Below are 52300 nucleotides of genomic sequence, written 5' to 3'. Positions count from 1 at the left end.
CATGCGCAAGCTGGCGGACATTGCCAAGTCGAAGGAAATCATCCCGACGCGCATCTCCTTCGTCGACATCGCCGGCCTGGTGCGCGGCGCGTCGAAGGGCGAAGGCCTCGGCAACCAGTTCCTCGCCAACATCCGCGAAGTGGATGCTGTCGTGCACGTTCTGCGCTGCTTCGAAGATGACGACATCACCCACGTCGAAGGTCGCATCAATCCGGTTGCCGACGCCGAGACGATCGAGACCGAGCTGATGCTCGCCGACCTCGAGAGCCTCGAGCGCCGCACCGAGCAGACGCGCAAGCGCTCTGTCGGCAAGGACAAGGATTCCATGGCGCAGCTTCCGATCATGGAAGCCTCGCTGAAGCTCCTGCAGGACGGCAAGCCGGTGCGCACGCTGCTTGCAACGCTCGATGCCGAAGAACTGCGCATCCTCCAGGGCCTGAACCTGTTGACGGCTCACCCGGTTCTCTACGTCTGCAACGTCGCGGAAAGCGATGCGGTCGACGGTAACGAGCACACCCGCGCGGTCGCCGAAATGGCAAAGGCGCAAGGCGCTGAAAGCGTCGTGATCTCGGCTGCGATCGAATCCGAAGTGGCGCAGCTGCCGGAAGAGGAAGCCCAGGAATTCCTGAGCGCACTCGGCCTGACGGAAGCCGGTCTCGACCGCCTGATCCGCGCCGGCTACAAGCTGCTCGACCTGATCACCTACTTCACCGTCGGCCCCAAGGAAACACGCGCCTGGACGATCCAGCGCGGCACCAAGGCCCCGCAGGCCGCCGGCGTGATCCACACCGACTTCGAGCGCGGCTTCATCCGCGCCAACACCATCGCCTATGAAGACTACATCGCGCTTGGCGGCGAAGTCGGCGCCAAGGAAGCCGGCAAGGCCCGTGACGAAGGCAAGGAATACGTCGTCCAGGACGGCGACGTCATCCACTTCCGCTTCAACACGTAATGGCCTTCAGTTTGATCCCGCAGTTGAGATGCGGGATCAAAGCGCATCAGAACTTAAGATCACGGCGCGGCATGCAACCGCGCCGTCATCGTTTCCGGCAACAGGTCGATGACCATGCGGCGCAGCCGCTGCCAGAAGATGCCGATGAACAAGACGGTCACACCGACAATCGCGAAGGCGATGAAGACGTAGCTGTCGAGCGAAGCTCCGGTCTTGCCCAGCACTGTCCAGATCGCGCCTCCGAGCGACAGAAGCCCTGATGTGACAAAAGCACGGCGGTCGATGACGAGCCCGACCAGCATGAAGGCGACAACAATCAGGATGGCGGCAACCGCCTGGCCGGATCCGGCCTGACCATCCCACCAGACGCCGCCCTCAGACAGGAAGACCAGGCCCATCAGCGAATAGAGCAGAGCCGGGGCAGCGGCGAGATGCAGCCAGAAGGCTGTGTCCGAACGCGCGGTCAGGCGCTGTGGATCGGAGACGTCGTAGCGCATGGCAACCGCAAAGACGCTGAACGCACCTACAAGCGAGGTGATCGGGATGAGCATGAAGCGGTCGCCGTTGGCGAGGTCGAACCCCAGGCTTTGTTCGAAGGCGATAAGGACCGCAAAGATGCCTATCAGCGCGACCGACAGAACCAGACCGGCGAGCGCCAACGGAACGCGATAGCGCAGGTAGAACAGCCCCAGCGGGATCGGGAAGGCCGAGAAATAGGCAAGCGAAAAGGTCAACGGCTTCCAGGCGTCCATTTGCTCGCCGACGAAATAAAGGGATGTCGTCGCGATCCAATGGACGAGAGCGACCGTCAGCACCACGGAAGGCAGGGCCAGTCGCTGACGCCGAACCAGAATTTCCGCGAGCACGAGCATGACCGGGAGTGTCGCCAGCGGACCGCCGAGCCCCCACAGGCCGATGAGCACGACGACGACGCCGATCGTGATCAGGATATCGTGAAACCCCCTGAGGAAACGCGGCTGTTCGCTGTCCTCCGCCGCTTGCGCTTCCAGCGCATCGTCGCGCAGGTCCGCACGCGCGTCCGAAACTGCGGGTCCGAAGCTGAAGCCCCGGTCGGCAAGATAGTCTTCCAGATCTCTCACCTGATGCGCTGAGATGATCCCTTTTTCGGCAGCGCCCGTAAGCGCTCTGTTCAGTTCCGTCACGAGCAGTCCCCGATGAAACGATGGCAGTTAAAGCAATTCCAGGAAAAGTGCGGTGCGGTTTTCCGTTCGGAATTGCGTGATACCAGAGGGTAAGATCATTTCGCTGTTTCGAAGAAACAATGAAATGAGCGAGAGCGACAGAAAAGCTGGTTGCACGGACAAGCGGCAAGAGCAACCGGAAACGTTCATGCGGGCAGCCGTCAGCGCTCCGCTCAAATCGATTCCGCTGCGAGAGATTATGCAGTAGGAAAGCGTCAGCAAATCAGACGGGACACTTCCAGCATGCTGTATTTCGAGGATTTTTCCGAGGGGCGCCGCTTTGACTACAAACCGGTCGAGATGAAGCCCAAGGAGATGATCGCCTTTGCCAGCGAGTTCGACCAGCAGCCGATGCATCTTGATGAGGAAGCCGGCAAACGCAGCATCCTCGGCGGTCTTGCAGCGTCCGGCTGGCACACCAGCGCCATCGGCATGCGCATGATGCTCGACGCCTTCATGGGCAACTCGTCGTCGCAAGGGTCCCCTGGCATCGATTTCATGGACTGGCGGAAGCCGGTGATAGCAGGCGATGTGCTTTCCGGCTTCAGCCTCGTCGTCGAAGCGCGCCGCTCGAAGTCGAAACCCGATCTCGGCATCGTTAAATTTCGCAACGAAATCAACAATCAGGCGGGCGAACCCGTGGCGGTTTCCGAATGTTCGGTTCTCTTTCGTTGCCGCGAGAAGGGCAAAGCCTGATGATGACGATGGAAGAATTCTACGCGGCGAAGGCCAGGACCCTGATCGGCAGCCTGACCTTTTCGGCCGAGGACATCATCCGCTTCGCCACCGACTTCGATCCCCAGCCTTTTCACCTCGACGCTGAAAAGGCACGGCATTCGCTGTTCGGCGGTCTCTGCGCATCCGGCTGGCACACCTGCGCCGGATGGATGCAATGCTTCGTCAAATTCTGGAGGAACGAGCAGCGCCGTCTGGCCGCCGAAGGCCTGCGGGCGCCCAACCTCGGCCCCTCGCCCGGCTTTCGCGATCTCAAATGGCTGAAACCTGTTTATGCAGGCGACACCATCACTTACTTCGTGACCTTCCTCGAAAGCCGCTCGCTTGCATCCAAGCCGGGCTGGCGGATCAACACGATCCTCTGCGAGGGCGAGAACCAGCACGGCGAACCGGTCATCCGCTTCGAAAGCAGGGTCATCGAGTTCGTGTAGGCCCTGACCGGCAACAGACGGCCGGCGCGCCATTCCAGTCCGTGACAGTTCTTAATTTCCGCGTGGTTTGAGCGTAAAATCCGACCGCAGAGCGCGGGAGTGTCCACCGCCCCTACTGAGACACCCCGCGTTGAAACCGGGAGTGCCGACTATGGAAAAGACCCATGTCTGCGAACTGGCTGACGCATACCTGCGCCTCGGCGGTCACCGCCGCGTCGTCATAGACGATAACGAGACGTCGGTCCGGAGCTGGGAAGACGAGCCGCCGGAGGCCGAACGCTTCTGGCAAAAGGAAGTGGAAACATTGCCGCCGGACACGCGGCGCGAAGTGCAGCTGATGCTGCGGACGATCAACCGTCTCTAGAGCAATTCCAGGAAAAGTGCAGAACGGTTTTCCGTCCGGAATTGCGGAACATCAGAGAGTTAGATCATTTCACTGTTTCGACGAAACAATGAAATGATCTAAAGCGCGGTACGTTCAACTGAACGTGTTTCAACTGAACGCGTAAAGAACGCTCTAGAACCGGAAACGCCGAAAAGCCAAAAAGGGTGCGCGTTTCACCCGCACCCTGCTGTATGGGGTTGTCGAGACCTGATCAGTGCCCGTCGAACTCGATCAGCGTGCGAACGTTGACGCCGAGCGCCTCGAGCTTCTTGCGCCCGCCGAGTTCCGGAAGGTCGATGACGAAACAGGCAGCGACGATGTCGGCGCCCATCTGCTTCAAAAGCTTCGTTGCCGCTTCCGCCGTGCCGCCGGTTGCGATCAGATCGTCGACGAGGATGACCTTCTCGCCCGGCTTGATCGCGTCCTTGTGCATCTCCATCTCGTCGACGCCGTATTCCAGGCTGTAGGCGATGCGCACGGTGTCGTGCGGCAGCTTGCCCTTCTTGCGGATCGGCACGAAGCCGGAGGACAGCTGATGCGCGATCGCGCCGCCGAGAATGAAGCCGCGCGCCTCGATGCCGGCAATCTTGTCCACCTTCGTCCCGGCATAGGGATGCACGAGTTCGTCGATCGCACGGCGAAACGCACGCGGATTGCCGAGCAGCGTGGTGATATCGCGAAACATCACGCCCGGCTTCGGATAATCAGGAATGTTCCGAATGGCGGAGATCAGTTCCGATTGAACGGTGGTGGTCATGGGCAAATAAGCCTTTGCGTCTCTTGTTACCGCAAACCCATAACACCATCGGCGCGCTTGTCGATAATGCTTTCTTGTCGCCCGCAACGCTGGAACAATTTGGCCGCAGTCCAGTTGATGCTACTCTAAGCGCGCGGTCGCCCGCATTGGCGCGCCGCGCTCTCGCATCAAACTACACAGGGAAGGAAGCAGCCATGCGCCTGTTTGAATGCGGTTCCCTCGTGCCGGGTTGCGAATGGCACACCCGCGCAGAAAACGATGCCGAAATCGTGCGCCGCGTCGTCGAGCATATGCGCGACACCCACGGCGAAACGGTCATTCGCGAAAACATGATCGACAACATCAAGGCCCGGATCACCGACGCTTCCAAGGCGGCCTAAGCCGTCTGGCCAAGCGCCCCGATCAGGCCGACCGTACCATGGTTTCAAGCCGGGCAAGAAGGTTTGCCCGGTCGAGGCTGAAGTTGCGCTCGACCCAGAGCGTTTCGAGTTCACTCAGGATCTCTCCCACCCTCGGCCCGGCCGCCAAGCCGGCCTTCAACACGTCGGAACCGCTGAGCGGGAAGCTCGGCCGCTGCCACCCTTCAGCCCGCGCCAGCAGGCGGCGCAGCGCCGCCGTCTCGGAGAGCCGCGACGGGTCCTCCTCCGACTTGCGGCGCGCTGTCGCCAACGCCAGGCGCAGCTTGACGGCAATGCCTTCGGCGCCGTTGCGATAGAGCAGTCGATCGAACGCCGTATCGGCCGTGGTTGCGGCGATCGCGGGCGCTTTCACCCAGCGGCTGAAGAAACCGGCTTCCGCTTTTGAAATGCGCAGCCGCTCGGCCATTGCCTCCAGCCGTTCCTCATCAGGCGGTACGATCGCCGAAAGGCGCAACAGCGGATCCGGCATCCAGCCGAAGGCACGTTCCGCGGCAACGAGGTCGGGGATCGCGTCGATGCCCCATTTCTCCGTTTCCGGCAGGATCTCGGTGAGGACGCCTGCCTGACGCATCCAGAGAAGCGCCCGGCCCGGATCGGTAGCCGAAAGCAACTTCTTGGTTTCGGCCCAAACGCGTTCCGCAGAAAGCGTCGACAGCTTGGAGCGCGCCCTGGCGCAGGCGCGCAGGCCGTCGGCGTCGGGACGGCCGTTGCCGTAATGCGCGAAGAAGCGGAAGAAGCGCAGGACACGCAGATAATCCTCGGCCACCCGCTCGGAAGCGTCACCGATGAAGCGCAGCGTGCGCGTCTCGATGTCGGAGAGACCGCCGACATCGTCGAAGACCTCGCCACGGGCATCCGCATAAAGGGCGTTGATGGTGAAATCCCGCCGCTCGGCATCCGCCTTCCAGTCCGTGCCGAAGGCCACTTCCGCGTGGCGGCCGTCCGTCGCGACATCTCGGCGCAGCGTCGTCACCTCGTAGGGCGTTCCGTCAATGACGAGCGTCACCGTGCCATGGTCGATGCCCGTCGGCACCACCTTGATGCCGGCCGCCTTCGCCCGCTCGGCAACCTCGTCGGGACGCCAGGTCGTCGCCATGTCGATATCGCCCGCCGGCAGGCCCATCAGGCTGTTGCGCACAGCGCCACCAACGACGCGCACTTCGCCGCCATCGACGTTCAAAACCTCGAAGACACGACGGAGAGAAGGCGTAGAGAACCAGCCTTCGCCAGCAACCGAAGTCATGCATAGAGCCTTTCATAGAGCATGCGCAGAATGCCGGCGGTGATACCCCAGATGTTGCGACCGCCATAGGGCATCCGGTAGAAATGTCGCTCTTCGCCCTGCCAATGCCCGCTGCCACGATCATGGTTGGTGGGATTCATCAGGAACGACAGCGGCACCTCGAACACGCTTTCGACCTCTTCCGGATTGGGGACAAGCTCGAAGCCGGGCTTGACCACCGCAAGCACGGGCGTGATGCGGAAACCGGACATGGCCATGTAATGCGGCAGGCGGCCGATGGTTTCGACGAAGCGCGGGTCGAGGCCGATCTCTTCCTGGGCCTCGCGCAACGCCGCGATCTCGATCGACCGGTCCTCGGGATCGACGGCGCCGCCGGGAAAGGCGACCTGGCCCGAATGCTTGCGCAGGCTGGTGGTGCGCTGCGTCAGAATCACGGTCGCATCGTCCCCGTCGTCGACGACGGGCACGAGAACCGCGGCATCCTTGAGTTTGAGCGTCTCCAGATAGGGCACGATGCCGGGATTGAGCAGGAAATCACCATGCTCGCGCCAGGCGGTGTCAACCGGTCCGCCCATCTGGGTCAGCGCGCGACGGCGAAATTCGTCGGCGGAAAAGGGATGCATGTTCATCGGGAAAGCGCTTCCAGCTCGGCCGCCGGCATGATCGGAAAAATCGCCCCACCGGAAACTACGCAGAAGGTCTCGACGCCATCGACATCAAGCATCTCGCCAAGTTCGACAATGTCATACATGACCGGCCGCGACACCAGGGCCTCAAGCCGACCGCGCACGTGCAGATAGGGTTTCAGCTCCCGGTTTTCGCCGTGGATAACGAAACGCAGCGGGTGCTCCGGACCGGCCTCGACCACGTCGCCGACATTGGTGCGGAAAGTCAGGATCTGGCCCTCATCGCTGTGTGTCACACTCATCTCGACGGCGACGAAGGGCGCGTCGACAATGCGGATGCCGACCTTTTCCACAGGTGTCACCAGATAGGTGCGCCCGTCCTCGTCCTTGCGCAAGACCGTGGAAAACAGCCGCACCAGCGGCTGCCGGCCGATGGGCGTGCCGAGGTAGAACCAGGTGCCATCGGCGCGGATTTCCATGTCGATATCGCCGCAGAACGGCGGATTCCAGCGCTCCACCGGCGGCAGGCCGCGCGCTTTCTCGCCGGTTTGCCCGGCCGCGCGCGCAATCAGTGCCGCCAGTCCGGCCGCATCTCCGGTTTGCTGAATTTCGGCTTCTGCCATCGTTCCGTCCCGTTTGGTCCCGACTTTCAGATCGAGACCTTTGATATCTCACGAGATAGTGCGTCGGCGCTGACTTGTCAGCCGTCCGACAGGGTCTAAATTGGAAATAGGCGACTGAAATCCCGGCTGCTGCATAATTCCGTAAACCGGAATCGATTTAAGGACAAAATTGTGCGGGCAGTTCAAAATGTTACAGCGGCTATGGCGCATCCTATAACAAGGCGCCGCGCTGCAAGGCGATTCGGTTTAACAACGGGCGACCGGGGAGTATGACCATGAGTGTGATGAAGGGCGCGGCAGACGCGACCGACGAAAAGGCGATCGTCGCTGCGGCCGAAAGCGCGCTCAGCGAAATTGCCCGGGTCCGCGCGGAAGTCGGCAAGGTCATCTTCGGCCAGGAAAATGTCGTCGAGCAGACCCTGCTTGCGGTTCTGTCCGGCGGCCATGCCCTGCTTGTCGGCGTTCCGGGTCTTGCCAAGACGAAGCTCGTCGCGACGCTCGGCACCGTGCTCGGCCTCAACTCCAGCCGCGTGCAGTTCACGCCCGACCTGATGCCTTCCGACATTCTCGGCTCCGAAGTGATGGACCAGGACCAGGCCGGCCACCGTTCGTTCCGCTTCATCCCCGGCCCGATCTTCACGCAATTGCTGATGGCCGACGAAATCAACCGCGCCTCGCCGCGCACCCAGTCGGCGCTGCTGCAGGCGATGCAGGAGTACCACATCACGGTTGCGGGTGCGCGCAAGGACCTGCCGGCCCCCTTCCATGTGCTTGCCACCCAGAACCCGCTGGAGCAGGAAGGCACCTACCCCCTGCCCGAGGCCCAGCTCGACCGCTTCCTGATGCAGGTCGATGTCGGCTACCCCGATCTTACGGCCGAACGGCAGATCCTGCTTGAGACCACCGGCGTCGGCGAAGCGACCGCCCACCCGGTCATCGATGCCGCAAGGCTTCAGCAGATCCAGGGTCTCATCCGCCAGATGCCGGTCGGCGAGAAGGTGGTCGACGCCATCCTGGCGCTGGTGCGCTCCGCCCGCCCGGGTAACGGCAATGCCGCCACCGACAAGAACGTTGCCTGGGGGCCCGGCCCGCGCGCCGGCCAGGCGCTGATGCTCTGTGCCCGTGCCCGCGCGCTCTACGACGGACGGCTCGCACCGTCGATCGACGACATTCTGGCGCTGGCCGAACCCGTGCTCCAGCATCGCATGGCGCTGACTTTTGCCGCGCGCGCCGAGGGCATGACCGTGCGTGACGTCGTCGCCGACCTGGTGAAACAGGCCAGAGGCTAGCGCATGGCCACCGTCGGGCACATTGTCTCGCGTACACCGGCCAGTGAGGTACTTTCGCGCGCGCAACAGCGCGCGATGCTCGTTCCCGATTGCCTGGTCGAAGCGCGTCGGATCGCCAACACGGTGATCTCCGGCTGGCACGGCCGTCGCAAGCGCGGCATCGGCGAGAACTTCTGGCAGTTCCGGCCCTATTCGGATGGCGAGAGCATGTCCCGCATCGACTGGCGCCGCTCGGCCCGCGACGACCACACCTATGTGCGCGACCGCGAATGGGAAGCCGCCCATACGATCTGGCTGTGGGCCGACCTTTCACCGTCGATGATGTACAAATCGAAGCTCGGCACGGTCTCCAAGGAAAGCCGGGCACTCGTTCTCATGCTGGCGCTTGCCGAAATCCTGGCGCGCTCGGGCGAGCGCATCGGCTGCCCGGGCGTCATGGAGCCGGTCTCTGCCCGCAACGCCGCCGAACGGCTGGCGACCGCGATCACGCTTAGCCCGCTTGCCGAGGGCCTTCCCAAAACAGGGATGATCCGCAGCGCCAGCGACCTGGTGCTGATCGGCGATTTCCTCGATCCGGCAGAAAAGATCATGGAACGGCTCGGGCCGCTCGCGCGGCGCGGCCTGCGCGGCCATGTGGTCGAGATCGCCGATCCGGCCGAAGAAGTGTTTCCCTACACCGGCCGAACCGAGTTCACCGACCCCGAGACCGGCGAGAAGCTGACGGCCGGGCGGGCCGAAGTCCTGCGCGAGGACTACCAGCGCGCCTATATCGGCCGCCGTGACAGCCTCGGCGTGACGCTGCGCCATCTCGGCTGGACCTTCACCCCGCACAAGACCGACAGGCCCGCCTCCGAGGCGCTTGTCGCCGTGCACACCTATCTCTCCGGCATGCCGGGACGGGCGACCCACGGAGGCCAGCTATGAGCGGCCTGCCCTTCCTCTTCGGCAATCCGGCAATCCTCGCTGCCCTCGTCGCCCTGCCCGTCATCTGGTGGCTGCTGCGCATGACGCCGCCGCGGCCCGCGGCCGAAGTGTTCCCGCCGCTGCGCATCCTCGCCTCGGTGATGAAGCGCGAGGAAACACCGGCACAAAGCCCCTGGTGGCTGACGCTCCTGCGCATGCTGATGGCCGCTGCGCTGATCCTGGCGATTTCCGATCCCGTCATGAACCCGCGGCAGAACACGCTTTCCGCCACAGGTCCCCTGGCTCTCGTGATCGACAACAGCTGGGCGACGGTCGCCGACTGGGACAAGCGGGTCGAGACCGCCAGTGCGATGATCGACGATGCGGAGGCGAAGGACCTGCCGGTCTCGATCGTCTTCACCACCGACCGTCAGCACGACGCAACGTCCACGTCCGCAGCCGCTGCACGCGAACGGCTGGGGGCGGCGCAACCGCAACCGCTGCCGGCTGAGCGCGGGCCTGCACTGGCCGCCATGAAAACAGCCCTTTCGGGCACGCCGCCCGGCACGCTCGCCTTCCTCAGCGACGGCATCGAAACCGGCGATGGCGAGACCATGCGGCAGGTTGCCGAACTCGGCGCCGCCAATGTCCGCCGGATCGAAGGCAACGGCGAAAGCGCGATCGCGCTGACGTCGGCGACCAATGAAAACGAGGGCATGCGGGTGACGGCCTCGCGGCTCCCGCTTGGCGAGCCACGCGCCTACTACGTGCTCGCCCGCGACGCGCGCGGCACGGCGATCGCCGAGGGCGAGTTGCGCTTCGACACCGGCGCGACCAGTGCCAACGCCCTGCTGAAGGCGCCTTTCGAGCTGCGCAACGACTTTTCCCGGCTGACGATCGAGGGACTGGCGACGGCCGGCAGCATTCATCTTCTCGACGACGGCAACCGCCGCCGACGTGTGGCGCTTTTGAGCGGCGAGGTTCACCAGGCCCAGCCTCTCCTGTCGCCGCTCTACTACATCAAGCGGGCGCTGGAGCCGCATGCGGACCTGATCGAGCCGCGCGAGGAAGCGATCGGCAAGGCAATTGCCGAACTGCTCGCCCAAAACCCGTCGATCCTTGTCATGGCCGACGTCGGCCGGCTGCCGGATGAAAGCTACCCGCTGGTCACCCGCTGGCTGGAGAATGGCGGCATGCTGGTGCGCTTCGCCGGTCCCCGGCTCGCAGGCGCCCCCGCCGACGACCCACTCGTTCCCGTCGTTCTGCGTCAGGGCGAACGAACGCTCGACGGCGCGCTTTCCTGGTCCGAGCCGCAGCCGCTCGCCGATTATCCTGCCACCAGCCCCTTTGCCGGCCTGGAACGGCCGCGTGACGTGCTGGTGAAACGCCAGGTGCTGGCGCAGCCGACACCTGATCTGGTGGAGCGGACCTGGGCCAACCTTGCCGACGGTACCCCACTTGTAACGACGGCCGAGCGCGGCCGCGGACGCATCGTGCTCTTCCACGTGAGCGCCGATCCGAACTGGTCGAACCTGCCGATTTCGGGCTCGTTCGTCGATATGTTGCGCCGGTCGATCCAGCTGTCGCGCGCCGGCGGCGTCGCCGGCGATCAGGCCAGCAAGGCGCAGACACTGCCGCCCTACCGGCTGGTGAGCGCACGTGGCGAGCTGACGAGCGAAACCGGCAGCGCCCGGCCGCTCGAAGTCGCGCCGGGCGTCCCACCGACCGTGTCCGCCGACACACCGCCCGGCCTCTATGGCTCGGAGGAAGGTTTCGTCGCCAACAACCTTCTGCCTGATGGCGGCACGCTCGCTCCGATCACCGGCAGCCTTGTCGGCGACCGGGCGGAAGGACTGGAAGGCGCGCGGCCGCTCTCCATCCGGCCCTATCTCTTTGCGCTCGCACTGGTGCTCTTCGTGATCGATGCGCTGATCGTGCTCTACATGGCCGGCGGGCTGACAGGATTGCGTGGTCGCGGGAGCCGTGGTGCCGCTGCCGCCGCAGTGCTTGCAACTCTGGGCCTTGCAACGCTTGGCTTCGTCACGCTCGCTCCGGCAATCGCCCATGCGCAGGACAGCAAGCCCAGCGACGAGCAATCGCTGCAACGGCTGGATACCACCCACCTCGCTTATGTCATCACCGGCGAGGCCGAGGTCGACCGCTTGTCCGAGCAGGGGCTGATCGGCCTCAGCAACTATCTGACCTATCGAACGGCGCTTGAACCGGGCGCGCCAGTCGGGGTCGACCTCGAACAGGACGAACTCGCCTTCTACCCGATCATCTATTGGCCCGTCTCGGCAACGGCGCCGATGCCGAGCAGCCGGGTCATGAGCCGGATCGATGCCTATATGCGCAACGGCGGAACGGTGCTGTTCGACACCCGCGACCAGTTTTCCTCGCTCAATCCATCGGCCGCGGGCGACAGCCCCAACGTCCAGCGTTTGCAGGCCATGTTGAGCGGCCTCGACATCCCGCCTTTGGAGCCGGTGCCGTCCGATCACGTGCTGACGAAAGCCTTCTATCTGCTTTCCAATTTTCCGGGACGCTACGCCGAGAGCCAGCTGTGGGTGGAGGCAGCCCCCAACGGCGAGGAAGCACAGGGCAACCGCCCCGTACGCGGCGGTGACGGCGTGACGCCGATCATGATCACCGGCAACGATTTTGCCGGCGCCTGGGCCGTGGATGTCAACGGCGCGCCGCTGTTGCCAACTGTGCCGCCGGACGAAATGCAGCGCGAATATGCCTACCGCGCCGGCGTCAACATCATGATGTACATGCTGACTGGCAACTATAAGTCCGATCAGGTTCACGTGCCGGATCTCCTCCAAAGGCTTGGGCAGTGAGGACTGAGCGATGACCTATGGTTTTGCACCGCTGCTCCCATTGATGTTCTTTGTGCCGCTGGTGGTGATCGCGGCACTGTTCATCGGCTTTGGCCTCTGGCGGAAGATAAGGGGCGCCTGGTTGCGCCTGGCTGCGCTCGCAGCACTTGCCCTTGCGATTGCCAACCCTTCCATTTTCGTCGAGTTGCGTGACCCGTTGTCAACGATCGTCGCAATCGTCGTCGACCGCAGCCAGAGCCAGCAGAATGGCGAGCGAACCGAACAGACCGATCGGGCGGTCGAGGGCCTAAAGGCGCGGCTGGCGGCAATCCCGCTGATCGAGCCGCGCATCGTCGAGGCCAAGACCGACCCGGCGAGCGTCTCTCCGTCAACGAACCTCTTCATCTCGCTCGCGACCGCGCTCTCGGACGTCCCGCCGGCCCGCATCGGCGGCGCCATCTTCGTCACCGACGGCCAGATCCACGACGTGCCCGAGATCGGCCGCGCGCTCGGTTTCGACGCCCCGGTCCACGGGCTGATCACCGGCAAGCCCGATGAATTCGACCGGCGCGTCGAGCTCGTCAATCCACCGCGCTTCGGCATCGTCGGCGAAGAGCAGAAGCTCTCGTTCAGGGTCGTTGACGATGGTGCAGCCCCCGGCGGAACGGCCGAGGTAACGATCCGCCTCAACGGCAACGAGATTGCGCGTGAGCGGGCCGAACCCGGCACCGACGTACCCTTCAGCTTCAATGTGCCGCGCGGCGGCAACAATGTGCTTGAATTTGCCGTGGACGCCGTTCCAGGCGAAGTGACCACGGCCAACAACCGCGCCGTTCACGTGCTCGACGGCATCCGCGAAAATCTCCGGGTGCTGCTGGTCTCCGGCGAACCGCATGCCGGCGAGCGGGCCTGGCGCAACCTTTTGAAGTCCGACGCGGCCGTCGACCTCGTGCACTTCACCATTCTGCGTCCGCAGGAAAAGCAGGACGGCACGCCGATCAACGAACTGTCGCTGATCGCCTTCCCGACGCGCGAGCTGTTCGTCGACAAGATCAACGAGTTCGATCTCATCATCCTCGACCGCTACCAGCATCGCGGCCTCCTGCCGATCCTCTACTACGACAACATCGCGCAATATGTGGAAAACGGCGGCGCGCTTCTGATCGCCGCCGGCCCCGAGCACGCCGGCGACGATTCGATTGCGGCAACGCCGCTCTCGGCCGTGCTTCCGGCCGCCCCAACCGGCGTGATGAACGAAAAGGCCTTCTTTCCGCGCCTGTCGGAAGAGGGAAAGAAACATCCGGTGACCCGCGGCCTCGAAGGCTCCGGCAGCGAGCCGCCGCAATGGGGCCGCTGGTTCCGCACGGTCGATGTCGACCGGCCGCAGGGACATACCGTGATGGAGGCCGCCGACGGCAAGCCGCTCCTCGTGCTCAATCGCGTCGGCAAGGGCCGTGTCGCCATGCTCTTGTCCGATCAGGGCTGGCTGTGGGCCCGCGGCTTCGAAGGCGGTGGCCCGCATGTCTCGCTCTATCGGCGCACCGCCCACTGGCTGATGCAGGAGCCCTCGCTGGAAGAGGAAGCGCTGACAGCGCGCGCCCGCGGCCGGACGCTGGAAATCACCCGCCAGACGATCGACGGCGATCCGGGACCGGTCTCGGTCGTCTCGCCTTCCGGGGAAAAGCAGGAGGTCAGGCTGACCGAGCGCCAGCCGGGTCTCTACACCGCCGAACTCGCCACCAGCGAAACCGGGTTGTTCGAGATGGCGAACGGCGAACTGACCGCCCTTGCCCATGTCGGCGATCCCAATGCCCCGGAATTCAAGGCGGCGATCTCGACCGAAGATACGTTGCGCCCCTGGGCCGAGAAGACCAAGGGTCTCGTGCGGCGGCTCGCAAGCGCCGACGGTCCGCTCGATCTGCCGACGGTGCTGCCCGTCCGGGGTTCGCTGCGCTCGGCCGACGACCAGCGGCTGTCGATCCGCATGACCGACGAAACCGTGCTGAAGGGCATCAATTCCGTGCCGCTCTTTACCGGGCTGCTCGGTCTGGCCGCCCTGCTCTTCCTCATCTCCGCCACCTGGTATCGCGAAGGCCGATGAACAATCACACCATTACCGTCAGCGATCTTCGAGACGCGCCGCACTTTTTCGATGACGTCGCCGACCGCATCTGGCGTGCCTGGTGGGAACCGCAGGGGTTTCCGCTGGACCACATCTCTGGCCTGCTTGAGGAAAGCCTGGCGCACGATGCCGAAGCGCTTTGCCTCGTGGCTCACGACGGCGATCGCTTCGTCGGCACCGCCTCGGTGATTGCCTCCGACCTCGAGGAGCGGCCGGATCTGACGCCCTGGGTGGCGGCGGTCTGGGTCGATCCACCGTTTCGGGGGTCAGGTATCGGCGGCGACATCGTGCTGAAGGCCGCCCGCGCGGCTTTGCGCACCGGGGCAAAGGCCGTGCACCTTTGCGCCCTTCCCGGCAAACGCGCCTTCTACGAGCGCCTCGGTTGGCGGCTGGACGAAACGGATGTCGGCGAGGACCGCCTTGACGTCTTCAGCATGCGTCGAACCTGAGGGCTCGCAATGTTCGAGATAACGGATGCGCCTCCGCCCGAGGCCTTGGAAGCGATCGGCAACGGCCTGGCTGCCTTCAATGCCGCCGACGTCGGCCCGTCGGAGCGGCGGCCGCTTGCCGTGCTCGTCGGCGGCCCCGAGGCGAAAGGGCAACGCGGCGGCATCAGCGGTTACACCGGCTGGGGCTGGCTCTTCGTGCAATGGCTGTGGCTGCCGGAGGATTTGCGCGGCCAGGGCCTCGCCGGCAAGCTGCTTCAGGCAGCAGAAGATGAGGCGCGACGCCGCGGCTGCCATAGCGCCTGGATCGACACCTTCAACCCGCAGGCCCGGCGCGCCTATGAGCGCCAGGGCTATGCAGCGTTCGGGGAATTGCCCGATTTTCCGATCGGCCGCACGCGGGTCTTTCTCAAGAAGTCGCTCGTCGACTGATCACTCGGGCGCTTGCCCGAAACCGTTTCAGACCGCAAGTGGCAGCTCGATGAGGTCGACAGTCGCCTCTTCGTCGTCCCGCCACCCGATGACGCCGACGAGCCCGGCATGTACGCCTTCGGCCATCGGCACGACCAGCACCCGCGCCGGATCGACCGGCCCCGGAAACTCGAGCGCGCCGTAGCGCACCTTCTCAAAGCCAAGCGGCTGGTAATAGGGCGGATCGCCAACGAGGATCACCGCCTGCGAACCCTGCCGCCGGGCTGCCTCGACGGCGATGCGCACGAGCTCCCGGCCGATACCCATGTTCTTGTGGGAAGGCCGCACGGCCAGCGGCCCAAGCAGATGGCCCTTGATCGAACCTGCCATCACAGGCGTCATCCTGACCGAAGCGATGGTCTCGCCGTTGTCGGCGCAAATGAAGGACAGCGACCGGTCGTGCGGGCCCTGCTCGCGGATCCGCGCCGCAGCCCGGGCAAACCGGCCGGGACCAAAGGCTTCTTCGTTGATGATTTCGATGGCGGCGTCATGGGACGCGTCTTCAGTCAGGTAGACGAGATCGTGCTTTTTCATGGGATCGGAAACCAGGCATGCAGACAGACATAGGGATGGCTTCGCCCGAAGGGGGCGTTGGCAGCATCAGCGTCGTCGCAGGTTTCCCGAGATCATCATCAGTGTGGTTTCTTCCAACACGAAAAAAGTCGTGGCAACGCCGATAGCAGAAAATTGCCCTCTGTCAAAGCCTAAAACGCACTGTTCTGATTTCGCCATCTATCGGACGCCGTCGGAAACGCTATCTATGAGAGCAACGAACACGAAGGAGATCGTCCGATGGGCAGGTTGGTTGACGGCGTCTGGCAGGACGTCTGGTACGACACGGTGGCAACAAACGGCCACTTCAAGCGCAGTGCGTCACAGTTCCGCAATTGGGTGACCGCAGACGGATCGGCAGGTCCAAGCGGCGAAGGCGGCTTCAAGGCGGAGGCAGGCCGCTACCATCTCTATGTCTCGCTCGCCTGTCCCTGGGCTCACCGCACCTTGATCTTCCGCAAGCTGAAGAAGCTCGAGGACATCATTTCCGTTTCGGTCGTCGATCCGCTGATGCTGGCCCAGGGCTGGGAATTCAAGGAAGACGGCATCGGCACCGGCGATCACCTCTTCGGATCGAAGGCGCTCTGGCAAGTCTACACGCGCGCCGATGCCAATTACTCCGGCCGGGTGACAGTCCCCGTCCTCTGGGACAAGCATCAGAACACCATCGTCTCGAATGAATCCTCCGAAATCATCCGGATGTTCAATTCCGCCTTCGACGGCCTCACCGGCTCGACGCTCGACTTCTACCCGGAAGACCTGCGCGCCGAGATCGATGCGACGAACACCGATGTCTACAACGACGTCAACAATGGCGTCTACAAGGCGGGCTTTGCCACCACGCAGGGCGCCTACGAAGAAAGCGTCAAGGCACTCTTTGCCCGCCTCGACCAACTTGAAGAGCGGCTGGCGACGCACCGCTACCTGACAGGAAACCGCCTCACCGAGGCCGACTGGCGGCTGTTCACCACGCTGGTGCGCTTCGACCCCGTTTATGTCGGCCACTTCAAGTGCAACATCCGCCGGATCGCCGACTACCCGAACCTTCAGGGTTATCTGCGCGAGCTTTACCAGGTGCCGGGCGTGGCCGAGACGGTCGACATGCGCCACATAAAGGAGCACTACTACCGCAGCCACACCACCATCAACCCGACCGGCGTCGTGCCCGTCGGCCCGGTGCTCGATCTTTCGGCTCCGCATGGGCGCGAGATGCACTAACCCATTGTCTTGCTTAGCGAAGCCGTGAACGTCCAAGCTTACCAGTAGCGATCGACGGTCATGCCGCCGGCTAGTTCCGCTAGCCGGCGGCGCGTTGCCGGCGTGGTATCCTGCGGCAGGGCGTCGAGCGCGAAGAAACCGCTTTCTGCGATTTCCAGATCGGCTGTTTTCGGCGCGGTCTGCCTGACACCGTCGCAGCGGTAGAAGACGACATGGTCACGGCGGCTCGTGCGCCGGTTGTAGTAGACCTGGACAAGGACGGGTGGCGCCGTTGCCTCGAGGTTCCCCTCCTCGCGCAGTTCCCTCAAAAGCCCGTCGAGTGCGGCCTCGTCGCGATCGAGCCCGCCGCCCGGCAGATGCCAGCCGGGGAGATACGAGTGGCGCACCAGAAAAACGCGGCCCTCAGCGTCGAAACAGGCGGCACGCACGCCCATCGTCATGCCGCGCGCAACCGCGTAGTAGCCATGCGCAAGCCGCATCAGCAGCCGGAGATACCAGCGCCGCATCTCCGGTGGGCGATCGTCAACCAGGCGTTTTGTCCTTCCATGCCTGTCGGCCGCGCGATTCGTCGGACGACCTGATTCCCCTCGGCCGGAATATGCGCTAGACGGGGGCGATGTTCAAACTTGCCCATATCTCCGATGTCCATCTCGGGCCACTGCCCGAACTGTCGCTCAGGGAGCTTGCGTCCAAGCGCATCACCGGTTTCGTCAACTGGCATCGCAACCGCAGCCGGCATCTCTTTACCGGCACGCTCGACACCCTGCTTGCCGATATCGAGAAGCGGGATCCCGACCATCTGGCGATCACAGGCGATCTTGTGAACCTTGCCTCGTCTCGCGAAATCACCGCCGTGACCGAATGGCTGGAGGATGCGGGCGAGCCTGAAAACATCTCCATCGTGCCCGGTAACCACGACGCCTATGTGCCGGGCGCCTACGAGAAGACCACCCGTGCCTGGTACCCCTATATGCGTGGCGACCACGCACCGGGCCACTGGCACGACCGGCACCACTGCTTTCCCTATATGCGGGTGCGCGGGCCGGTGGCGCTGATCGGCTGCTCGACGGCCGTCGCGACACCGCCTTTCGCGGCCAGCGGCTATTTCGGCCAGCGGCAGGCACGCGCGACCGTCAATCTGCTGCGCCAGGCCGGCGAAGCGGGCCTCTTCCGCGTCGTCATGATCCACCATCCGCCCATCCGCGGCGCGACCTCGATGCACAAGCGCATGATCGGCATCCGCCGCTTCGCCGCAACCATCTCGTCGGGCGGCGCGGAACTCGTGATCCACGGCCACACGCACCTCAACACCGTCTACTCGATCAAGGGCCAGCACGCCCCCGTCCCGGTGGTCGGCATTGCGTCCGCCTCGCAGGGACCGGGCGGACACAAGCCGCCCGCCGCCTACAACCTGTTCACGGTGGCCGGCGAACCCGGCAACTGGCACCTGACGCGCGAACGCTATGCGCTGAATGACGATGCAACCACGGTGTCGCTGGCCGAAACCACGCGCTTCTAGCGCGTTCCCTCATGCGTTCATGTCAACGCAGAGTGCTCCAGCGTTCGCCCTCCGCAGAAAATTCATCGCCCGGCGAATAAATTTCGGCTTTCATGCGTCCTATTCATGCGCAGCCGCATGCTGCCGGGTGCGCATGTCACTTGTTGCCCTTGTTCGAGGTGTCGATGAGCGGCGTCCGCTGCCTTTCGTTATTAGGCGAGGCAGACAGGCGAACGATTTGAAACAACGCATGCACCTTCGCGTGCGAGGAATGGGAGATGGCATGATGAACGGCAAGAACTTTCTAAGTGCGCTGCTCGTCGCGGGCGCGGCCACTTTCATGGCGCAGACCGTCATGGCGGCCGGCGAGGACACCAGCGAACCGCCGAAGAAAACCAAGACCACCAGCGAATGCACCAACGGCAAGGTCTGGGACGCGAAGAAGAGCGCCTGCGTCAATGCCAAGAAGAGCGATCTCAGCGACGACATCCTGTTTGAGGCTGCACGCGAACTTGCCTATGCCGGCCAGTACGAAAATTCGATCAAGGTGCTCGGCGCCGTCAAGGACCAGAAGAGTGCCCGCGTGCTCAACTATCTCGGCTACTCAAACCGCAAGGCCGGCCGGATGGAACTCGGCATGCAGTACTACAAACGCGCGCTCCAGGCCGACGAGAACTACATCCTTGCCCGCTCCTACATGGGCCAGGCGCTGATCGAACAGGGGCATATCGAAGAAGCCCGCGTGCAACTCGTCGAAATCCGCGACCGCGGCGGCGAGAACACCTGGGCCTATCGCGCCTTGCTGCAGTCACTCGGCGGCGTGCGCCAATACTGACTGAAGTTCAAGAACGGGCGGCGCCAAGCGCCGCCTCGATCTGAGGCACCGTGCCGGGCGCGAGAGCGCCCCTCGTGCCGCCACCACCCCCTCGAAGGGGGGCAGCTCCAGGAAGCTAGCTTTTCTTGGCCGCGCCCGCGGTCGCACCGCTTGCGATCGGGGTGGTTGCATTCTTCTTCTCCGACCATTCAGGCGGCAGACCGAGCGCGCCACCCGCGATGCCGCCAAGGCCGGACCCCTTGCCGAAAACGGCGCAATCGGGATCGGTGGGCTTGCCGGTGACCGCATAGGCGACGCTGTTGGAGACGTTCTTCATCGACGGCATCTCGAAATCGGATTTCATCGGGTCGCCTGATTTTTCCAGCAAAGCGCCGAAATCCTCGGCGAAATCCGCCGAAAGCTCGAAGGCATCGGCCGCCGTCGACGCGCGCGAACCGTTGGTCAGGATGTTGGCCCCCCTCGCCCAGGTCAGCCCGGCGATTTGCGAGCCCTTCGCGTCAAAGGCCTCCGCCTCCATCGCGAGGCTGCCAAGCCCGATCGGGATGCGCGGTACCGGAACAGGTGAGACGGCCGTGGTGACCGTCGACACACCGGCGACGACGGCGTTCGTCGCCTTGATGTTGCTGACCACCGAGCGCACCGCCATATCCGCCGGTTTCGATACCGGCACGATATCGTAGTTCGCGCTCAGCGCCTCGCACAGCTTCCGGTCGATCGCGGTTGCCACCAGCTTCTTCTGCGGCTCTCCGAGCTTGTCGAGGCTGGCGTTGGTCGCAAAGGTCGTCGGGATCACATGCACCGTCTTGACGGTTTTCAGCGAAGCGGAATCCACCCGGTACTTCGTCTTGGTCACCAGCCCGTCACTGGCAACGAAATCCTTGTACGACGACAGCGATCCGGTTTCGCTGAGCTGGGCGCTCTGGCATGCCGCAAGCCCCGCGAGCACGGGAACCATGGCGCCGATACGGATGACCGCGGCGGCGGCACGGACGCGCGTTCGTTCAGCACCGTTGCCCCTGAGCCAGGCTATGTTCATTCTGCCATTACGATCTTGATTGTTCATCGACGGATCCCCGGTAGCGACCTGCAGTTGTGCAACGAGGTCAGGCGAGATTCGGGCCGAACTTTGACGCGATGTCGACGTAACATCGCAGTTTACGGTAACAAACCCATGGTTAACGGGCGCTGCCGAACAAAAAGCTTTTTGGGAAAAGACGCCATGAAGCAGCAGAATTTGCTTTCCGTTCCAGCACTTCCCTTGCAGACTAAGGCGTAAATGTTTCATAACATCCAGCCCGTGCCCCGCACGGCGAATAAACGCACGTTCCGGCACGTTTCATTTGGAAAAGCAATGCGTCCAGCGGCAGAAACGAAGGACTTCAGGCGCGACTTGGTCAGTCTCCTGCCCAAATTGCGTCGTTTCGCCATGACGTTGACGCGCAACGCCAATGATGCCGACGACCTCGTCCAGGAAGCCTGCGAGCGCGCGATCACGCGCAGTCACCTCTGGAATGGCGAGGGCCGGCTGGAAAGCTGGGTCTACGCCATGACACGCAATCTCTGGGTCGACGAAATCCGCAAGCGCAAGGTTAGAACCGGCAGCGGCACGGTCGATGCGCTCGGCCACGACGAGCTCAGCATCGAGGCTTCGGCTGAAAAGGCCGTCTACGCCAACCAATTGCAGAAGATGATCCTGTCGATGCCAGAGGGTTTGGCAGCCGTGTTCCTGCTGGTGAACGTCGAAGGGCATAGCTACCGCGAGACGGCCGACATCCTGGGCATCCCGATCGGCACTGTCATGAGCAGACTGTCGACCGCGCGCCTGAGGCTCGCGGCCATGATTTCCGAGAATACCGAAAGGAGGGCCTGACCGTTGCAACAGACAAAGGGTCATGCACTCGAAGTTCGCCTCTCCGCCTATATCGACGGCGAGATCGGCGATGCAGAACGAAGCGAACTCGAAGCTCTTCTTTCCCGCGACGAAGATGCCAAGGCGCTTTTCGAAAGACTGAAGGCCGGCAGCAGCTTCGGCGATACGGCCTTTGAGGATTTCCTGCACGACCCCGTGCCGCTCGCTCTGGTCCGCCAGATCAAGCAGGGATCCGGCATCAATCCGAAGACCGAGCGCGTGGCGACGGCAACGGCGACGGTGCGGCATGCGCGCGTCTGGCCACGGGCGCTTGCAGCATCGGTGGCCCTCATGCTGCTCGGCGGCGCTGCCGGCTTCATCGTCGGCACTGCGAACAACGTGGCCGAGCCGACCAATGTGGCGGCAGCGCGCGGCTGGCTCGACGACATCGCCGATTATCACCGCATCTATTCGCGCCAGAAGGAACATCTGGTCGAGGTTCCGGCCTCAGAGGGACCGAAGATCGAAACCTGGCTTGCCACAAGCGTCGGCGTCTCCTTCAAGGTCCCGCAGCTCGGCGGCAAGGGCCTGACCTTCGAAGGCGCCCGGTTGCTGGTGGCCAACGGCAAACCCGTGGCGCAACTCGTCTACCGGAGCACCGAAGGCGAAATCTTCGCCATCTGTTTCCTCAAGAATACCACCGCCCCACAATCGAGCGAGTTCGACGAAAGCATCCGCGACGATCTTGGCATGGTAACCTGGCAGCGCGGGGGCGCGTCCTTCGTGCTCGTCGGTCCGTCCGCCCATGTCGGAATGCAGGATATTGCCGAGACTGCCGCCGCGGCGATCTGAGACCTCCAACTCCAAACACAAAAAAGCCGCGCCGGGCTTGCCCGACGCGGCTTTGTTTCGTGACCGATAAAGCGCGTCAGCCGCGCTTCATCTCCAGCACACGGTTGGCGGCTGAAACGATGGCCTCGAGCGAGGCGGCAACGATGTTGGTGTTGATGCCGGCGCCGAACAGCTTGCCGCCGGGATGCTCCATCTCGACATAGGCGATCGCCGCCGCGTTCGAGCCGTGCTGCAGCGAGTGCTCGGAATAGTCGGCAACCGAGAGATCGACACCCAGATAGATCGACAGCGCGTTGATGAAGCCGTCGATCGGGCCGGTGCCCTTGCCTTCGATGCGCTTGACCTCGCCGTTGTCGGTGATCTCGGCCGCCACCACGCGCACGCCCTTGTGCTCACCAACCGGATAGGTGTGGTGATCGACGAACTTGATGCGCGCGCCCGGCTGCTCGACGTAGCGCTCGATGAAGCGCTCGTGGATGCGCTTGGAGGGAAGTTCCTTGCCTTCCTCATCGGTGATGCGCTGGATGTCCTCGCGGAACTCGACCTGCAGGTTGCGCGGCAGGTTGATGCCATAGTCTTCCTGCAGGATGTAGGCGATGCCACCCTTGCCCGACTGCGAGTTGATGCGGATGATCGCCTCGTAGGAGCGGCCGACGTCGCGCGGGTCGATCGGCAGGTACGGCACTTCCCAGAGCGGCTTGTTGGCCACCTTGATCGCCTTCATGCCCTTGTTGATCGCGTCCTGGTGCGAGCCGGAGAAGGCGGTGTAGACCAGTTCGCCGACGTAAGGGTGGCGCTCCGGAATGACCATCTGGTTGGAATATTCGTAGACTTCCTTGATCCGCTCGATGTCCGAGCAGTCGAGCTGCGGGTCGACGCCCTGCGTGAACATGTTCAGCGCCAGCGTCACCACGTCGACGTTGCCGGTGCGCTCGCCATTGCCGAACAGGGTGCCTTCGACGCGGTCGGCGCCGGCCATCAGGCCGAGCTCGGTGGCGGCAATGCCGGTGCCGCGGTCGTTGTGCGGGTGCAGCGAGATGATCAGGCTCTCGCGGTTGTCGAGGTTGCGACACATCCACTCGATCTGGTCGGCATAGATGTTCGGCGTCGCCATCTCGACGGTCGACGGCAGGTTCAGGATCAGCTTGTTGTCCGGCGTCGGCTTGACGATCTCGGTGACAGCGTTGCAGATCTCCAGCGCCACTTCGAGCTCGGTGCCGGTAAAGCTCTCCGGCGAGTATTCGAAGCGGTAGCCGCCGCCGGCTTTCGCCGCCATGTCGGTGATCATCTTGGCGGCATCGGTGGCGATCTGCTTGATGCCGGCGACGTCCTTGGAAAAGACCACGCGGCGCTGCAGTTCACTGGTGGAATTGTAGAAATGCACGATCGGCTGGTGGGCGCCTTCCAGCGCTTCAAAGGTGCGGGTGATCAGCTCGGGCCGGCACTGCACCAGCACCTGCAGCGACACGTCCTTGGCGACATTGCCTTCTTCGATGCACCAGCGGGCAAAATCGAAGTCGGTCTGCGAGGCCGAGGGGAAGCCGATCTCGATCTCCTTGAAGCCCATGTCGAGCAACAGCTGGAACATGCGGGCCTTGCGATCGTGGCCCATCGGGTCGACCAGCGACTGGTTGCCGTCACGCAGGTCGACCGAGCACCAGATCGGCGCCTTGGTGATCTGCTTCGACGGCCAGGTGCGGTCGGTCAGCGCGATCTGCGGGTAAGGCTGATACTTCACCGCCGCTTCCGGCATGCCAATCTTAACGGGATGGGATTTCTGGATCATTGCAGCTTCTCTTCATCACTGAGCGCTCTGGCCGCATTGCCTTAGCCGATCGGAGACCGGATTGCGATGGCAAATGCCGCGTGGGACGCGCCTTTATCTAAAACTCTTGATGGGGTCGAGGAGCATCCGCCGGCGTGGCTTTCGGCCGCCGGGCGCTCCTCAGCGAACCCGGCAACCGCGAGTAAGGCCGAGAAGAAGAAGCGATGCGAAGGCGCGCAGCGGCGCACGATTGTCATCGTGTGCGGCAGAGATCATAGCGATCTGGTGTGCGTCGGCCTTGGTCATGCCCAAGCCTATACACGGGTTGCCGGAACGGAGCAAGGCACGCCCTTGAGGAAACATGATGAGCCTTGGCACTCATCGAAGCGGTGGCGCGCGAAGCAAAAGGGGCACCGGCGCGACCGCCGATGCCCCCTTTGCAAATCAGCCCGCCGTTTCCGGCGGAAGTCGATCTCAGATATCCGAAACCGAGGTGATGATGCGCGATACCAGACCGTAGCTCTTGGCTTCTTCCGCCGACAGCCAGTAGTCGCGATCCGTGTCCTTGGCGATCTTTTCGACCGGCTGGCCGGTGGCATCGGAGAAGATCTTGTTCAGGCGCTCGTTCATCTTGATGATTTCGCGTGCCTGGATCTCGATGTCCGAAGCCATGCCGCGGGTGCCGCCCGACGGTTGGTGCAGCAGGAAGCGGGTGTTCGGCAGGCAAAGACGACGCTCCTTGGGAACGCCGACATAGATCAGCGCGCCGGCGGAAGCGACCCAGCCGGTGCCGATCGTCCAGACCTTCGGCTTCACGAACTTGATCATGTCGTGAATGCTGTCGCCTGATTCGACGTGGCCGCCGGGTGAGCTGACGAAGATGCGGATATCCTCATCGCTGGCCGATGCCAGCGCCACGAGCTGCGAGCACACTTTCTGCGCCAGCTCCTGGGTGATCGTGCCGTAGATGAAAATCGAACGCGACTTGAAAAGGTTCGCCTCCGTTTCCTTGCCGAGCGGCAATTCGGTCTTCTTGTCGTCCTCGTCGTCGTTGTTGTACATCCGTGTTTCTCCGGCGTCTCATGAAGTCTTCAGTCAAAGTCAGATAATGCGACTCGCCTGCGAAAACAATGCAACAATCCAAGGGGGCGACCAAGCGGCAACATCGACTACGCTTATGGTAAAAACACCTACCGCCAAATGCCGTATAGACAGGTGCCCAAAGGCCAATAAGATCGTGAGCGTCAAACACTCAAAGGACGGGGCCATCCTCCCAAGGCCCTGCCGATCCATGGGGACATGCATGAACAGACGCATCCTGATCGCCGCGACAGTGCTGATGGCTTCCGCCGCACCCGCCTTCGCCCATCTCAATCCGGAAGAGCACGGCTCGTTTGCCGCCGGCTTCTCGCATCCGCTCTTCGGGCTTGACCATATCCTCGTCATGGTCGCCGTCGGCCTCTGGGCGGCGCAGATCGGCGGCCGGGCGCTCTGGATCGTGCCGACAGCCTTCGTCTCGATGATGGCCGCGGGCTTCGCGCTGGCCGTTGCCGGTGTCGGCATGCCCTTCGTCGAGCCCGCGATCCTGGCTTCGGTCGTGGCACTTGGCCTGCTCGTCGCCATGGCAGTTCGCCTCGACACCGCAGCGTCCGCAGCCATTGTCGGCATCTTCGCCCTCTTCCATGGCCACGCCCACGGCGGCGAGCTCGGCAGCGCCGGCGCGCTTTCCTTTTCGGTCGGCTTCGTCTTCGCCACCGCAGCCCTTCATGCTGCAGGCATCGGCCTCGGCATCGCGCTTCAGCGCCTCTCGGGTGGTGGCGTGCTCGCCCGCATCCTCGGCGGGGCGACGGCGATCGCCGGTGCTGCACTGATCTTCGGCTGAGATCGCGAAGCATGCAGCACGGAAGGATTATCCTCCTGAACGGCACGTCGAGTGCCGGGAAATCCACGCTGGCCAAGGCGCTCCGGGAAACCCTCCCGGAGCCGTTTTGCTATTACGCGTCAGATCAGCTGGCAGACGCAGGGTTTCGCGTTCTCAAACGCGGCATGCACCCTGGCATGCGCGGCGAGCGCAACCGGTTCTTCGACGGGTTTCACCGGTCGATCGCGGCCTTCGCTGAGGCCGGCAACGATCTGATCGTCGAGCATATCGTCGAGGAGCAGAGCTGGGCCGAGGATCTGAGGAACCGCACCGCCCATCTCGATGTGTTCTGGGTCGGCGTGCATGCGCCGATCGAAGACCTCGAACGGCGCGAGCGCGAGCGCGGCGATCGCACGATCGGCGAAGCCCGCTTTCACCTGAAGACGCATGACTACTGCGCCTATGACCTCGAGGTGGACACGCGCGACCCGACCGATCAGGTCGCCGCGCGCATCGTTGGCGCATGGCTCACGCGCCAGTCACTCAGGGCGCAGCAGAATCTTTAGCCGCGACCACGATAGGTCGGCACGCCCTGATCGGGCAGCCACAGGCCCTCGGGCGGCTTGCCGGTCTGCCAGAAGACGTCGATCGGAATGCCGCCGCGCGGATACCAATAGGCGCCGATCCTGAGCCAACGCGGCGAAAGCAACGTCACCAGCCGCTGGGCGATATCGATCGTGCAGTCCTCGTGGAAGGCGCCGTGGTTGCGGAAGGAATGCAGGAACAGCTTCAGCGACTTCGATTCCACCAGCCACTCGTCCGGCACATAGTCGATGACGATATGCGCGAAATCCGGCTGCCCGGTCATCGGGCAGAGCGAGGTGAATTCCGGCGCCGTGAAGCGCACCAGATATTCCTTGCCCTTGTTGCCGCTCGGCACCCGCTCCAGCACCGCGTCTTCCGGGTTTTGCGGCAGGTCGACCTTCGCGCCCAATTGGGAAAGGCCAGATACGTCCGTCTTGCTCATTTGCCTGTTGCTCCGTGAGAACATCCGCGCGTGGGCGCGGTCGGGACGGGCCCCCCACCGCTTGTCGACCCGCGCCGTTTGCGGCTCTTAAATCAGAACTGCCTTGAGAAGGAAACCGACTCCAGGTTCAAGCGCTATTCGCCACTCGTGTTTTCAATGGCGCGCGGTTGTCTTGACGCGCACACCGTGCGCCTTTTCGCCTTCCGGCTCCACATGGATCGCAATCTTTGCCCCCGGATGCACGGCGCGGATCCCATCCTCGATCCGGTCGCAGATGTCATGCGCGTCGCCGACGGGCATCGCTTCCGGCACCACCATGTGGAAATCCACGAAGATCGCCGGACCGGCCTGGCGGGTCTTGAGGTCATGCACCCCTAGCGAGCCGGCGGCGTTGGCAGCGATCGCCTGTTTGATCGCCTCCTCCTCCTCAGCCGGCACCGCCCGGTCCATCAAACCGTCGATCGAGCGCGAGATCACCATCCAGCCCTGGTAAAGAATGTTGCAGGCGACGATGACGGCGAGCAAGGGGTCGAGGATCGCGTAGCCGGTGGCGATCGCAAGAACGAGGCCGATGAGAACGCCGATAGAGGTGACGACATCCGACAGGATATGGTGGCCATCGGCGCTCAGCGCCGGCGAGCGATGCTTGCGCCCGGCGGTGATCAACACATAGGCCCAGATGGCGTTGACGACGCCGGCCACGAAATTGATCGCAAGGCCCAATGCCGGCGCCTCCATGACGACAGGCGCCATCATCGCAGGCACCGCTTCCCAGACGATCAGAAGAGCAGCGACGACGATCAGCACGCCCTCGATGACGGCCGAAAAATACTCTGCCTTGTGGTGACCGAAGGGGTGTCCGGCATCGGCCGGTTTGGAGGCATAACCGATCATCAGATAGGCGATGACTGCCGCGATCACGTTGACCGTGGACTCGAGACCATCGGACAGAAGTGCGACCGAACCGGTGAGCCACCAGGCGAGAAGCTTCAGCCCCAGCACGGCCAGAGACAGCGGAATGCCCCAGAAGGCAAGCCGCAGAACGGTTCGGTTGTCGGACGCAGTCATTTTGATCATTCCCTATGCAGATGCAAACGAGTTGCAAACGCAAGCCTATTGAAACGCAAAACCGCCCGCGCGAATTTCGCGCAGGCGGTCTGTTGGGCAAACATATGCGGGATTAAGCGCCGCTTGTCAAAGTCTGGTTCTGCCTGATCCGCTTTCCGCGCAGGCAATGACCTCCAGGGCCAACGGCGCGGCTTCGACTTCACCACCGTCGGCGGCCTTGCTGCCCCGACCGATGAAGAGGGTCACGACGGCTGCTGTCGCCACCGTGATGCCGGTCAGCAGCCAAAGCAAGGCACTGAACGCATCGCCATAGGCTTGCAGGAGAGCAGCATGCGATGCCTGCGGTGCGAATAGCCCAGCGTCCGCGAGGTTGCCGGTCACGATGCGCTGCGCCATCGCAGCGGCATTCGGTCCGGCTTCGCCCCCGAGGTTCGAGGCTGTCAGCGCCGAAAGAATTGCGGTCACGATTGCGAGTGCCACCCCCTCACCTGCCACGCGCGTGGTACTGAAGATCCCCGTTGCCATCCCTGCCCGTTCCTTCGGCACGACGCTGACGGCAAGCCCATCCATCAGTCCCCAGGGAAGGCTGATGCCAAGCCCGATCAGCAACAGAGGTGCGAGCAGCATGGCCGGCTCGGAACCCACCGGAAACCGGCCCAGCCAGCAGAGCCCAGTCGCCGAGAGCAACAGACCCGCGCCGCAGATCGCCGCCGGCGTGAACCAGCGCGTCAAAAAGCCGGCAGCAATTGGCACGATCAGAAGCGGCGCAGACATGGCGATCATCATTTGACCTCCGGCGACCGCACTCATGCCTTCTATCCCGATGAAACGCACTGGAAGCAGGATCAGCAGGACGACGAACCCATAGGCGGGAGCGGCCGCAAGCAATTGCACTCCGACGAAGCGCGGATAGCGAAAGAGCGTCAGATCCAGCATCGGGCGCGCGACCGAGCGCTCGATCCGCCAGAAGGCGAGAAAGAAGAGCACGGACGCCACGAGCATGGCGATCACGATCGGGTGGCTCCAACCGCTTTCCGGCGCCTGCAAGATGCCGAAGGTCAGTGCGGTCAGCGCCGCGGTGAAGCTTGCCGCTCCCTTCCAGTCGAGGCCGGAGGCGTCCGGATCGCGCGTCTCTCGAAGGAAAACCGCGCCGAGCGCCAAAGCCAGGCCAGCCAGGAGGACGACAAGCACGAAGATCGCGGGCCACCCGAAGGCCTCGACCATCAGGCCGGATGCAATCGGTCCGAAGGCAAGCCCGACGCCGAAGCTTGCACCAACGAGACTGAAGGCTCTCAGTCGCTCGTTTTCTTCGAATTCCTGGGCAAGTGAGGCCATGCCACCGGAGAAGGCGGCCGCTGCCCCGATGCCTTGAAGCGCGCGCAACACGTCGAACCAGACGATATTGCCGGCGAATGCCAGAGCAGCCGAGAACAGCAGGAAGGTGGCAAGACCACCGAGAAAGACACGCTTGCGGCCGAAACTGTCGGCAACCGCACCCGTGGCCATCAGCGAACTTCCGAAGGTCAGCATGAAGGCATTGGTGACCCAATTGAGCGCGACCGGATCGGCGCCGAGGCTGCGACTGATCGCCGGCAACGCCACCGCCGGCCCGGTGAAGGTAAGGGGCATCGTGGCCGACGCGCAGCAAACCGAAACGAGCACGAACCACCGCGCGCGTCCATTTCTGACCTTTTCTCTCATATCGTCCATCCGTTGGAGCAAGGAGATACCCAAACAGGCCTGCGGGGAAACCTGCAGCTGAACGTTCACCGCTTGGGTATCGATTGACGAATGCAGGATAGTTTCGCCATAATTGACTGAGAACCGTGCCAATTGGACAGACATACTGGAGCAGTACGCTCGAATAGGAGGTTGCAATGGACCGCTTGAGCGGATTGACCGCCTTCGTGCGCACGGCTGATCTCGGCAGTTTCGTCGCGGCCGGGCGCGTGCTCGGCCTGTCCGCCTCCGCGGTCGGAAAGGCGGTCACCGCGCTCGAAAAGCAGCTCGGCGTACGCCTGCTGCAGCGCTCGACGCGTAGTATCCGCTTGACCGAGGAGGGACGCCTCTTTCACGAGCGCTGCCGCCGTATTCTCGACGACCTCGACGATGCCGAAGCCTCATTGGCCGAGGCGGTGGCCGTTCCGCGCGGCCGGCTGCGCATCAGCGTACCGATCGTCAGCTACCATTTGCTGCTGCCGGTGCTGCCGGAGTTCGTGCGGCGCTATCCCGAAGTCGAACTCGATCTCGACTTCAACGACCGCATCGTCGATCTGATCGACGAGGAAGTGGATGTCGCCATCCGTAGCGGCGTTCTGCCGGATTCCCGGCTCATGACCCGGGCACTCAGGCCGTTCCAGCTTCTGCTCTGCGCCGCCCCCGCCTATCTCGATCGGCACGGCACGCCGGAGTGCCCGCGCGACCTCGACGGGCACCACGCCATTCGCTTCCGTTTTCCAAACAGCCGGAAGCTACAGGATTGGCCGATCAGCATGCCGGCAGGCGGACCCGGACCACAGATCAAGACGGTGCTCTACAGCAACAACATGGAAGCGCTCAGCGGCGCCGTCCTCGCCGGTCTCGGCATCGGCTGCCTACCGGATTTTCTCGCCCGCCAGCCGCTCAGCGATGGACGGCTGCGCACGGTGCTCGACACCCATCTCGACGCGCCCGGACAGTTCCACCTCCTCTGGCCGTCGAACCGGCACCTGTCGCCAAAGGTGCGTGTGTTCGTCGATTTCCTGAGCGCACGCCTCTTTGCCGATCGCTGCGAGCGCAGCCCTGCCGTCGAGGCGGCACGGTAGGAACGAAAAAGGTGCCGCCCCATCACGGGAGCGGCACCTTGGTTTTCAGTTTTGTCAAACCTTGCCGGCGTCAGCGACGCCCGAAAGCGGCGATGCTCAGGCGGCCTTGATCTTGGCGCGCTTGGCGAGATGCGCCACCACGTTCTCGATCATCCGCATGCCGGCGTCACCGCCGAGCGTCATGATCGATTCCGGGTGGAACTGCACCGCCGCCACCGGTTCCTTGGTGTGCTCGATGCCCATGATCGTGCCGTCTTCGCTTTCGGCGGTGATCATGAACTCGTTGGGCAGGCTCGACGGATCGGCGAAGATCGAATGATAGCGACCGACCGTCACTTCCTTGCCAAGACCGGAGAAGACGATGCCCGGCTCGAGCACACGGATGCGCGACGGCTTGCCGTGCATCGGGATCGCCAGCTGGCGCAGATCGCCGCCATAGGCTTCGGCCAGCGCCTGCAGACCGAGGCAAACGCCGAAGATCGGCAGATCGCGGGCCCGCGCCTTCTTGATCGTCGCCTTGCAATCGAAGTCTTTCGGATTGCCAGGTCCTGGCGAAAGCACGACGAGGTCCGGCTTGACGCGATCGAAGATCTCTTCGGCCACCGGCGTGCGCACCGTCGTCACGGTGGCGCCCGTCTGGCGGAAATAGTTTGCCAGCGTGTGGACGAAGCTGTCCTCGTGATCGACGAGCAGGATGTTGACGCCTGCACCGACGGCAGCGACATCGCGGCCAGCCTTGGCGCTGTTGGCGGATTTCGCGTCGCGGATGGCTGCGATCATGGCGGAGGCCTTCAGTTCAGTTTCGGCTTCTTCTTCTTCCGGGATTGAATCGTAGAGCAGCGTCGCCCCCGCCCTGACCTCGGCGATGCCGTCCTTGATGCGGATGGTGCGCAGCGTCAGGCCTGTGTTCATGTCGCCGTTGAAGCCGACCATGCCGATGGCGCCACCATACCATGCGCGCGGGCTCTTCTCATGGCTCTCTATGAAGCGCATGGCCCAGAGTTTCGGTGCACCGGTGACGGTTACCGCCCAGGCGTGGCTCAAGAACCCGTCGAAGGCGTCCATGTCGTCGCGCAGGCGTCCCTCGATGTGGTCGACCGTGTGAATGAGACGCGAATACATCTCGATCTGCCGGCGGCCGATGACCTTGACCGAACCCGGTACGCAGACGCGGCTCTTGTCGTTGCGGTCGACGTCCGAGCACATGGTGAGTTCCGATTCGTCCTTCTTGGAATTCAAGAGCTTGAGAATCTGCTCGCTGTCGGCGATCGGATCGTCACCGCGTTTGATCGTGCCCGAGATCGGGCAGGTCTCGATGCGGCGGCCCGACACGCGAACGAACATTTCGGGCGAGGCGCCGACGAGATATTCCTGATTTCCGAGATTGATGAAGAAGGAATAGGGCGACGGATTGATCGCCTTCAGCCGGTTGGAAATCTCCGACGGCTTGCTCTCGCAGCGCTCGAAGAACTTCTGGCCGGGCACCACCTCGAAGAGATCGCCGCGACGGAAGCTCTCCTTGGCCTTGACCACGAGCTCGGCATACTCGCCGGGACGGTGGTCACCATGCGGCGGAATGCTGTCGACGGTCCGGAATGGCTCGGGCGCGATATCCTCTACTTGGTCCTCGGTCGTCCTGCCGTCCTTGGCGAAATCGTAGCGGTCGATCCAGGCCTTGGCGGCATAGTGGTCGACGACCAGGATTTCGTCCGGCAGGAACAACACCATGTCGCGCTGGTCGTCCGGGCGCTTGAGCTTCAGTTCGATCGCGTCGAACTGGAACGCGAGATCGTAGCCGAAGGCGCCGTATAGGCCGAGGCTCGCGTCCTCGGCCGAATGGAAGAGGTTGGTGACGGCGCGCAGCACGCTGAAGACAGTCGGCATCTTCGAGCGCTCTTCCTCGGTGAAGACGCGGTCCGGCTGGTTGATCGTCAGGTCGAGGCGGCGGCTGGTCGAAGCGCCGAGCGTGATGTCGTCGACCGTCTTCAGATGTTCGGCGATGATCGACAGCAGCACCTCGCCGCGGCCGTTATAGGCCTCGATCCAGAGCGAGCGGCCGAAGGAGGAAATGCCGAGCGGCGGGTCGACGACAGCGGTATCCCAACGCGTGTAGCGGCCGGGATATTCGTAGTTGGAGGAGAACACCGCGCCACGGCGCTCGTCGAGCTTGTCGACATAGCTCGCGATCGCGTCCTGATAGGAAGCTTCGCGTCGCCTGCGCGTCACCACGATACCACCCTTTGTGGTGTAGCTCTCCGCGCCGTCCTCGAGAATTACCGTTGCCATTCGCCTCGCTCCGTAAAAGCCCGGTCCTTGAGCGGCCTGATATGAAAAAAGCCGCCTCGAAATCTCCGGGCGGCTTCATCTCTCAATCACGCATGACTGGTCAAGGCCGCTTCAGCGAGCCCACCACCAGATCGAAATGTTGCGTGCGTTTTCCATGGGCCAAAGTGTTAGCGTGGGTTGGTGCCCCGCGCAAGCGGGAATGCGGCGCGGATCGTCACGCCTGCGTCAAAAAAAGAGGCGGCCCCGAAGAGCCGCCTCGAACATCTTAATCTGGCCGGTCTTAGAAACGCTGCGTGAGCGAGATTTTGAAGGTACGGCCCGGTTCCGAATAGAAGTCGCGCGGCTGGCTGGCTGAGGATGCCAGGTTGAGGTCGCGAAGCCCGAGCGCGTTGAAGTACTTCTTGTCGAAGATGTTATAGACGCCCGCCTGAACGCGAAGCCCCTTGAACTCTTCCGGCGTCCACCAGCCCGTCAGATCGACAATGCCATAGCCGGGTGCGTCGAAGGTGGTCGCTACGTTATCGTTGGGCATGGCCGCCGAAAGCGTGGTCGAGAGATCGACGCCGAAAGTTTCCTGGCTATAGCCGGCACCGAGGATCGCCTTGAGCGGCGCGACTGAACGCAGACGCTTGTCGGTATCCTCGTTCTTGCCATAGGCATAGGCAATCGAGCCGTGAACGTTGAAGCCGTTGTCGAAGGTCTTCAAGGCGCTCAGTTCGATGCCCGAGATGCGCGCCTTCTGCACGTTCTCGTAGCGGAACTCCATGATCCCGCCGGCCATGGTCGTCTTCGTCTCGATGAAGTTGTCGTAGACGTTGTGGAACGCTGCCACGCGACCGACCAGATCGCCCGTGTCGAAGTTGGCGCCGACCTCGAAGCCGTTGGCGGTCTCGGGCTTCAGGTCGGGATTGCCGAGCTGGGCATAGCCGCCAAAGCGGTTGTAAAAGCGGCTGTAGAGCTCATCCACGGTCGGTGCACGGTAGGCCATCGACCATTGCGCGAACAGTTGCGTGTCCGGTGTGATGTCGTAGGTTCCAAGCAGCTTGGGCGAAAGCCGGGCGCCGTCACGATCCCGCAGTGCCGTAAATTGCGGCAAAGTGGGGTTGGATTGGAAGCCGGCATTGGCCTCCGGCTGATAGTCGAACCAGTCGAAGCGTACTCCAGGCGTCAACGCAAAGGCGCTGTCGCCCATCGAGATGCGGTCTTCCAGGACCGCGCCGACGGTGGTGCTCTTGACGGTCGGGATTTCCGACTGGTTGTTGAGCGACGGGCATGTCGTCGGCGTCGGGCACAGCGCCCAGGTGTACTGGTTCCAGTCCGAGCGCTGGACGTCGAGCTTGAACAGAACGGAGTGATCGAACCCGCCGGCTTCGAAATCCTTGCCAGCACTGCCGCTGAAGCCGATGCTCTTGTTGCTGATGGAGTTATCGCGGCCGTAGGCAACGTTGGCGACCGTGCGGCCGTGCGACCCGGACGAGCGCTCGAGTTCCTGCCAATAGAGTGTGGCGCGCGCGAAGCTGAAGAGATCGTCCGAGGAAACTGCCTCGAAATCATAGTCGAGCGAAACGCGCTTGCGCGAGCGATCCTCAAAACCGTCGTAGTCGCCGATCCTGTAGCTGCGCGGCGCACCCTGTTCCGTCATCAGGTCGGCATCGCCATCGCGACGGAAGCTTTCCGCCGTAAACCCGATCCGGTGGCCGCCCTCGAGTTCGTGGCGAAGCTTGAACAGAAGGTTGCTCTGGTCGAAATCAACAGGATTGGGTTCGGTGCGCGCCACGCCGGTGCCGCCGACCGTGCCCTCGTTTTCCCGCTCATGGCCCTTGCGATAGCTGCCCTGGAACAGGACCGAGGTGTCGCCGAAACGCTTGGCGGCGGCAGCCGAACCGGAAATGCTGTCGTCTTCGCTGTCGTAGATGGTCCGGAACAGCGCACCCCAGTCCTTGCCGTCGGAGATCAGGTCCTCGGGTTCAAGTGTGCGCAGCACGATCGCACCGCCGAGCATGCCGGAGCCGCCGCGGCTCGAATCTGCGCCGCGAACGACGTCGAGGGCGGAGAGCGAGTTGAAGTCGAAGGTATCGCCGCCGCCGTTGGCGTTGATCGACTGGAACGGGCTCTGGCGGGAGCTGTTCGAAAGGAACGGGATCGGAACGCCGTCGATCGTCGTCACGATGCGCGGGCCGGAAAGACCGCGGATGTTGATACCCGAATCCTGCTTCGAGGAATTGATGCCGGCATCGACGCTGCGGCCGAGATCGTCGAGATCGGTGACCTGCTTTTCCTCCAGCGTCTTCTCGTCGATTTCGCTGGCAAGCGGCGTGTCGGCAATGCTGCCCTTCGGCGCCGTCGTTACGCGACCGCCCTTGGCGACGATCTTCTGAAGCACGGTCGTGTTCGCGCCGGCCTCTGCCGTCGGCGCGGGCTTGGCGCTCTGTGCGAAGGCGTGGGAAACCGGGGAAAACGTAACTGCCGCGCAAGCCAGGAGAGCCAGGCGACGATGCCGGGTGAGCATGGACCAATCCTTTGAGTTTCGAGGGCCGGGCTTGCTGTTGAGCGGCGAACTCAAGGGGCTGGCTGGGCGAAGGTTCGAGTGTGTTGCGACATGTCGTCGCCTCATTTATGCCGCATAAAAAACATGAGTGTTCTTGTCAACATACAATGAACCTCCCCACAATTTATGGGGTCGTCCCAATTCGAGGCGTTGCCGAACTGCAACGCTTTTGCCGCCGGTGGGATGAAACCAGATCGGGTTCCATGCGTTCCTTCCGCTCAATGCCCGCCGCGGTGGCAACGAGAAAGGAACCGAATGCGTCGGCATCTCCCCCTGGTTTTCCTGTCCGTCCTGATCCTTGCAGGAGCCGGCCTGCCGAAGGCCGGGCCCGTCCCTGCGAAGAAACCGCCGTCCGGCGTCGAGGCTGAAGAGCCGGTTCCGACGCCTGATACGAAGCCAGCGACCGTTGGCGACGAACAACCGGTTCCACAGCCAAAGCCGGCCGAGACCGAAGAGCAGCCGGCGAAGAAAGACGACGCGCCGGCGGGTGCGGAAAAGAAAACCGACGACAAGAACAATGCCGGCGCCGAGGAGGAGGAGGAGAAACCCGTCACCTATCCGCCGGTCGAAAACGAGAAGCCGGCCGAGTATGCCAAGTGCCTTTCGGACCTTCGGGCGCTGGGCGCGACCTTTACCGAGGCCAAGCGCGTGGACGACGGCAAGGGCTGCGGCATCGACAAGCCGATCGAGATCACCAACATCCTCGCCGGCGTCGCGCTCGCGCCCAAGGGGTTGATGCGGTGTGAGACGGCGCTGGCGCTGGCGCGCTGGACGAAGGAAACCGCCCAGCCCGCGGCCGAAGTCGCCTTCGACAAGACCGTCCGGATCAAGGCGCTGAACCAGGCATCGACCTACATCTGTCGCCTGCGCAACAACGCAACCACGGGCAAGATCTCCGAACATGCTCACGGCAACGCCGTCGACATCGCCTCCTTCAGCCTGAGCGACGGCACGACCATCGCCATCCAGCCGCGCGACGAGGACGGCACGATGGACGGAGCATTCCAGCGGGCGGTCACCGCGTCGGCGTGCCTCTATTTCAAGACCGTTCTCGATCCCGGCAGCGACGCCGCCCACGAGACCCATCTGCACCTCGACGTCATCGAACGCCGCAACGATTACCGCTACTGCCGCTGAGACACCTCGCGAGCCGGTAGCGGATCAGCGCAGAGCGCGCCCATCATGACGCCCCATAGCCGAGGGCGACAAATTCGCCCTCGAAGCGTCCAGCGACCTCGCCGCGGTCGACCAGATCGGCAACGACGGTGCTGCGCGCCCTGCCCCGCCGCTCCAGCATGCGCAGGAATCCTTGCCATTGTCCGGCGTTGGAAAGTGACGAACGCGCCGCGAAGGCTCCGGCAACCGGTTTCAGATAATCCATCCGGTTGCTCTGGATCACGAGGCGTGCGTCAACACCGCTCGCCCGCAGCCGGACATGCAGGAGCGACCAGGCCGACAGGATTGTGAGCGCCGAAGCGCTGCCGCCGAACACCGTTTCGCGGTGGTTGATGTTGGGCGCCAAGGGAGCCGAAAGCAGCACGCTTTCCTCGCTCACCGTTTCAACATGGACCTGCATCGCCGCCGAAAGCGGGATATGGGCGTGAAGATAGAGCTCTAGTTCCGGGGGTGTCATGGCGGCATCCATCTGCGTTTCGGTGCATCTCGATCAGTGCACGGGATCGACCGGTTTTGCCAGATGCATGTGCACGCCGCGTCAGGTCTTCACCTGTCTTACTGCCCCCGCAAAGATGGCTCACGGACCGCCTTGCAGTCGGGCGACACGGAACCCAAATACGCTCGCAACGAAAGTCCACCCGTTTTGCGCCCGGGCCATTCCCCTGTTTCACCGACAGGATAAGATGAGCCGACGTTCCGAAATCCAGGCGTTTCGGATGGACGCCCGTTGTAAACTGCTTGCCGGATTTGCGCCGGCCTTAAAGGGAAACGACCATGGCACTGACGATCTATCAGCTCTCCGTCCCCACCTTCATCCGCGGCCTCGGCGTTCTCGCCAAGCTGCTCGACAAGGCGGAAGCCTTTGCCGGCGAAAAAGGCATCGCTCTCGACGACCTGTTCAATGCCCGACTGGCGCCCGATATGCTCACGCTGGCCGGCCAGGTGCAGCGCGTCAGCGACACCAGCAAGGGCACGATCGGCCGCCTGACCTCGATCGAGGTGCCCCGTTTCCCGGACGAGGAAAAGACCTTCGCCGACCTTCGCGACCGCATTGCCAAGACCGTCGCTTTCCTCGAAACGGTCCAGCCTGTCGATCTCGAAGACAGCGGCAGCCGCGAAGTCGTCCTCAACTTCCCGAACCTGAAGGTGTCGTTCACGGGCGACGAGTATCTGTTGAAGTTCGTTCTGCCGAACTTCTACTTCCACCTGACGACGGCCTACGACATCCTGCGCCACAAGGGCGTCCCCGTCGGCAAGGCTGATTTCCTCAGCTTTGCCTGATCCCACGGGCACGACCGGACAACGACATAGGCGCGCCGCCCATGGCGCGCTTTTCGCTTCAAACTCCGGACTGAGGAGCGCTAGAACAACCCCTCGATATAGCCCTGGTCGTTGAGGAAGATCTTCTCGGAAGACGGCACCTTCGGCAGCCCGGGCATCGTCATGATCTCGCCAGTGATGACCACGATGAAGCCGGCGCCGGCCGCCAGCCGGACCTCGCGGATCGGCACCGTGTGGCCGCTTGGCGCACCACGCAGGTTCGGATCGGTCGAGAACGAATATTGCGTCTTTGCCATGCAGATCGGCAGGCGGCCGTAGCCCTGCTCTTCCCAATTGCGCAATTGGTCGCGCACCGTCTTGTCGGCGATCACCTCGCTTGCGTGATAGATATCCTTGGCGATCGTCTCGATCTTGTGGAACAGCGACATGTCGTCAGGATAGAGCGGCGAAAACTGCGAATGCCCCCCTTCCGCGAGCGCCGCGACCTTGCGGGCCAGTTCTTCGATGCCCGCGGAACCTTCGGCCCAATGCCGGCAAAGCACGGCCTCGGCGCCGAGTGTGGCCACATAGTCCTTGATCGCCTGCACTTCGGCCTCGGTATCCGAGGTGAAGTGATTGATCGCTACGATGACGGGAACGCCGAATTTCTTGACGTTCTGCACGTGCCGTCCGAGGTTGGCGCAGCCCTTGCGCAGCGCCTCAAGGTTTTCGCGGCCGAGATCGTCCTTCTTGACGCCGCCGTTCATCTTGATCGCCCGGACGGTCGCGACAAGCACGGCGGCATCGGGCTTCAATCCGGCCTTGCGGCACTTGATGTCGAAGAATTTTTCTGCGCCGAGGTCGGCGCCGAATCCGGCTTCCGTCACCACATAGTCGGCAAGCTTCAGCGCCGTCGTCGTTGCGACCACCGAATTGCAGCCATGGGCGATGTTGGCGAAGGGGCCGCCATGGACGAAGGCCGGGTTGTTTTCGAGCGTCTGGACGAGGTTCGGCTGCATCGCGTCCTTGAGCAGGACGGTCATGGCGCCATCGGCCTTGATGTCGCGCGCAAACACGGGGCTCTTGTCGCGGCGATAGCCGATGATGATGTTGCCGAGCCGCTGTTCGAGGTCCTTCAGATCCATCGACAGGCAGAGGATCGCCATCACCTCGGAGGCAACCGTGATGTCGAAACCGGTCTCACGCGGATAGCCGTTTGCGACCCCGCCGAGCGAGCCGACGATGCTGCGCAGCGCCCGGTCGTTCATGTCCATCACCCGTCGCCAGGCAATGCGGCGGATGTCGATGTTCTGCTCGTTGCCCCAGTAGATGTGGTTGTCGATCAGCGCAGCGAGCAGATTGTGCGCCGACGTGATCGCGTGGAAGTCGCCGGTGAAGTGGAGGTTCATGTCCTCCATCGGCACCACCTGCGCGTAGCCGCCGCCGGCAGCACCGCCCTTGACGCCGAAACAGGGGCCGAGTGAGGCCTCGCGGATGCAGACGATCGCCTTCTTGCCGATGCGGTTAAGGCCGTCGCCGAGACCGACCGTCGTCGTCGTCTTGCCTTCACCGGCCGGCGTTGGATTGATCGCCGTCACCAGGATCAGCCGGCCGTTCTTCTTCTCGCGCTGGCGGGCGATGAAATCGGCACCGATCTTTGCCTTGTCGTGGCCGTAGGGCAGAAGATCTTCTGCCGGTATGCCGAGCGCTGCCCCGATCTCCAGGATCGGCTTCTTCTTCGCGGCACGCGCAATCTCGATATCGGACTTGACCTCCGTCATGACATGTCCCCTCCCCAGGGTCTCGTTTTCGTCCACGCCTTCAGGCGCAGTTCGCAATGCCTACAGCGCCGCGCGTCTGATCAGACGCTCAAAGGTCGCTGTAGCACTTTGATTTGCTGCATGTTTTTGTCCTTTGATCGAACACGATCAAAGGAAACATGCAGTAAGCGGGAGGAGAAGACGTGTCTGCGGCTTCCGCCACATCCCGCTAACTCAAGATCGGCGGCGGCCGCCCCTTAGCGGCCGGCCACCTCGTCGCCTGCCTCAACGGGCAAGAATGTCGCGCATTTCCACGATGTTGGAGCGCACCCGCAGCGTATAGAAGCCCATCGTCGCCAGATGCGTCGGCATGATCCAGCCGGCTTCCTCGCCGTTGGAGATGATCCACGGCTGGATGCGCAGTGCCGCCCGCAGCTGCTTGATCGTTTCCGTCCAGATCGGCAGCAGGCCGCGCTGGGCGACGACGTTATCGAAGTCTGCGCCCGCCGCCGAAAGGATGCCGTAATAGCCGTAGAGCTGGCCATAGGCGAACCAGAAGCGGTCGTCGGCGCGCGTGTCGAACCAGCCGCCATTGTGGTTTTCCGAGCGCTCGCGCAGGATCGCCGAGGTGTTGCCGAGGTCGTTGGCGACACGGTCGAGGAACTCGACCAGGTTGTCCGAGCGGCCGTCGAAGATCGCCTCGCACTTGCTGAGCGTGGTGTTGAAGGACCTCAGGTCCTTCATAGCCGCGCGATAGAAGCTCGGCGTCGGCGTCTTCGGGCCGAACGGGTTGATGCCGAAGTACCAGGTTTCCTCATCGAACTGCATGTTGCCGCGGGCGCTCTGGAGCGCATTGTTGATGCCCGAAGTGCCGCGCATGCGACCGAGCGAGTCGACGAGCTCCACCGAGGTCCGGCGGATCGCCTGGTTGACGCCGCGCTGGAACGACGCCTTGTTGTCGAGCCAGGGCGTGTCGTCCCAGTCGAGCCCGAAGAAACCGAGCTTGTAGAGCAGCATCGACGAGATCCAGGCGTTCTCGTTGACGTTGAAGTCGATGAGGTCGGCTGTGACGTCGACGATCGCCGAGGTCTGGCAGACCGTGCCGGCCGGCAGCTGCACCGCCGCCAATGCTTCCGGCGTCGATTCCATCGGCTGCGTTGCCACACCCGCGAGGTTGTTTGCCGTACCGCCGGTCGTCGCCTGCCCCGTCGACGTCGCACCGGGAGCGTTCATCGGCGAGCCGGCAGGCACCTTCCGCTCGGCGAGCTTGTAGCGATCGACATAGTCTTCGTTGAAGTTGGTCCAGGCCTGGGTCTGCCAGATGAAGTAGCCGTAGAACAGGATCAGCCCGAGCAGGATGATGCCGATCGGCCCCTTGATGATCCAGCTGCGCTGCCGGTACCAGTTGCCCGCCGCGACGAAGGGCCAGAGCAGCCAGGCGACGACGAGCCCGATGCCGCGGCCGATCGCGGTGAAGACACGCTGGAAAAACGCAACGATCGGGTCGAACATGTCCTATTCCTCTCTGAGGCCGTAAAGCTTGTGGCGGAAGGCCGCCTTGTCTTTCAGATATGTGCCGGTCAGCGTCGCCACAACATATTCTTTGAAACGTTCGCTGTATTGCTCGTAGGCGTCGTAAAAGCCCTGCTTGTCGAAGACGAAGCGCGAGACGAAATCGCGCGGAACAAGCTGCGCGATCAGCCGGTTGACCAGCCATTGGTCGGGATGTGCGGGTGCCGCGCGCACCAGCATGAAACGGTTGGCCGGCGCCACGTCCTGCATCCGGATCGTGCCGGTGGCGGCTACCATGCGGATCATCTCCTGCAGAAACGGATAGGCGCCGTCTTTGGCGACAGCGGCCGCATTGCGATGCATCCAGGTCTGCAGCCAGATCCGGTCGGCATTAGCGAGATCGGTAGCCGGATCGGTCTCGTGGATCAGGCCGCGCACCATCATGTCGGCGCGATGTTGATAGAGCCCCGAGTCCTCCACCCAGGAGGCCTGCGGCAGTTGCAGCCGCTTGGTCGAGGCAAGGAAATCATAGATGCGCGCGTAGTCGTTGATGGCGATGTAGCTCACCTGCCATGGCCGCGACCTGCGGAAGCCCGGAACCGAGGGATCGCAGATGACGGTCGTCGTCTTGCCGTCGAGAAAGATGTAGACGCCGCCGAAATGGTTGGCCCAGAACGCTTCGTGGCGAAAAACCAGTTGATCGGGAACCAGCGCGTTCTGGCGGATATCGCCGGTCATCTTGGCAAGCTCGACCATGCGGTTGAGCATCTCGTCATCGGTCCAGGCCGTCGGCACCTTCTTCAGCCGGTCGACCAGGCCGCGCAGCTCCGCCGCCTTGCCGAGCATGTCCTCGGCCGACAGCACCCGGAACCGCACCTCGTTGATCGACAGCAGATCGTCGATGTCGTCGACGATCGCGACCGAATCCTCAATCTCACCGTAGAGCGCATCCTTGATCGTCACCGCGTTGATCGCGCGGCTGTTGGCGTTAAAGAACTCGTGCATCAACGCAGCGGTATTGGAAAAGCTCGTGTGCACGCACGGCAGTTCCGCCTGCTCCGGCGTGATGATGATGAAGCGCCGGTTGACCCGATTGGGGTCGAGATAGTCCCGGTCTCCGAGCTCCTCGGCGATTTCGGGCGAAAACCCGGTCATGTCGATGCTGAACTGCGTCAGCGCCGTCGGCCTGAGCCCGAAGCCTTCGAGCGCCTTGTTGTAACGCGCGATCAGATGCGGCTCGGAAATATCGAGCAGCCGCCCATAGATCAGTTCGGCTTCGAGAAGACGTTTCATCGGTCAGCTCTTTCCATCACCCCTGCCACCGACCATCGCGTTTCATCGCCTCGATCTCGCGGATTGCCTTTTCGCGCTGGCGCTCGCGGCGGATGATGTCGGTGACGGCGGCGTCGTCGGATTTGTCGGTGTAGCGGAATTCGCTGTCGGCGTAGCGGTTGATCTCCTGCAGCACCATGTCGATGGTGATCGGGCCGCGCAGCGCCTCGATCATCGCTTTCTTCTCGTCGTAACCCTTGTGCATGAACGAGCCGGCATCCTTGAACCAGTCGTCCGGCAGTTCGACATCCATGGCGCGCAGCTTGATCGCGTCGGTGATGTTCTTGATCGCCCGGCCGGTAAAGCGGGGCTCCGCCTCCTTGATCATGTGCAGATAGGCGCCGACATCGGCGATTGAGGCGATCGCGCCCTTCTCTTTTTCATAGCGTTCCCAGACAGCGACGAGACCATCCTCTTTCGGCCGCGCGTGCTCGGCATAGGACTGGGCAACAGCACGCTTGATCTCCTGGCCCTCGAACAGTTGATGCTCGCCAAGGGGGATCTTGTGGTTCTTGCCGACGAGCAGCGCGAAGATGTCGATGTAGTCGTCTTCGGTCTGCGGCCCATCGACCAGCCAGCGGGCGCCGGCACGCTGGCGCAGCGCATCGTCGACATTTTCAGGGTAATTGGAGAACATGCCGAAGGTGCAGTTGCCGCGCACCACGGTCGATGCGCCGGCAAAACTTTCCATCAGTACCGCCGTCACCTCGTGCTGGCCGGCCGATGCGCGGTCGTCGGAGCGCTTGGCCGCCACCTGGTCGACATCGTCGATCGTGCCGAAGCCGATCGCGCGCGGATTGATGACGTTGTTGACGAATTCCTTGCAGTTCTGGCCCGACTTGCCCTGATAGGAGGAGATCTGGTCGACGCCGAAATTCTCGTAGTGGAAGGCGTAGCCGGCAATCTCGCAATAATCGTTGAGCATGCCGGCGAGCATCTGGATGAGGATCGTCTTGCCGGTGCCGGGCATGCCGTCGCCGATGAAGGTGAAGAGAAAGCCGCCGAGTTCGACGAAGGGGTTCATCTGCCGGTCGAAGTCATAGGCCATCAGCATCTTGGCGAGCTTCAGCGCCTGGTACTTTGCGATATGGTTGCCGATGATCTCCTCAGGCTTCTTGAAGGTCATGACCAGAGGCTTGCGCTTCTGGCCCGGAGCCACGTCAAAACCGTTCAGCGTGAAGTCGTCCTGGTCGAGCCGGATATGCACATTCTCGAAGCTCTGCAGCCCGGTGAAGCGGCCCTTGCGGGCAATCAGCCCCTCGATCGCCACGCGCGAAAAGGCACGCGCGCGTGCTGTCAGCGCCAGATCATCAGCCGCGCCTGCAATGCCGCGATCAAGTGCCGACAGCAGGCTCTTCAGGGCGTCCTGCGGCGTATCGAACAGGAAATCGGGTTCGACCGCATCGTCGACCGGCTCCCCCTCGCCCGCAAGCGTCGCGCCGAGATAGGCAGCAAGCGTGAAGGCGGAGATGTAGGCAGAGGCGTTGAGCAGCGCCTTGAACTGATTGGCTTCCTCGCCAGCGAGCGGCGATGTGGCATTTTTCGCCTGGAGCTGTTCAAGGCTCGTTTGGCGCGCGAACACGTCGGCGACGGCAAGCGCCACCTGGATACCGCGGCGGGTGCGGTAAAGCACGGCGTGCTGGGCGGGCGACAGCATCGGGTCGCCCTGGTGCACCGACTGGATGGTCTTCGTCAACTCGACTTCGCGCGTGCGCCGCTGGCCGCCGGTCGAAACCGTCGACACGAAGCGGCGGCCGGTGCCGGCAAGTGCTGCGCCTGAGGCAGGATCGTCGCGCTCAAGGATGATGAGCTTGGTCACCAGACCCTGCGCCACCGCCTGATGCTTGGCGATTTCGTCCTCGTGCAGCGTCGTCAGCCCCGCATTGAGTGTCATCGTCAAACCTCGCTCACGACCTGGTTGCCGGAAATGACATGGACTTTGTAGTCGCCGAACACTTGTTCAGCCTCACCGGCGGCGTAAAGAGCCTGGTAGGCGTCGTGCGGCACCAGCGCGTGCTTCTCGTAGGACGAGACACCCATGCGCGTCGCTTCGAGGTTGGCGGTGTCGATGTGAAATTCTTCCTGCGCCGGCGTCGTCGACCAGAAGCCGCGCGTGGCCGGACGTTCCGCCTTGGAGAACACCTCCTGCACGGTCCAGGTCAGAAGCCAGGCGTTCTCGACTTTACGCACCTTGGAAAGAATGTCGTTGATGCGCGCATTGTTCTCGGTGATCCCCGCCGAATAGAAGGGCCCAAGCACGATGCGGCGCAGCTGCTTGGGATGGAGCTCGGCAAAGTCCTTGTCGAGATTGGTGGCGATCGTCACCGGCGTCAGCGAATAGCTGCTGTTCTTGGAGGCAAAGTCGTCGAAGCGGCTGGCAAGTTCCGGATTGAGCAGGCCGCCCACCGGCAGCGGGATCTCGACCTGCGGGTTGAGCTTGCCGTCTTGCGTCACCAGCATCTCGACGATCTTTTCGGACGAATCCTCGATCGTCGCCATATAGACCATCGGCAGCGTATTGGCGCCGTCGAAGGCGCCCCAGCTGACCACGTAATAGGGCCGCATCGTCTTGGAATTGACGGCGACGCGGATCGTCTCCGGCAGGATGAAGGGCGAGAAGATCTCGCCCTTGCCGATCTGCTCCAGATAGAGGCGCTCGGCCATGCGCGTCTGCAGCGCCTCGGGAAAGGCCTTCTGCCTCAGGATGAAATCGACCATCTCGTCGCGCAACGCGTCGGCCGACGGAATGTCGGCCAGCCGTTTGTCCGCGGTCTGGCGGTCGTTCTCCAGTTCAAGCACGTTCTGGAACACCGGAAATCCGCTCTCCGCCCGTGAGATTCGGAATTGGTCGACAAACCCGATCCGGTTTTCCCAGCAGTCGATCGACGCCTTCAGCCGGCCGAGATAGGGAACGATCACTTCGCCGACGACGGTGTTTCGGTAGAGCGGCGAGTTGCGGTCGCCGAGGAAGAGTTCGAGCCCGGCGAGCGCGGCGTGGATCGACGCGAAATACTGTGCGACAGCGGATGAAGCTGCGACCTTCATGCAAATCCCCGTGGCGCGTGCCGAAAGGCAAACTCGGTTCGGATCATGCGCCGGCCGATCACTGCTTCACGTAGTTGGCAGTGTTGTGTTTATCCATCACCGCCTGGAAGCGGCGGGCAAAGGCGTCGTCGGCGAGCTTCTTGCGGCGCTGGATATCCTGGGTCGAAAGCATGTTCTTTTCATGCATTTCGAGGAGATCGCCGATATGGCGCTGGGCCGCGGCCCCGATACCGGCCATGGTCTCTTCCGCAGCCGTGTCGACCTGGCTTCCGAGCGTGTTGATCTTGTGGGCGACGTCCTGCTGGGCGGCGGTCTTCAACGAATCTTCGAGCGCCTTGTAGAGCACGATGCGCTGCTCGGTATCGATCGTCAGCTTGTTGATCAGCGTGTTCTGCGCGGCGATCTGGTTGTTGAGAGAGTCGACGAAGGTCTGGAACATCGAGGTGTAGCGCTCGAGGGTCTGGCTTTCGGCCAGCAGTTCCTGTTCCTTCGCCTGCTTCTCGTTGTACTCGGTCGCCAGCGCCGAACGTTCGCCCTCGAGCTCGGTGCGCACCTTCTGCTCGGTCGAGGCGGCGATGCGGTTTTCGATGTCGAGAAGCAACGGGTTGAGTTCCTCGATGCGCTTTTGCACCGTTTCGAGGTTGGCCATCGTACCCTTGCGGCGCTCGATCACCTGGATCAGGCTCTGCTCCGAGGTCTTGTAGCGCTGGTCGAGGATCGCCTTCTGTTCTTTCAGGATGCCGACGATCATGTCGGACTTCGACAACAGTTCCTGCAAGTTGCCGGCCAGGGACATGTTGCGCACGCGGTCGGTGCGCATGCGCTGCATCTTCTGCTTGGAAAAGACGCCGATGAACTTTTCGTAGCCGGTATAGTTCTTCATGCTCTCGAACTCGGAGCCGAAGACATTGGTTGCGTCCTCAAGCCCGATGATCAGGTCGGCGATGTTGGCTTCCATCACCTTCTGCTGGTTGAGTACGTCCTGGATGCGGGCGTTTTCGATATCGAAGTTGACGTCGCCGAGCTTGGTCTCGGACTTGGCAAACTGCTCCAGCACGACGCCGGATTGCTCGAGCTTGCCGCGCATCTGCTCGACGACGCTTTTCGTCTTCTCGATTTCCGCGTCGAAATTCTGAAGAGTCGCCATGTCTTCCCCCTCGCTCCACCGTGGCGGGATCCGCCACCAGGGCCAAATTATTCAGCCTTCGATTGCAGCTATATAAAGGGTGTTTGAGGGAAGAGAACAAGCCTTTCCCAACGGCTTTTTTCGATCAGTCTTCGCAGCGAAGTGCTTGAGATATCGAAAGCATTGCCTATTTGGCGGTAGGTGGCGCCTTGAGATAGGCAATGACGTCGGCAATGTCCTGCGGCTTCTTCAGCCCAGGGAACATCATCTTGGTGGCGCCGACCATCGCCTTGGGGCTCAGGAGATATTCGCTGAGCGTCGCCTCGTCCCAGACATGGCCCGCAGCGCCAAACGCCGTCATCGCTTCCGAATAGCTGTAGCCGGCAACCGACGCCGCCGGCCGGCCGACGACGCCCATCAGGCTCGGGCCGACGCGATTGACCGGCTCGCTTGCCGTGTGACAGGCGGCACATTTGCGAAACACCGCCGCCCCGGCCGTAGCATCGCCACCGGCCTGTGCCGCCGGCGCGCCAAGACAGAGACTGAGGAGAAGAGTTGGAAGCAGGCGCCGCATCGAAAACCTCATGCTGAAAAGACGGGACGAGAATGGCACCGCCAAGACGGCCGCCGCAAGCGGCCAGTCGGCCGTCGTCGTCACTCGCAGCGCATTTTGTCTTCCCAATGGCGCCGGCAGTAGGAAACGTACTTCTCGTTGCCACCGACTTCGACCTGGGCCCCCTCCCGTACGACATTGCCGTGACCGTCGAGACGCACGACCATCGTCGCCTTGCGGCCGCAGTCGCAGATCGTGCGTACCTCGCGCAGTTCGTCGGCAAGGGCGAGAAGCGCCATCGAACCCGGGAAAAGCTTGCCCTGGAAATCGGTGCGAAGGCCGTAGGCCATGACAGGAATGCCGATCCGGTCGGCGACGCGGGCGAGCTGCCACACCTGCCCCTCGTTGAGGAACTGGGCCTCGTCGACGAACACGCAGGCGATCTCGCCTGCGCCATCGGTGTTCAGCGTCTCGATCAGCGTATAGAGATCGTCGTCGCCATGAAACGGTATGGCGTCTGCCGAAAGGCCGATGCGCGACGAGATGCGGCCGACGCCACCGCGGTCGTCATGGGCGGCGATCAGCATCACCACGCGCATGCCGCGCTCCTCGTAGTTGTAGGAGGCCTGCAGCAACATCGTGCTCTTGCCGGCATTCATCGTCGCATAGCTGAAATAGAGTTTGGCCATCTTCACCGCGTCCGGATTTCCGTTTCCCGGTAATGACGAGGCTTGCCACGGAAGGCCAGAGCGCGTTTGCGGCACCCACAGTTTTTCGCCGGACTAGACCATTTCGTGGACATTGCGACATCCAGCGTCGCATCGTGCACCCCGTCAGCGTATTGACGCAATACACTTCCTTCGACATCAAAGCGCTTGAATTCGCTATCCAATGGTGTTTGGCTAAAACAATAATAGAGGCAGGGGAACGACAACGATGAAAAAAGCATTCTCTCTCAAACTGATACTGGCAGGCGCCGTTTCGGTCGTCGCCCTGACCGCTCAGCAGGCTGCAGCTGCCGAGCCGGAAAGCTGTGGTACCGTCCGTTTCTCCGACGTCGGATGGACGGACATCACTGCAACCACCGCGACGGTCGCGGCTGTCTTGAAGGGTCTCGGCTACCAGACCGACATCAAGGTTCTCTCGGTTCCGGTCACCTATACCTCGCTGAAGAACAAGGACATCGACGTCTTCCTCGGCAACTGGATGCCGACCCAGGAAAACGACGTACGACCCTATCTCGACGACAAATCGGTCGAATCCTTCGGACCCAACCTCGAAGGCGCGAAATACACGCTGGCGACCAACGCCAAGGGTGCCGAACTCGGCATCAAGGACTTCAAGGACATCGCAGCCCAGAAGGATGCGCTCGAAGGCAAGATCTACGGCATCGAGCCCGGCAATGACGGCAACCGCCTGATCATCGACATGGTCGACAAGGATACCTTCGGCCTCAAGGGCTTCGAAGTGGTCGAATCTTCCGAACAGGGCATGCTGGCGCAGGTCGCTCGATCTGAAAAGGATGGCGCGCCGATCGTGTTCCTCGGCTGGGAACCGCACCCGATGAACGCCAACTTCAAGCTCACCTATCTCTCCGGCGGCGACGACATCTTCGGCGCCAATTTCGGCGGCGCCAGCGTCTTTACCAATGTGCGCGCCGGCTACACCACCGAATGCCCGAATGTCGGCAAGCTTTTGACGAACCTCAAGTTCTCGCTGCAGATGGAAAACGAGATCATGGGCAAGATCCTCAACGACGGCAAGGAACCGGATGCCGCTGCGACGGAATGGCTGAAGGCCAACCCGACGGCGATCGAGCCTTGGCTTGCCGGCGTCACCACCAAGGACGGCGGCGAAGGTCTCGCGGCGGCCAAGACTGCGCTCGGGCTCTGAGCGACGACAAGGCGGGGAAAGACCCCGCCTTTTTTCACCGCATCGCGCGATAGTTTTGATCTGACGAGACGGATTCACTCCTGTGGAATTTCTGACCGAAAACCGCATCCCCATTGGCGGCTGGGCCAAGGCATTCGTCGACTGGCTGACAACGAACTTCGAGCTGTTCTTCGACCAGCTCGCTCGTTTCCTGTCTGGCGTCGTCGGCATTCTCCTCTATGTCCTTCAGACCCCGCATCCGCTGATCGTGGTCGCAGTGATAACCGGGCTTGCCTGGTGGTTTCGCCGCTCGATCGGCATCACGCTGTTTACCGGCCTCGGCCTGCTCCTGATCATCAATCAGGGCTACTGGAAGGAAACGACGGAGACCCTGGCGCTGGTGCTTGCGGCCAGCGTCGTCAGCATGGCGGTCGGCGTGCCGCTCGGCATCGCCGCTGCCCGTCGCGCCTGGGTCTACGCCGTCATGCGGCCGATCCTCGACCTGATGCAGACGATCCCGACCTTCGTCTACCTCATCCCGGCGCTGATCCTTTTCGGCCTCGGCATGGTCCCCGGCCTCATCGCCACCGTGATCTTCGCTATTCCCGCGCCCATCCGCCTCACCCGCCTCGGCATCATCTCGACGCCGCCGTCGCTGGTCGAAGCAGCCCAGGCCTTCGGCGCAACGCCGGGCCAGGTGCTGCGCAAGGTGGAGCTGCCCTTCGCGATGCCGCAGATCATGGCCGGCCTCACCCAGACGATCATGCTGTCGCTGTCGATGGTGGTCATCGCCGCCCTCGTCGGCGCCAACGGCCTCGGCGTTCCTGTCTTGCGCGCGCTGAACTCGGTGAACGTCGCCAAGGGCTTTGAAGCGGGCCTCTGCATCGTCATCCTGGCGATCATTCTCGACCGCCTTTTCCGCTCGTCCGACGAAGGAGAAGGCGCATGACCAACGCCGTCGTATTCAAGAATGTCGACATCATCTTCGGCAACAATCCGCAAGTCGCTCTGCAGATGGTCGATCAGGGCAAGACCCGCGACGAGATCGGTGCCGAGACCGGCCTCGTCCTTGGCGTTGCCGGCGCCTCGCTCGAAATCACCGAGGGCGAGATCCTCGTGCTGATGGGGCTTTCTGGCTCCGGCAAGTCGACGCTGCTGCGCGCCGTCAACGGCCTTGCACCCGTGGTCCGCGGCGACGTCGAGGTGAAGACAGCAAACGGTGCGCTCAATCCTTACCGCACCAATCCCAAGTCGCTGCGCGACTTCCGCATGCACACGGTCTCGATGGTCTTCCAGCAGTTCGCGCTGCTACCCTGGCGCACCGTCGCCGACAATGTCGGCTTCGGGCTTGAGCTTGCCGGCATGCCGGACGCCGAGCGCAAGGCGCGCGTCGGCGAACAGCTCGAACTCGTCAACCTCTCGAAATGGGCGGGCCGCAAGGTCAACGAGCTTTCGGGTGGCATGCAGCAGCGCGTCGGGCTTGCCCGCGCCTTTGCCACAGGCGCGCCGATCCTTCTGATGGACGAGCCGTTCTCCGCACTCGATCCGCTGATCCGCACCCGCCTGCAGGACGAGTTGCTCGAGTTCCAGCGGCGACTGAAGAAGACTATCATCTTCGTCAGCCACGATCTCGACGAGGCCTTCCGTATCGGCAACCGCATCGCCATCATGGAGGGCGGGCGCATCATCCAGTGCGGCACGCCGCAGGATATCGTCAAGAATCCGGCCAACCAGTATGTCGCGGATTTCGTCCAGCATATGAACCCGATCACCATGCTGATGGCAAAGGACGTGATGCAGACCGGCGTCCAGCGAGGGGTTACGGTTGCCGGCGTCACCGCCACCGCCAAGCCGACGACGCCGCTCGTTGACATTCTCGACGCCATGTCGCGTCAACCGGGCAGCATCGGGGTTGTCGACAACGGTTCTGTCGTCGGCACGATCGACGCCCAGGATATCGTGCAAGGATTGACGCGCCACCGCAACAAAAGTTGACGGCGCCGCTCAACAAGCCAATAAAAGCCCGGAGGACCACTCCGGGCTTTATTCATTCCGGAGCAATGATAGCATGGCCGGAAAGGTAGAGCTGATGAACGACAAGCCGAGCGTCTTGCGCGACACAGATGACGAGGCACGCACCCTCGCCCGTACGCTTCTGCGCGGCGCCCGCAGCGCCTCGCTTGCCGCGATCGAGCCCGAGAGTGGCGGCTTTCCCTTCGTCAGCCGTGTGCTCGTCGGCATGGATGTCGACGGGGTGCCGGTCATCCTGATCTCGAAGCTGTCGACCCACACGCAGGCGCTGCTGGCCGACGTCAGGGCCTCTCTTTTGACGGGCGAGCCCGGCAAGGGCGATCCGCTGGCCCACCCGCGCCTCACCGTGCAATGCACCGCCGAGCAGGTTGTCCGCGACAGCGAGGCGCATGTCCGCATCCGCGAGCGATTCGTTCGCCGCCACCCCAAGTCGAAGCTTTATGTCGATTTCCCTGATTTCGGCTTCTTTCGCCTGACACCGCTTCGCGCCAGCCTCAACGGCGGCTTCGGCCGCGCCTATGTGCTAACGGCTGCAGACCTCGTGATCGATACGCCTGCCATCGCTTCGCTCGCGGCCAAGGAAGCAAGTGCGATCGAACACATGAACATGGATCATTCCGACGCAGTCCAGAATTATGCAGTGAAACTCTGCAATGCGCCGGAAGGCAGCTGGAAGATCGTCGGGATCGACGCTGCCGGCCTCGATCTCGCCGACGGAGATCGACTGAAACGCCTGGAATTCCCGAGACCTATCGAAGATAGTTCCAATTTACGGGCAATTTTGCGTGAACTTAACGGTTAATCGCTGGAGAGCTACCCCCATTTCTTGCAGTAGGTGGTTGCCCTTTTATGCATCACGACTAATTATCTTGCTTCGTCAACCATAACTACGTGTGATGTAAATTTCGCATGGAGCACGCAATGCAGCCACTTTCGCCTGAAAAACACGATGAAGCCGAGGTAGCAGCCGGTTTCCTCTCGGCCATGGCAAATCCTAAGCGCCTCCTCATCCTCGATTCCCTTGTCAAGGAAGAGATGGCAGTC

Annotated in this window: 50 protein-coding genes and 1 pseudogene; 26 read left to right on the top strand and 25 right to left on the bottom strand. The window is 62.8% G+C overall.

Annotated elements, in window-relative coordinates; all coding sequences use genetic code 11:
- A partial coding sequence (gene ychF, locus VGO04_RS18635) for a redox-regulated ATPase YchF (protein WP_327497463.1) occupies positions 1-952 on the top strand: 952 nt, incomplete at its 5' end.
- Positions 953-1011: 59 nt separating this feature from the next.
- On the opposite strand, the gene VGO04_RS18630 is transcribed toward ychF, so the two are convergent.
- The gene (locus VGO04_RS18630) at positions 1012-2115 is read right to left on the bottom strand and encodes a hypothetical protein (RefSeq protein ID WP_327497462.1); all 1104 of its coding nucleotides are present in this window, start codon (positions 2113-2115) and stop codon (positions 1012-1014) included.
- A gap of 282 nt (positions 2116-2397) precedes the next feature.
- Here VGO04_RS18630 and VGO04_RS18625 point away from each other — a divergent pair, with 282 nt between their 5' ends.
- From VGO04_RS18625 to VGO04_RS18615, 3 genes are all read left to right on the top strand, one after another.
- The gene (locus VGO04_RS18625) at positions 2398-2850 is read left to right on the top strand and encodes a MaoC family dehydratase (protein WP_327497461.1); all 453 of its coding nucleotides are present in this window, start codon (positions 2398-2400) and stop codon (positions 2848-2850) included.
- Entirely contained in the window at positions 2850-3320 is a 471-nt protein-coding gene (locus VGO04_RS18620) for a MaoC family dehydratase (protein ID WP_327497460.1), read from the top strand. The genes VGO04_RS18625 and VGO04_RS18620 overlap by 1 nt, the downstream gene beginning before the upstream one ends.
- 151 nt (positions 3321-3471) lie before the next feature.
- A complete protein-coding gene (locus VGO04_RS18615; RefSeq protein ID WP_327497459.1) occupies positions 3472-3684 on the top strand; it encodes a hypothetical protein in 213 nt (70 codons plus the stop codon).
- Between the two features lie 232 nt (positions 3685-3916).
- Here VGO04_RS18615 and VGO04_RS18610 read toward each other — a convergent pair whose 3' ends face one another.
- On the bottom strand, positions 3917-4462 hold the full coding sequence (locus VGO04_RS18610) for an adenine phosphoribosyltransferase (RefSeq protein WP_327497458.1): 546 nt from the start codon (positions 4460-4462) through the stop codon (positions 3917-3919).
- 194 nt (positions 4463-4656) lie between these two features.
- On the opposite strand from VGO04_RS18610, the gene VGO04_RS18605 reads away from it, so the two are divergent.
- Positions 4657-4842, top strand: coding sequence for a DUF1059 domain-containing protein (locus tag VGO04_RS18605; protein ID WP_327497457.1), 186 nt, complete (start codon positions 4657-4659; stop codon positions 4840-4842).
- Positions 4843-4864: 22 nt separating this feature from the next.
- Here VGO04_RS18605 and VGO04_RS18600 read toward each other — a convergent pair whose 3' ends face one another.
- Genes VGO04_RS18600 through VGO04_RS18590 form a run of 3 tightly spaced genes read right to left on the bottom strand, consistent with a single transcriptional unit; the run spans position 4865 to position 7373 of the window.
- On the bottom strand, positions 4865-6124 hold the full coding sequence (locus VGO04_RS18600; RefSeq protein ID WP_327497456.1) for a CCA tRNA nucleotidyltransferase: 1260 nt from the start codon (positions 6122-6124) through the stop codon (positions 4865-4867).
- Positions 6121-6753, bottom strand: a complete 633-nt coding sequence (locus VGO04_RS18595) for a CoA pyrophosphatase (RefSeq protein ID WP_327497455.1) — start codon at positions 6751-6753, stop codon at positions 6121-6123. Before VGO04_RS18595 ends, VGO04_RS18600 begins: the two co-directional genes overlap by 4 nt.
- Positions 6750-7373 carry a DUF1285 domain-containing protein gene (locus VGO04_RS18590; RefSeq protein ID WP_327497454.1) on the bottom strand — a complete coding sequence of 208 codons (624 nt, stop codon included), beginning with the start codon at positions 7371-7373 and terminating at the stop codon, positions 6750-6752. Before VGO04_RS18590 ends, VGO04_RS18595 begins: the two co-directional genes overlap by 4 nt.
- Positions 7374-7648: 275 nt before the next feature.
- Here VGO04_RS18590 and VGO04_RS18585 point away from each other — a divergent pair, with 275 nt between their 5' ends.
- Genes VGO04_RS18585 through VGO04_RS18560 form a run of 6 tightly spaced genes read left to right on the top strand, consistent with a single transcriptional unit; the run spans position 7649 to position 15387 of the window.
- A complete protein-coding gene (locus tag VGO04_RS18585; protein ID WP_327497453.1) occupies positions 7649-8662 on the top strand; it encodes a MoxR family ATPase in 1014 nt (337 codons plus the stop codon).
- A 3-nt stretch (positions 8663-8665) separates the two neighbouring features.
- Positions 8666-9586, top strand: a complete 921-nt coding sequence (locus VGO04_RS18580; RefSeq protein ID WP_327497452.1) for a DUF58 domain-containing protein — start codon at positions 8666-8668, stop codon at positions 9584-9586.
- On the top strand, positions 9583-12408 hold the full coding sequence (locus tag VGO04_RS18575; RefSeq protein WP_327497451.1) for a DUF4159 domain-containing protein: 2826 nt from the start codon (positions 9583-9585) through the stop codon (positions 12406-12408). Before VGO04_RS18580 ends, VGO04_RS18575 begins: the two co-directional genes overlap by 4 nt.
- A 10-nt stretch (positions 12409-12418) precedes the next feature.
- Complete coding sequence (locus VGO04_RS18570) at positions 12419-14488, top strand: hypothetical protein (RefSeq protein ID WP_327497450.1); 2070 nt, start codon at positions 12419-12421, stop codon at positions 14486-14488.
- Positions 14485-14958 carry a GNAT family N-acetyltransferase gene (locus VGO04_RS18565; protein WP_327497449.1) on the top strand — a complete coding sequence of 158 codons (474 nt, stop codon included), beginning with the start codon at positions 14485-14487 and terminating at the stop codon, positions 14956-14958. The genes VGO04_RS18570 and VGO04_RS18565 overlap by 4 nt, the downstream gene beginning before the upstream one ends.
- Positions 14959-14967: 9 nt before the next feature.
- Positions 14968-15387: a GNAT family N-acetyltransferase gene (locus VGO04_RS18560; protein ID WP_327497448.1), complete on the top strand. Its 420-nt coding sequence runs from the start codon at positions 14968-14970 to the stop codon at positions 15385-15387.
- 27 nt (positions 15388-15414) lie between these two features.
- Here VGO04_RS18560 and VGO04_RS18555 read toward each other — a convergent pair whose 3' ends face one another.
- On the bottom strand, positions 15415-15960 hold the full coding sequence (locus VGO04_RS18555) for an N-acetyltransferase (protein WP_327497447.1): 546 nt from the start codon (positions 15958-15960) through the stop codon (positions 15415-15417).
- A gap of 258 nt (positions 15961-16218) precedes the next feature.
- On the opposite strand from VGO04_RS18555, the gene VGO04_RS18550 reads away from it, so the two are divergent.
- Positions 16219-17196, top strand: coding sequence for a glutathione S-transferase family protein (locus tag VGO04_RS18550; RefSeq protein ID WP_327497446.1), 978 nt, complete (start codon positions 16219-16221; stop codon positions 17194-17196).
- Positions 17197-17234: 38 nt separating this feature from the next.
- Here the strand turns inward: VGO04_RS18550 and VGO04_RS18545 are convergent, their stop codons facing one another.
- Positions 17235-17702, bottom strand: a complete 468-nt coding sequence (locus VGO04_RS18545; RefSeq protein ID WP_327497445.1) for an NUDIX domain-containing protein — start codon at positions 17700-17702, stop codon at positions 17235-17237.
- Positions 17703-17812: 110 nt separating this feature from the next.
- Between VGO04_RS18545 and VGO04_RS18540 the strand changes: the two genes are divergently transcribed.
- The gene (locus VGO04_RS18540; protein WP_327497444.1) at positions 17813-18715 is read left to right on the top strand and encodes a metallophosphoesterase; all 903 of its coding nucleotides are present in this window, start codon (positions 17813-17815) and stop codon (positions 18713-18715) included.
- Between the two features lie 262 nt (positions 18716-18977).
- A complete protein-coding gene (locus VGO04_RS18535; protein ID WP_327497443.1) occupies positions 18978-19529 on the top strand; it encodes a tetratricopeptide repeat protein in 552 nt (183 codons plus the stop codon).
- A gap of 115 nt (positions 19530-19644) precedes the next feature.
- On the opposite strand, the gene VGO04_RS18530 is transcribed toward VGO04_RS18535, so the two are convergent.
- Complete coding sequence (locus VGO04_RS18530) at positions 19645-20862, bottom strand: DUF3313 domain-containing protein (protein ID WP_327497442.1); 1218 nt, start codon at positions 20860-20862, stop codon at positions 19645-19647.
- An 18-nt stretch (positions 20863-20880) separates the two neighbouring features.
- Here VGO04_RS18530 and VGO04_RS18525 point away from each other — a divergent pair, with 18 nt between their 5' ends.
- The gene (locus tag VGO04_RS18525; protein WP_327497441.1) at positions 20881-21399 is read left to right on the top strand and encodes an RNA polymerase sigma factor; all 519 of its coding nucleotides are present in this window, start codon (positions 20881-20883) and stop codon (positions 21397-21399) included.
- A 3-nt stretch (positions 21400-21402) separates the two neighbouring features.
- Positions 21403-22230 carry an anti-sigma factor gene (locus VGO04_RS18520; protein ID WP_327497440.1) on the top strand — a complete coding sequence of 276 codons (828 nt, stop codon included), beginning with the start codon at positions 21403-21405 and terminating at the stop codon, positions 22228-22230.
- 76 nt (positions 22231-22306) lie between these two features.
- Here VGO04_RS18520 and leuA read toward each other — a convergent pair whose 3' ends face one another.
- Both leuA and VGO04_RS18510 read right to left on the bottom strand, forming a co-directional pair.
- On the bottom strand, positions 22307-24016 hold the full coding sequence (gene leuA, locus VGO04_RS18515; protein ID WP_327497439.1) for a 2-isopropylmalate synthase: 1710 nt from the start codon (positions 24014-24016) through the stop codon (positions 22307-22309).
- A gap of 453 nt (positions 24017-24469) precedes the next feature.
- On the bottom strand, positions 24470-25057 hold the full coding sequence (locus VGO04_RS18510) for an ATP-dependent Clp protease proteolytic subunit (protein WP_327497438.1): 588 nt from the start codon (positions 25055-25057) through the stop codon (positions 24470-24472).
- Between the two features lie 241 nt (positions 25058-25298).
- Here VGO04_RS18510 and VGO04_RS18505 point away from each other — a divergent pair, with 241 nt between their 5' ends.
- Positions 25299-25877: a HupE/UreJ family protein gene (locus VGO04_RS18505; RefSeq protein WP_327497437.1), complete on the top strand. Its 579-nt coding sequence runs from the start codon at positions 25299-25301 to the stop codon at positions 25875-25877.
- Positions 25878-25888: 11 nt separating this feature from the next.
- Complete coding sequence (locus VGO04_RS18500; protein ID WP_327497436.1) at positions 25889-26422, top strand: chloramphenicol phosphotransferase CPT family protein; 534 nt, start codon at positions 25889-25891, stop codon at positions 26420-26422.
- On the opposite strand, the gene queF is transcribed toward VGO04_RS18500, so the two are convergent.
- The 3 genes from queF to VGO04_RS18485 form a co-directional block, all read right to left on the bottom strand.
- On the bottom strand, positions 26419-26883 hold the full coding sequence (queF, locus tag VGO04_RS18495) for a preQ(1) synthase (protein ID WP_327497435.1): 465 nt from the start codon (positions 26881-26883) through the stop codon (positions 26419-26421). The genes VGO04_RS18500 and queF overlap by 4 nt on opposite strands.
- A 153-nt stretch (positions 26884-27036) precedes the next feature.
- Positions 27037-27951: a cation diffusion facilitator family transporter gene (locus VGO04_RS18490; protein ID WP_327497434.1), complete on the bottom strand. Its 915-nt coding sequence runs from the start codon at positions 27949-27951 to the stop codon at positions 27037-27039.
- Positions 27952-28077: 126 nt separating this feature from the next.
- Entirely contained in the window at positions 28078-29652 is a 1575-nt protein-coding gene (locus tag VGO04_RS18485; RefSeq protein WP_327497433.1) for an MFS transporter, read from the bottom strand.
- 176 nt (positions 29653-29828) lie between these two features.
- Between VGO04_RS18485 and VGO04_RS18480 the strand changes: the two genes are divergently transcribed.
- Positions 29829-30755, top strand: coding sequence for a LysR substrate-binding domain-containing protein (locus tag VGO04_RS18480; RefSeq protein ID WP_327497432.1), 927 nt, complete (start codon positions 29829-29831; stop codon positions 30753-30755).
- Between the two features lie 96 nt (positions 30756-30851).
- On the opposite strand, the gene VGO04_RS18475 is transcribed toward VGO04_RS18480, so the two are convergent.
- From VGO04_RS18475 to VGO04_RS18465, 3 genes are all read right to left on the bottom strand, one after another.
- Positions 30852-33041 carry an anthranilate synthase gene (locus VGO04_RS18475; RefSeq protein ID WP_327497431.1) on the bottom strand — a complete coding sequence of 730 codons (2190 nt, stop codon included), beginning with the start codon at positions 33039-33041 and terminating at the stop codon, positions 30852-30854.
- A gap of 111 nt (positions 33042-33152) precedes the next feature.
- On the bottom strand, positions 33153-33197 hold the full coding sequence (gene trpLE, locus VGO04_RS18470) for a trpE operon leader peptide TrpLE (RefSeq protein WP_178385070.1): 45 nt from the start codon (positions 33195-33197) through the stop codon (positions 33153-33155).
- Between the two features lie 124 nt (positions 33198-33321).
- Positions 33322-35550, bottom strand: coding sequence for a TonB-dependent hemoglobin/transferrin/lactoferrin family receptor (locus VGO04_RS18465; protein WP_327497430.1), 2229 nt, complete (start codon positions 35548-35550; stop codon positions 33322-33324).
- A 294-nt stretch (positions 35551-35844) separates the two neighbouring features.
- On the opposite strand from VGO04_RS18465, the gene VGO04_RS18460 reads away from it, so the two are divergent.
- On the top strand, positions 35845-36726 hold the full coding sequence (locus tag VGO04_RS18460) for an extensin family protein (RefSeq protein WP_327497429.1): 882 nt from the start codon (positions 35845-35847) through the stop codon (positions 36724-36726).
- A gap of 43 nt (positions 36727-36769) precedes the next feature.
- On the opposite strand, the gene VGO04_RS18455 is transcribed toward VGO04_RS18460, so the two are convergent.
- A complete protein-coding gene (locus VGO04_RS18455) occupies positions 36770-37222 on the bottom strand; it encodes a thioesterase domain-containing protein (protein ID WP_327497428.1) in 453 nt (150 codons plus the stop codon).
- Between the two features lie 317 nt (positions 37223-37539).
- Here VGO04_RS18455 and VGO04_RS18450 point away from each other — a divergent pair, with 317 nt between their 5' ends.
- Complete coding sequence (locus VGO04_RS18450; protein ID WP_327497427.1) at positions 37540-38046, top strand: DUF1993 domain-containing protein; 507 nt, start codon at positions 37540-37542, stop codon at positions 38044-38046.
- An 80-nt stretch (positions 38047-38126) separates the two neighbouring features.
- Here VGO04_RS18450 and VGO04_RS18445 read toward each other — a convergent pair whose 3' ends face one another.
- The 8 genes from VGO04_RS18445 to VGO04_RS18410 all read right to left on the bottom strand — a co-directional run bounded on the left by VGO04_RS18445 (position 38127) and on the right by VGO04_RS18410 (position 48042).
- Positions 38127-39806, bottom strand: a complete 1680-nt coding sequence (locus VGO04_RS18445) for a formate--tetrahydrofolate ligase (protein WP_327497426.1) — start codon at positions 39804-39806, stop codon at positions 38127-38129.
- Between the two features lie 264 nt (positions 39807-40070).
- Complete coding sequence (locus VGO04_RS18440; RefSeq protein ID WP_327497425.1) at positions 40071-41297, bottom strand: DUF2333 family protein; 1227 nt, start codon at positions 41295-41297, stop codon at positions 40071-40073.
- Positions 41298-41300: 3 nt separating this feature from the next.
- Positions 41301-42590, bottom strand: coding sequence for a DUF6638 family protein (locus tag VGO04_RS18435; RefSeq protein WP_327497424.1), 1290 nt, complete (start codon positions 42588-42590; stop codon positions 41301-41303).
- A 16-nt stretch (positions 42591-42606) separates the two neighbouring features.
- Positions 42607-44523 (bottom strand): AAA family ATPase, encoded by a 1917-nt coding sequence (locus VGO04_RS18430; RefSeq protein WP_327497423.1) that lies wholly within the window; start codon positions 44521-44523, stop codon positions 42607-42609.
- Positions 44524-44525: 2 nt separating this feature from the next.
- A complete protein-coding gene (locus tag VGO04_RS18425) occupies positions 44526-45674 on the bottom strand; it encodes a hypothetical protein (protein WP_327497422.1) in 1149 nt (382 codons plus the stop codon).
- 58 nt (positions 45675-45732) lie between these two features.
- Positions 45733-46821 carry a hypothetical protein gene (locus tag VGO04_RS18420; protein ID WP_327497421.1) on the bottom strand — a complete coding sequence of 363 codons (1089 nt, stop codon included), beginning with the start codon at positions 46819-46821 and terminating at the stop codon, positions 45733-45735.
- Positions 46822-46987: 166 nt separating this feature from the next.
- Complete coding sequence (locus VGO04_RS18415) at positions 46988-47374, bottom strand: cytochrome c family protein (protein WP_327497420.1); 387 nt, start codon at positions 47372-47374, stop codon at positions 46988-46990.
- Between the two features lie 80 nt (positions 47375-47454).
- Positions 47455-48042, bottom strand: a complete 588-nt coding sequence (locus tag VGO04_RS18410) for a thymidine kinase (protein WP_327497419.1) — start codon at positions 48040-48042, stop codon at positions 47455-47457.
- Positions 48043-48289: 247 nt separating this feature from the next.
- Between VGO04_RS18410 and VGO04_RS18405 the strand changes: the two genes are divergently transcribed.
- The 5 genes and pseudogenes from VGO04_RS18405 to VGO04_RS18385 form a co-directional block, all read left to right on the top strand.
- Positions 48290-49246, top strand: coding sequence for a choline ABC transporter substrate-binding protein (locus VGO04_RS18405; RefSeq protein WP_327497418.1), 957 nt, complete (start codon positions 48290-48292; stop codon positions 49244-49246).
- An 82-nt stretch (positions 49247-49328) separates the two neighbouring features.
- On the top strand, positions 49329-50174 hold the full coding sequence (choW, locus tag VGO04_RS18400) for a choline ABC transporter permease subunit (RefSeq protein ID WP_327497417.1): 846 nt from the start codon (positions 49329-49331) through the stop codon (positions 50172-50174).
- On the top strand, positions 50171-51220 hold the full coding sequence (choV, locus tag VGO04_RS18395) for a choline ABC transporter ATP-binding protein (RefSeq protein ID WP_327497416.1): 1050 nt from the start codon (positions 50171-50173) through the stop codon (positions 51218-51220). The genes choW and choV overlap by 4 nt, the downstream gene beginning before the upstream one ends.
- Positions 51221-51314: 94 nt before the next feature.
- Complete coding sequence (locus tag VGO04_RS18390; protein WP_327497464.1) at positions 51315-52058, top strand: HugZ family protein; 744 nt, start codon at positions 51315-51317, stop codon at positions 52056-52058.
- Positions 52059-52177: 119 nt separating this feature from the next.
- Positions 52178-52300, top strand: a pseudogene (locus VGO04_RS18385) (ArsR family transcriptional regulator); the annotation flags it as partial.

Source organism: Ensifer sp. (assembly GCF_035999185.1).
GTDB lineage: Bacteria > Pseudomonadota > Alphaproteobacteria > Rhizobiales > Rhizobiaceae > Ensifer.
This window is presented reverse-complemented; position numbering and strand designations above follow the sequence as displayed.

What these genes read in the sequence shown, in the direction of transcription:
- VGO04_RS18445 (WP_327497426.1), bottom strand. Translation starts at nt 39,806, where the DNA reads ATGACGGAGGTCAAGTCCGATATCGAGATTGCGCGTGCCGCGAAGAAG.
- VGO04_RS18535 (WP_327497443.1), top strand. Translation starts at nt 18,978, where the DNA reads ATGATGAACGGCAAGAACTTTCTAAGTGCGCTGCTCGTCGCGGGCGCG.
- VGO04_RS18590 (WP_327497454.1), bottom strand. Translation starts at nt 7,373, where the DNA reads ATGGCAGAAGCCGAAATTCAGCAAACCGGAGATGCGGCCGGACTGGCG.
- VGO04_RS18555 (WP_327497447.1), bottom strand. Translation starts at nt 15,960, where the DNA reads ATGAAAAAGCACGATCTCGTCTACCTGACTGAAGACGCGTCCCATGAC.
- choV (WP_327497416.1), top strand. Translation starts at nt 50,171, where the DNA reads ATGACCAACGCCGTCGTATTCAAGAATGTCGACATCATCTTCGGCAAC.
- VGO04_RS18390 (WP_327497464.1), top strand. Translation starts at nt 51,315, where the DNA reads ATGAACGACAAGCCGAGCGTCTTGCGCGACACAGATGACGAGGCACGC.
- VGO04_RS18420 (WP_327497421.1), bottom strand. Translation starts at nt 46,821, where the DNA reads ATGGCGACTCTTCAGAATTTCGACGCGGAAATCGAGAAGACGAAAAGC.
- VGO04_RS18550 (WP_327497446.1), top strand. Translation starts at nt 16,219, where the DNA reads ATGGGCAGGTTGGTTGACGGCGTCTGGCAGGACGTCTGGTACGACACG.
- VGO04_RS18410 (WP_327497419.1), bottom strand. Translation starts at nt 48,042, where the DNA reads ATGGCCAAACTCTATTTCAGCTATGCGACGATGAATGCCGGCAAGAGC.
- VGO04_RS18570 (WP_327497450.1), top strand. Translation starts at nt 12,419, where the DNA reads ATGACCTATGGTTTTGCACCGCTGCTCCCATTGATGTTCTTTGTGCCG.
- VGO04_RS18610 (WP_327497458.1), bottom strand. Translation starts at nt 4,462, where the DNA reads ATGACCACCACCGTTCAATCGGAACTGATCTCCGCCATTCGGAACATT.
- VGO04_RS18485 (WP_327497433.1), bottom strand. Translation starts at nt 29,652, where the DNA reads ATGAGAGAAAAGGTCAGAAATGGACGCGCGCGGTGGTTCGTGCTCGTT.
- queF (WP_327497435.1), bottom strand. Translation starts at nt 26,883, where the DNA reads ATGAGCAAGACGGACGTATCTGGCCTTTCCCAATTGGGCGCGAAGGTC.
- VGO04_RS18525 (WP_327497441.1), top strand. Translation starts at nt 20,881, where the DNA reads ATGCGTCCAGCGGCAGAAACGAAGGACTTCAGGCGCGACTTGGTCAGT.
- VGO04_RS18585 (WP_327497453.1), top strand. Translation starts at nt 7,649, where the DNA reads ATGAGTGTGATGAAGGGCGCGGCAGACGCGACCGACGAAAAGGCGATC.
- VGO04_RS18545 (WP_327497445.1), bottom strand. Translation starts at nt 17,702, where the DNA reads ATGCGGCGCTGGTATCTCCGGCTGCTGATGCGGCTTGCGCATGGCTAC.
- VGO04_RS18505 (WP_327497437.1), top strand. Translation starts at nt 25,299, where the DNA reads ATGAACAGACGCATCCTGATCGCCGCGACAGTGCTGATGGCTTCCGCC.
- VGO04_RS18595 (WP_327497455.1), bottom strand. Translation starts at nt 6,753, where the DNA reads ATGAACATGCATCCCTTTTCCGCCGACGAATTTCGCCGTCGCGCGCTG.
- VGO04_RS18460 (WP_327497429.1), top strand. Translation starts at nt 35,845, where the DNA reads ATGCGTCGGCATCTCCCCCTGGTTTTCCTGTCCGTCCTGATCCTTGCA.
- VGO04_RS18510 (WP_327497438.1), bottom strand. Translation starts at nt 25,057, where the DNA reads ATGTACAACAACGACGACGAGGACGACAAGAAGACCGAATTGCCGCTC.
- VGO04_RS18465 (WP_327497430.1), bottom strand. Translation starts at nt 35,550, where the DNA reads ATGCTCACCCGGCATCGTCGCCTGGCTCTCCTGGCTTGCGCGGCAGTT.
- VGO04_RS18415 (WP_327497420.1), bottom strand. Translation starts at nt 47,374, where the DNA reads ATGCGGCGCCTGCTTCCAACTCTTCTCCTCAGTCTCTGTCTTGGCGCG.
- VGO04_RS18605 (WP_327497457.1), top strand. Translation starts at nt 4,657, where the DNA reads ATGCGCCTGTTTGAATGCGGTTCCCTCGTGCCGGGTTGCGAATGGCAC.
- VGO04_RS18490 (WP_327497434.1), bottom strand. Translation starts at nt 27,951, where the DNA reads ATGACTGCGTCCGACAACCGAACCGTTCTGCGGCTTGCCTTCTGGGGC.
- VGO04_RS18455 (WP_327497428.1), bottom strand. Translation starts at nt 37,222, where the DNA reads ATGACACCCCCGGAACTAGAGCTCTATCTTCACGCCCATATCCCGCTT.
- VGO04_RS18565 (WP_327497449.1), top strand. Translation starts at nt 14,485, where the DNA reads ATGAACAATCACACCATTACCGTCAGCGATCTTCGAGACGCGCCGCAC.
- VGO04_RS18625 (WP_327497461.1), top strand. Translation starts at nt 2,398, where the DNA reads ATGCTGTATTTCGAGGATTTTTCCGAGGGGCGCCGCTTTGACTACAAA.
- VGO04_RS18480 (WP_327497432.1), top strand. Translation starts at nt 29,829, where the DNA reads ATGGACCGCTTGAGCGGATTGACCGCCTTCGTGCGCACGGCTGATCTC.
- VGO04_RS18440 (WP_327497425.1), bottom strand. Translation starts at nt 41,297, where the DNA reads ATGTTCGACCCGATCGTTGCGTTTTTCCAGCGTGTCTTCACCGCGATC.
- VGO04_RS18475 (WP_327497431.1), bottom strand. Translation starts at nt 33,041, where the DNA reads ATGGCAACGGTAATTCTCGAGGACGGCGCGGAGAGCTACACCACAAAG.
- VGO04_RS18560 (WP_327497448.1), top strand. Translation starts at nt 14,968, where the DNA reads ATGTTCGAGATAACGGATGCGCCTCCGCCCGAGGCCTTGGAAGCGATC.
- leuA (WP_327497439.1), bottom strand. Translation starts at nt 24,016, where the DNA reads ATGATCCAGAAATCCCATCCCGTTAAGATTGGCATGCCGGAAGCGGCG.
- VGO04_RS18600 (WP_327497456.1), bottom strand. Translation starts at nt 6,124, where the DNA reads ATGACTTCGGTTGCTGGCGAAGGCTGGTTCTCTACGCCTTCTCTCCGT.
- VGO04_RS18620 (WP_327497460.1), top strand. Translation starts at nt 2,850, where the DNA reads ATGATGACGATGGAAGAATTCTACGCGGCGAAGGCCAGGACCCTGATC.
- VGO04_RS18615 (WP_327497459.1), top strand. Translation starts at nt 3,472, where the DNA reads ATGGAAAAGACCCATGTCTGCGAACTGGCTGACGCATACCTGCGCCTC.
- VGO04_RS18450 (WP_327497427.1), top strand. Translation starts at nt 37,540, where the DNA reads ATGGCACTGACGATCTATCAGCTCTCCGTCCCCACCTTCATCCGCGGC.
- VGO04_RS18580 (WP_327497452.1), top strand. Translation starts at nt 8,666, where the DNA reads ATGGCCACCGTCGGGCACATTGTCTCGCGTACACCGGCCAGTGAGGTA.
- VGO04_RS18405 (WP_327497418.1), top strand. Translation starts at nt 48,290, where the DNA reads ATGAAAAAAGCATTCTCTCTCAAACTGATACTGGCAGGCGCCGTTTCG.
- VGO04_RS18540 (WP_327497444.1), top strand. Translation starts at nt 17,813, where the DNA reads ATGTTCAAACTTGCCCATATCTCCGATGTCCATCTCGGGCCACTGCCC.
- VGO04_RS18435 (WP_327497424.1), bottom strand. Translation starts at nt 42,590, where the DNA reads ATGAAACGTCTTCTCGAAGCCGAACTGATCTATGGGCGGCTGCTCGAT.
- VGO04_RS18425 (WP_327497422.1), bottom strand. Translation starts at nt 45,674, where the DNA reads ATGAAGGTCGCAGCTTCATCCGCTGTCGCACAGTATTTCGCGTCGATC.
- VGO04_RS18575 (WP_327497451.1), top strand. Translation starts at nt 9,583, where the DNA reads ATGAGCGGCCTGCCCTTCCTCTTCGGCAATCCGGCAATCCTCGCTGCC.
- VGO04_RS18500 (WP_327497436.1), top strand. Translation starts at nt 25,889, where the DNA reads ATGCAGCACGGAAGGATTATCCTCCTGAACGGCACGTCGAGTGCCGGG.
- VGO04_RS18430 (WP_327497423.1), bottom strand. Translation starts at nt 44,523, where the DNA reads ATGACACTCAATGCGGGGCTGACGACGCTGCACGAGGACGAAATCGCC.